Below are 57671 nucleotides of genomic sequence, written 5' to 3'. Positions count from 1 at the left end.
GGCGACCGGTTTGGCGGCCACCTCGGCCAGCTCGCTCTGCGCCCGGCACAGCTCGCGAATGGTCGGCTTGGCGGCCTCCAGGCCGCTGGCCACGACCTCCTCGGTCGGCGCGGCGGCACCGCCGGCGACCAGCTTGACGGTGTGCTCGGTGGCCTCCGCCTCGACCATCATGATCGCGACGTCGCCGTCGGGCAGCGAGCGGCCGGCCACGACCATGTCGAAGGTGGCCCGCTCCAGCTCCTCGTAGGTCGGGAAGGCGACCCACTGGCCGTCGATGTGGGCCAGCCGGGTGGCCCCGATCGGGCCGGAGAACGGCAGGCCGGAGAGCTTGGTCGACATCGAGGCGGCGTTGATCGCCACCACGTCGTACGGGTGCTGCGGGTCGAGCGCGAGGATGGTCTCGACGATCTGCACCTCGTTGCGCAGGCCCTTGACGAACGACGGGCGCAGCGGCCGGTCGATCAGGCGGCAGGTGAGGATGGCGTCCTCGCTGGGCCGGCCCTCGCGGCGGAAGAACGAACCGGGAATGCGCCCGGCCGCGTACATCCGCTCCTCCACGTCGACGGTCAGCGGGAAGAAGTCGAACTGCTCCTTCGGCTGCTTGCCGACGGTGGTGGCGGAAAGGACGACCGTCTCGCCGAGTTGGGCGACGACGGAACCGGCGGCCTGCCGGGCCAGCCGGCCGGTGGAGAAGGTGACCTCACGGGTGCCGAACGACCCGTTGTCGATCACGGCAGTGCGGGATTCGGTGCCGAGTCTGCTCTCGGTCATGGTGCTGTCGTGCTCCTTCGCATCGGGGGCCACGACGCGGGAGCTGTGCGGACGGCCGGTCTTCGATCGAAGCGCCCGGGGCCGGCGGCGTCTGCCGCGCTGCCCGGAGGCCACTACCGGAGACCGGTACGCCGACGGCTCCCTGTCTGGGTGGTCGCGGCCCGTGTCTTCGGATGGGACGTCGGGGGAGCGGCCGGGCTGGCCACTCCCCCGTTCACGTCACCGGCGCAGGCCGAGCCGCTCGATGAGCGACCGGTAGCGGTTGATGTCCTTCTTCTGGACGTAGCTGAGCAACCGACGGCGACGGCCGACCAGCAGCAGCAGCCCACGGCGGCTGTGGTGGTCGTGCTTGTGCGTCTTCAGGTGCTCGGTGAGGTCGGCAATCCGCTTGGTGAGGATCGCGACCTGCACCTCGGGCGAACCGGTGTCGCCTTCGGCGGTCGCGTACTCTTCGCGGATCTTGGCCTTGGTCTGCTGGTCGAGCGCCATGTTCTCCCTGTTTCGGTGGGTATCTGGATGCGGTCCGCCGGGCCGGGCCAGAGCACCGGCGGCGGACGGTCCTCGCACCCGCGGCGTCGAGCAGGCATGCGAGGCCCCACGTCGGTCAGCCGACGTCCCTGCTCACGGTATCACCTTGTCCTAGCGGTTTGGACAAGGCCGGTCAGGCCAGCGCTTGGCGGGTCCGCTCCACATCCTCGGTGATCTGCGCCACCAACGGCTCGATCGAGTCGAACCGGATCTGGCCGCGCAGCCGCGCCACGAAGTCCAGGGCGAGCCGCTCGCCGTACAGGTCGCCGTCAAAGTCCAGAACGTACGCCTCGACCCGGCGCTCGCGCCCGGAGAAGGTCGGGTTCGTGCCGATCGAGACGGCCGCGGCGAGGGCCTGCCGCTGACCCCGGCGGACCATCCGGGCGGCGTAAATGCCGTCGGCGGGCACCGCCGCGTACCGGCCGCAGAGCAGGTTGGCGGTCGGAAAGCCCAGCTCACGGCCGCGCTGGTCGCCCCGGACCACCACCCCTTCCAGCCGGTGCGGACGCCCCAGCGCGGCGGCCGCCGCCGTCACGTCACCCGCGTCGACGCAGGAACGGATGTACGTGGAGGAGAAGATGGTGCCGGCCTCGGCCACCAGCGGGGCAGCCTCGACGGCGAACCCGAACATGCTGCCGAGCCGCTCCAGCAGCGCCACGTCCCCGGTCGCCCGGTGCCCGAACCGGAAGTTGTCGCCCACCACCACCAGCGCGGCGTGCAGGTGCTCGACCAGCACGTCGTACACGAACGCCTCGGCAGGCAGCCGGGAGAACTCCGGGGTGAAGGGGACCACGCAGAGCACGTCCACGCCGAGCGCCTCGATCAGCTCCGCCTTGCGCGCCGGTTCGGTGAGCACCGCCGGGTGCGAGCCGGGCCGGACCACCTCGGCCGGGTGCGGGTCGAAGGTGACCACCACTGACTGCACGCCCAGTTCGCGGGCCCGGGTCACGGCATGCCCGATGGTGGCCTGATGCCCCTTGTGGACGCCGTCGAAAACCCCGATGGTGACGACCGACCGCCCCCAGCCACCGGGCGCCGCGTCGTACCCCCGCCACCGCTGCATGCTCTTCCTCCCCTGTCGCGGGCCCGCCGTCACGCCGGGGCCAGCACGATCTCCGCGCGGGCCCGGCCGGCCCGCTCGCTGACGATAGCGATCAGTCCGCCGGCCGGGTCGAAGACCGCGTACGGCCCGGGGAGGCCGACCGGGTCGAGCGGCCCGCCGTGGGACAGCACCTTCGCCTCGTCCGCGCTGGCGTCCCGGCGCGGAAAGAACCGTTGCGCCGCGACGGCGAGGGGCAGGTCGACCAGATCGGGGGCTCGCCGTTCCAGTTCGTCGAGGGTGACGGCCTCCGCCAGGCGGAAGCCGCCCACGGCGGTGCGCCGCAACGCGGTCAGGTGCCCACCCACGCCGAGCGCCAGGCCCGCGTCACGGGCGATGGCCCGGATGTACGTGCCGGTGGAGCAGGCCACGTCGACGTCGACGTCCACCACGTCGGGCTGCTCACGCCGGATCGCCAGCACGTCCAGCCGGGAGACGGTGACCCGGCGGGCCGGCAGCTCGACGCTCTCCCCCTCGCGGACCCGCTTGTACGCCCGCTGCCCATTGATCTTGATGGCGCTCACCGCGCTCGGCACCTGGTCGATCTCACCGGTCAGCGCGGCCAGCGCCGACCGGATTCCGTCGTCGGTGAGGCGGCCGGCAGGCGTGGTGGAGGTCACGTCCCCCTCGGCGTCGTCGGTGACGGTGGCCTGGCCGAGCCGGATGGTGGCGGTGTAGCTCTTGTCCGCACCGATCACGTACGTCAGCAGGCGGGTGGCCCGGTTCACACCGATCACCAGCACCCCGGTGGCCATCGGGTCGAGGGTGCCGCCGTGCCCGACCCGGCGGGTACGCGCGAGTCGACGGACCCGCGCCACGACGTCGTGCGACGTCACGCCGCCGGGCTTGTCCACCACGATCAGACCGTCTGCGTTCACGACGTGCAAGCCTGCCAGACCGGTGGCGGCGGCCGGGCACCGCCACGGCCGGCCCGAAACGGGACGGGCCTCATGCTGACCGCTCACGTCGTCATGGGCCTGGTGATCGTCGCTTACCTCGTCATGGGCCTGGTGATCGTCGCTTACGCCCTCTACAGCTATGTCTGATCACAGGTTGGCGCCGCCGGCGCGGGACCCGCCCCGGACCGCGCCGGTCACCGCCCAGGCACCGCTGCGCAGCCGCAGCAGCAGGGCCACCAGGCGGATCACGATGAACAGCATCAGGCCGGCCCAGATACCGCCCAGGCCCAGGTCGAAGGCGTAGGCGAGCCAGATCGCCGGCAGGAATCCGCCCAGCGCGCCGACCACCGTGAGGTTGCGCAGGTAACGGATGTCACCCGCGCCGATCAGCACCCCGTCGAGCGCGAACACCACCCCGGCCAGCGGCAGCATCGCGACGAACCAGGGCCAGGCGACCAACGCCTGCTGGTGAACTGCGGAATCGGAGCTGAACCAGGTCGGTACGGCTCCGGCACCGACCGCCGCCAGCACGGCGAACGCCGCACCGCAGGCCGCGCCGAGCCGGCCGATCCGCCGGGCCAGCGCGCGGGCTCCCGCCTCATCGTCGGCACCGAGCGCGGCACCGACCAGCGCCTGCGCGGCGATGGCCAGCGCGTCGAGCACCAGCGCCGCGAAGAACCAGAGCTGCACGGCGATCTGGTGCGCGCCGACCGCAGCGGCGCCGAACCGGGCGGCGACCGCCGTGGCGGACAGGAAGCTGGCCTGGAAGGCCACCCCCCGGACGAGCAGGTCGCGGCTGAGCACCAGTTGCTGACCGATGACCTGGAGACGGGGGCGAAGCGCCACCCGTTCGGCCACCAGCGCGGCGGCGAAGAGCACCCCGGAGAGGGTCTGCGCGATGACGTTCGCCACCGCGGAGCCGATCAGCCCCATGCCCACCGGATAGACCAGCACCGGGCACAGCACCGCGGAGAGCAGGTTGGGGCCGACCACGAAGAGGACGGGACGGCGGGTGTTCTGCACACCGCGCAGCCAGCCGTTACCGGCGGCGGCGAGCAGCAGCCCGGGAGCACCGAACGCGGCGATCCGCAGCCACTCGGCGGCGGCGAGGCCGACCTCGCCACCCCCGGCCAGGGCGCCGGCCAAGGCGCCACCGCCGAACTGCATGCCGATCACGACCAGCACGCCGACGCCGAGAGCCAGCCAGGAGGCCTGTACGCCCTCGGCCACGGCGGCGGCGCGGTCGCCCGCGCCGAAGCGACGGGCCGCCCGTCCGGTCGTGCCGTACGCGACCACGGTGCCCAGCCAGGCGGTCAGGGTCATCACCGTGCCACCGACGGCCACGGCAGCCAACGGGACCCGGCCCAGATGGCCGACGACCGCTGTGTCGACCAGGACGTAGAGCGGCTCGGCGGCGAGGACCACGAGGGCCGGCAGGGCGAGAGCGGCGATGCGACGGGGCGAGGCGACCCGGTCGACGGCGGTGGTGGGCTGGCTCATCGTCGCCGATGGTGGCACGCGAGCCGTAAGGGGATCAAACTGATGCGCTGCTTACCCGTCGGGGACCTGCGTCGCTCGCTCAGGTGAAGAAAGCGACGAAGCCGGCGGAAGATCGGTTGCGGTCACTGACGGGTGTCCATGGAGGTCTGCAGGGCGCGTCGGGCCTGCTCACGGGCCTCGTCGGTCGGCTCCGGCTTGGGCTTGGCGGACATGGTGGACCCCTTTCCAGGGCACGCGCGGCGGCACGCCACGGGCGGTGTTACGAAGACGCCCGACACCTGCTCGGGGATCGCCGGAGCGATGGCTGGGCGGCGTGGTGACCCGGGTCGGTCGACCCTGGAGAGGAGCGGCACCGGGTATGGCTCCGCCCCTGACCTGCGTCAAAGCAACGTCGGCCGATTCCCAAGTTATCGTTCAGGTCCACATGGTGCGCGCCGTTCCCGCGATCTGGACAGGTCTGGTATCGATCACCGGGCCAGGAAGTGCCAGCCCACCCACCACCAGAAACCAAACAGCCCAATCCGCCCGACCGGCACCTGGCCAACCTCGTACCGCATCACGTAGGCGCAGACCTCGCCCAGCGTCGGGACTCGCGAGCCCTCCCGCCGGGCCATCCACTCGACCAGGCCGAACAGCGCCAGCCCGACCAGGAAACCGCCGATCGCCAGTGCCCGCATCATCGCCGCACCAGCCCCCAGAACGCCGACAACCACACCAACCAGGCCGCGGAGCGGACCAGCCGGTCCTCCAGCAACGGATCGGCCAGCCGGGAGAAGGTGGGGAAGTCGTCACCGGCCGACGCGAAGAAGGTGGCTCCCTCGAAAATCCCGAACACGAGTACCGGGAGGGTCCACCAGACCGCACTCGAGCTCAGTCGCCGCGGCGCCGGACGGCGCGGCACCCGGTTGCTCAGTCCGAGCCAGATAAGCACCCCGCCGGCACCGAACACGTAAAGGTTCGCCTCGGTGGAGAAGGAGGGAAAGCGTCCGCCGACCAGGGAAAGGGCGACGAGCACCGGTACGCAGACAACCGGACGCTCCCAGGTGCGGGGTGCCTCGACGGTCAGGTCGTGGGGCTGCTCCATCATCCGATTGTCCCCGTCCTGCGCCACCGGCGGAAACGACGACACCGCGGCGGCTGCCCGTGAAGTCAGCCGGGCCGGTCGGCGTCGCCGCCCGGGGCGGGCACCGCCAGCTCGGCCCGGATCCGCTCGACCACCTCGTCGACAGTGCCGCGACCGGTGAATCCAGCGGCGAGCCGATGCCCGCCACCGCCCAACGCGACGGCCACCCGGCTGACGTCCGTCGCCCCCTTGCTGCGTAGGGAGACCGCCCACTCCTGCGGCCCTGCCTGCTTTACGACGCAGCTCACGTCGGCCTCGGCGGTGCACCGCACCGGATCGATCAGGGCCTCCAGCACGTACGGTCGCTGCTCGTGCCGGGCAAGGTCGTCCAGGGTCGCGTACGTCCACACCAGGCCGTGCCCGGCGGCTGCCTCGGGCTCCAGTCGAGCCCGACCGAGCACCTCACCGAAGAGGCGTACCGCCCCGAACGGGCGGCTGTCGAAGACCCGCCGGGAGATGTCGCCCGGGCGAAGCCCGGTGGCCAGCAGGCGGGCCGCCATCTCGTGCACAGCCGGGGTGGTGGCGTCGAACCGGAAGGAGCCGGTGTCCGTGCTCAGGGCCACGTACAGGCACTCGGCGATGCCGGCGTCCAGCGCCACCCCGAGCCGGGCCAGTAGTTCCTCGGCCAGCACCGAGGTCGCCGCCGCGGCCGGATCGACCAGGTTGACGTCGCCGAAGCCGGTGTTGGAGGCATGATGGTCCAGCACCAGCGCGGTGCCCGGGCCGGTCAGCCGGTCGGCCAGCTCACCGAGGCGCGAAACGCTCGCCGCGTCGAAGCAGATGACCAGGTCGGGTGCCGGGTCGGCCTCGGCCGCCGGCACCAGCAGATCCAGGCCGGGCAGGCCGCGGAACGGCTCGGGCACATCCGACGGGTGGGGGAAGGTCGCCTGCAACTGCCGTACGCCGAGCCGACGCAGCCCGAGCCCGAAGCCCAGCATGCTGCCCAGCGCGTCGCCGTCGGGGTTGACGTGGCAGATCAACAGCACCCGGCCGTCGGGCGGCAGTCGACGCACGGCCGCCACGGCGGCGTCCCAGTCATCCTCGGTGGGGCCGTCCGCGATCACCGGTTCCGCTGCGGTCGCCGGATCCGCCTCGGTCAGGGCGCCGCCGAGGGACGCGGTCACCGCTGCTCCCCGCCCCGCGCGCCATCGGTGTCGGTGTCGGTGCCCTGCGCCTGGTCGACCTCCTCCAGCCGGTACGGCTGGGGCTCCCCGGCGTATTCGGCCTTGGCGGCGAGGCGTTGCACCTCGGCGTCGGCGTTGCGGGCCGCGGCGAGCAGGTCGTCGATGTGCTTGACCTGATCCTGCACGTCGTCCAGGACGAAGGTCAGGGTCGGCGAGTGGCGCAGACCCAGCGCCTTGCCGACCGTGCTGCGGAGCATGCCCTTGGCACTGTCCAGCGCGGCGGCGGTGCCCGCCTGGGCCGCCGCGTCGCCGAGCACGGTGTAGAACACCGTGGCGTCGCGCAGGTCGGCGGTGATCCGGGCGTCGGTGATGGTGATCATGCCGAGCCGGGGGTCCTTGATCTGGGTTCGCACCACCGAGGCGACCAGTTCCCGCACCCGCTCCGCGTGCCGGCGTACCTTGGCCGGATCCGTCATCTCCGTCACCTCCATGGGCGTCCCGCTACCGGCCGGGACCGGCGACGCCGACGTCACCGGAGCCAGCCGGGCCCCAACATCTCGAACCCTACCCGCGCCACGCCGTCGCGTGCGCGGGCGGCCGGCACGGACCGAGCGGCGGTGTCGTGCGTCGCGGTCAGTCTTCCGCGCCGTACAGCCGGCGGCGCACCGAGAGCAGTTCGATCTCCGGCCGCCCCGCCACCAGGCGCTCGCAGGCGTCGAGCACCTCACGGGCGTGCGCCGGCTCGGCGGCCACGACCGCCACGCCCAGTTCCGCGCGCCCGTGCAGGTCGAGCGCACCCACCTCGGCGGCCGAGACCTCGAAGCGGCGCAGCGCCGCCACGATCGGCCGTACGTACGATCTCTTGGCCTTGAGCGACCGGGAATCACCCGGCAGCAGCAGGTCGAATACAGCGGTTGCGGTGTACATCGTCTGCGGACACTACCCGCACTCCACCCCAGGCGATCAAGGGGTTTACGCCTTTCGGCGTAAACCCCTTGATCGATAGTGCCTACCGCGAGATCAGGCGCGTGCCTTCTCCCGCATCTCGAAGGTCTCGATCACGTCGCCGACCTGGACGTTGTTGTAACCGGCCAGGGTCAGACCGCACTCGAAGCCTTCCCGAACCTCCGTCGCGTCGTCCTTGAACCGCTTGAGCGAGCTGATCGTGAGGTTGTCCGCCACGACCGTGCCGTCGCGCAGCAGGCGAGCCTTCGCGTTGCGCCGGATCAGGCCCGACCGGACGATGCAGCCGGAGATGTTGCCGATCTTGGACGAGCGGAAGACCTCGCGGATCTCCGCACTGCCGAGCTCGACCTCCTCGTACTCCGGCTTGAGCAGGCCCTTGAGCGCCGCCTCGATCTCCTCGATGGCCTGGTAGATGATCGTGTAGTACCGGATCTCCACGCCTTCGCGGTCGGCCATCTCCCGGACCTTGCTGGAGGCCCGCACGTTGTAGCCGATGATCGTGACCGGCTCGGACGAGGCGCTCGCGAGCATGACGTTGCTCTCGGTGATCGCGCCGACGCCCCGGTCGAGGACCTTGAGCTGGACCTCCTCGGGGATGTCGAGGTTGAACAGCGCGTCCTCCAGGGCCTCCACGGAACCGGAGCCATCGCCCTTGAGGATGAGGTTGAGCGACGTCTTCTCGCCCTCCTTGAGCTGCTCCATGAGCGTCTCAAGGGTGGCCCGGCCACGGGAGTTGGCGAACGCCGCCGCCCGCCGCCGCGCCTGGCGCTGCTCGGCGATCTGCCGCACCGTGCGGTCGTCCGCCGCGGCGAGGAAGGTGTCGCCTGCGCCCGGCACCGCGGTCAGGCCGAGAACCATGACCGGACGCGCCGGACCAGCCTCGGTGACCTGCTTGCCGTTCTCGTCGAGCATCGCCCGGACCCGGCCGTGCGCCCCACCGGCGACGATCGAGTCGCCCGCCCGCAGGGTGCCCTTCTGCACCAGCACGGTTGCCACCGCGCCGCGGCCCTTGTCCAGGTGCGCCTCGATGGCCACACCCTGCGCCGGCCCGTCGGTCGGAGCGGTCAGCTCCAGCGACGCGTCGGCGGTGAGCAGCACCGCTTCGAGGAGGTTGTCGATGCCGATGCCCGGCTTCGCGGCCACGTTGACGAACATGGTGTCGCCGCCGTACTCCTCGGCAACCAGGCCGTACTCGGTCAGCTGCTGGCGGACCTTGTCCGGATTGGCCTCCGGCTTGTCGACCTTGTTGACCGCGACCACGATCGGCACGTCCGCCGCCTTGGCGTGGTTGAGCGCCTCGATGGTCTGCGGCATCACGCCGTCGTCGGCCGCCACCACCAGGATCACGATGTCGGTCACCTGGGCACCGCGGGCACGCATGGCGGTGAACGCCTCGTGACCCGGGGTGTCGATGAAGGTCACCGCCCGGTCCTCGCCCTCGTGCGGGACGTGGACCTGGTAGGCCCCGATGTGCTGGGTGATGCCACCGGCCTCGCCCGCCACCACGTTCGCCTTGCGGATCGCGTCGAGCAGCTTGGTCTTACCGTGGTCGACGTGACCCATGACGGTCACCACCGGCGCCCGGCTGACCAGGCGGTCCTCCGTCACCTCGGCGTCGAGGTCGATGTTGAACTGCGCGAGCAGCTCGCGATCCTCGTCCTCCGGGCTGACGATCTGCACGTTGAAGCCGAGGTGCTCACCCAGCAGCAGCAGGGTGTCGTCGGAGCAGGACTGGGTCGCGGTGACCATCTCGCCCAGGTTGAACATCTCCTGGACCAGCGAACCCGGGTTGGCGTTGATCTTGTCAGCGAAGTCCGACAGCGAGGCGCCACGGGAGAGCCGGATCGTCTGCCCCTGACCCCGGGGAGCACCCGAGCTCATGGTCGGGGCCGACAGGTTGTCGAACTCCTGTCTGCGCTGCTTCTTGGACTTGCGACCACGGGTCGGCTTGCCCCCCGGGCGCCCGAAGGCACCCGCGGCGCCGCCGCCGCGGCCACGGCCACCGCCACCCGGACGGCCGCCGCCACCGGCGGGCGCACCCGGCCGGAAGCCACCGCCGGCGCCACCGGCACCACCGGGGCCGCCACGGTAACCACCGCCGCCACCGGCACCACCGGGGCCGCCACGGTAACCACCGCCGCCACCGGCACCACCGGGGCCACCGCGGTAGCCACCGCCGCCGCCGGGACGACCGGTGCCCGCACCGGGACGACCGGCACCCGGACCACCCGGGCGACCGGGACGCTGGCTCGGCATCGACGCCGGACTCGGCCGCGGCGGCATGGACGCCGGGCTGGGCCGCGGCGGCATGGACGCCGGACTCGGCCGGGCACCGCCGGCCCCGGCGGCCGGCGGGCGCTGCTGCTGGCTGCCCTGGATGCCGAACGGGTTGTTGCCGGCGCCACGCGCCGGCGGACGGCCCGGCCGAGCACCCGGACCGGGGGTGGGTCCACCGGACCGGCCTGCGGCCGGGGAACCCGGACGGGGCGGCATGGTGCCGGGGCCCGGACGGGGACCCGGACGGGCGCCGCCGTCGGCCGGGGGTTCCCGGCGGACGTTCTCACGCTGCTGCTGACGGGCGGCCTGCGCGGCCTTGACCGCGGCCTCCTGCTCGGCCTTCAGCGCGGCGGCACGCGCCTCGGCGGCCGCCACCTCGATGTCGTGGGCGCTCGCCGGCTTGGCGACCGGGGCCGCCGACGGCGGCGGACCGGGCACCGGGGCCTTCGGCTTCGGCCCAGGCACCGCCGGACGCCGGGGCGGCGTCGGCTTGGCGGTGATCCGGGGCTCGCCCGGGGTCGGTGGTGGGGTCGGCACTGCCGACGGAGCCGGGGCGGCCGACGGCGGAGCCGCCGGGGCGCCGGAGCCGCCAGAGGCGACGAACGCGCTACGCAGCCGCCGGGCGACAGGCGCCTCGACAGTGCTCGACGCGGACTTCACGAACTCGCCCATTTCCTTCAGTTTGGCGAGAACGGTCTTGCTTTCGACCCCGAGCTCCTTTGCAAGCTCGTGTACGCGGGCCTTGCCTGCCACTGCACTCCTCACTCCGAGGTCGTGCGGGCAGCACCCGCAGCGACCTCACTCGTGCACTTGAAGCCTGGTCATTTCTGGGACTTCATCGTGTGCTCATGTCGGTCGTCCTACCTTGCTAGCGACCCTCGTCCGATCGGGTGACCGGACGTGGTGGTTGACGCGTCAGGTACTCCGCGAGGGCCCCGTCACGCGGGACCCCGGCGACACGCAGCGCACGCCCGAAGGCGCGACGTCGCACTGCCTGCGCGAAGCAGGCCGGATCCGGGTGCATGTTCGCTCCCCGACCCGGCATTCTGCGGGTCGGATCGGGTTGGAGGCTGAGGCCAGCCTCGTCCTCGACCGCGACGATCCGCAGTAGTTCACTGGCCGGCGCACGCCGTCGGCAACCCACACAGGTGCGCTCCGGCCGCGCGCGTCGTGCCACTGCTGGAAGTCTACCCCTAGCTGCCCGACACCGCGCCGCCCGGTTCCCTCACCTGATCAGCTTCCGACGGGCCTGCGGGAGCGGCCTGTTCCGCGTCCGACCGGATGTCGATGCGCCAACCGGTCAGCCGGGCGGCAAGCCGGGCATTCTGCCCTTCTCGCCCGATCGCGAGCGACAGCTGGAAGTCCGGAACTGTCACCCGGGCCGCGCGGGCGGCCAAATCGACCACCTCGACCCGCAGCGCCTTGGCCGGGGAGAGCGCATTCCCGACAAAGGTCGCCGGATCGTCCGACCAGTCGATGATGTCGATCTTCTCGCCGTGCAGCTCGCTCATCACCGCCCGGACCCGCTGCCCCATCGGACCGATACAGGCACCCTTGGCGTTGACGCCGGCTGCGGTCGAACGCACCGCGATCTTCGTGCGGTGGCCCGCCTCGCGCGCGATCGCTGCGATCTCGACCGTGCCGTCGGCGATTTCCGGCACCTCCAGGGCGAAGAGCTTCTTCACCAGGTTGGGGTGCGTACGGGACAACGTGATCTGCGGGCCGCGCATTCCCTTGGCCACGTGCACCACCACGCAGCGGATTCGTTCACCGTGCTGGGGGCGCTCGCCGGGCACCTGCTCGGACTGCGGCAGCACACCCTCCAACTTGCCGAGGTCGACGGTGACGATGCCCTTCTCCGCCCGCGCCTCGTGCGCCTGCACCACCCCGGTGACCAGGTCGCCGTCGCGGCCGACGTACTCACCGAAATGCACCTCGTCGGTGGCCTCCCGCAGCCGCTGGAGGATCACCTGCTTGGCGGTCATGGCCGCGATCCGGCCGAAGTCGTGCGGAGTGTCGTCCCACTCCCGTACCACGGCGCCCTCGGCGTCCACTTCCTGGGCGTAGACCGTGGCCCCGCCGCTCTTGCGGTCGATCTCCACCCGGGCGTGCGGCTGGGCGCCCTCGGTGTGCCGGTACGCGGTCAGCAGCGCGGTCTCGATCGCCGCGAGGATCGTGTCGAACGGGATCTCCCGCTCGCGCTCGAGGGCGCGCAGCGCCGCGAGGTCGATGTTCACCTCTCCTCGTCCTCCACATCGTCATCGTCGTCGAGCTCTTCTGAATCGGGCAGTTCGTCGAGGCGGCTGAATTCGATCTGCACCCGGCCCGGCCCGAGATCCGCGTAGGTCAGCTCCGTACGCCCGGCATCGGTCTCCAGCACCACGCGCTCGTCGTCGGCGGCGATCACCCGCCCGGTGACCTGCCGGTCGCCCGCCGGTGGCGCACCCTGCGCCGCGGGCGGTCCCGCGCCCCGGACCGTCACCCGGACCAGCCGGCCGAGGTTGCGTCGCCAGTGTCGGGGCAGGGTCAGCGGACGGTCCACGCCCGGGGAGCTGACCTCCAGTTGGTACTCCCCGGCGACGATGTCGCCACCGCTGTCCTCGGCGGCGTCCAGCGCCGCCGAGACCGCCCGCGAGACGTCGGCCACCGCGTCCAGGTTGATCCCGCCGTCGGCGTCGACGATCACGCGTACCACGTGCCGACGGCCGGCCCGGGACACGGACAGGTCCTCCAGGTCGTAGCCGGCCCCGTCGACCACCGGTGCGATCACGGCGCGGAGCCGCTCACGACGGGCGGTGAGATCGCCACGCGGCGCCTGACCGCCTCGCGGAGCCTGGCCACCGCCGCGAGAACGCCCCGTCGTCCTGGTGGCACGGCCACGCTGCGTCATCTGAAGAGACCTTTCCGCTGCTCGCCGGCGACCATGCCGGCACGCCACCGGTGCGGACGCGCCGGTGGCTGCGCCGAGCGTAACGCGCCGACCCCGGGACGGCCCCAGCGGCGCACCGACGCCACCGCCGGACAAGGGCGGTGGCGATGGTGTTGACTTGTCCGGTGGTGATGGGCAGAACGACTCGCCGAAACGGCGCATCCGAGCTTTCCCGACGGGCGGTGCTGGGGGTCGGCGCGCTGCTGGCGCTCGGGGGCGCCGCCGCGCCGCTGACCGGTTGTGGTCTTTTCGATAGTGACGAACCCCCGACACCCGACCCGCTCGCCCCGATGATCGACGAGGCGCTGCGGCTCGCGGCCGGGCTGAGGGCGGCCGGCGTCGCTCACCCCGACCTGGCCGACCGGCTCACCCCGCTCGCCGAGGCGCACGAGGCGCACGCCGCGGAACTCGCCCGGGTGACCGGCACCCCGCTCCCGTCCGGGCCGGCCGCCTCCTCCGGCGCCACCGGCGCATCGCCGACCGACCGGGCCGCCACGTTGACCGCGCTGCGACATGCCGAACGGGCCGGTCGGGACACGGCGTCGAAAGCCTGCGCCGAGGCACCCGCCGACCGGGTCGCACTGCTCGGCTCGATCACCGCCGCACGCGCGAGCCACCTGGAGGCGCTGAAGTGATGACCGCACCGCCCGACGCCGGCGAGGCGCTCGCCCAGGCGTTGATCGCCGAATACGCCGCCATCTGGGCCTACGGTCCGATCGGGGTACGCCTCACCGGTGCCGAGCGCAAGGCCGCCATCACGGCGGAGGCGGCACACCGCGCCCGGCGGGACGCCCTGGTGGTGCAGTTGAGCACCGGTGGCGGCAGCGTCCCGCCGGATCGGGCGGGATACGCACTGCCCTTCCCCGTGACCGACCGGGCCAGCGCGCTACAGCTCGCCGTGCAGGTGGAGGAGCGCACGGCGGCGTTCTGGCGGGCGGTGCTGCCGACCAGCGCCGGCGCCGAACGCGATCGGGCCCTGGGTGCTCTGGTCGAGTACGCGGTGCGGGCGACCCGCTGGCGGCGCAGCGCCGGGATCAGCCCGCTGACGGTGGCCTTTCCCGGCCGCCCGGGCTGAGGTCTGCGACACCCGGCGGCCAGCCCCGGTTGCGGTTCGGCATACCAGGTATGCATACTCCGGTGCCATGTCCATCCGCCACGGCCTGCTCGCCCTGCTCGAACGCGGGCAGATGTACGGCTACCAGTTGCGAGCCGCGTTCGAGGAGTCGACCGGCTCGACCTGGCCGCTGAACATCGGACAGGTGTACACCACGCTGTCGCGGCTGGAGCGGGACGGGCTGGTCCGTTCGCTGCCCGAGAGCGAGGCCGGGCAGCGGCCGTACGAGATCACCGATGCCGGGCGGGCCGACCTGGCCCTGTGGTTCGCCACCCCGATCAGCCGGACCGATCGTCCCCGCGACGAGTTGGCGATCAAGCTGGCGTTGGCGCTGACCACACCCGGGGTCGACGTACGCGCCGTGGTGCAGACCCAACGCACCGCCACCATGCGCGCGTTGCAGGAGTTGACCCGGTTGAAGTACGCCAGCGACCGCCCCGAGGACCTACCCTGGCGGTTGGTGCTGGACGCGATGATGTTCCAGGCCGAGGCGGAGGTGCGCTGGCTCGATCACTGCGAGACCAGCCTGGTGCGACACCGCCCCCCGGCGCCCGGCCCGGCGCCCAGCTCCGAGGCGGTGGGTCGCAGTGGTGAGGAGGCCCGACGGTGAGCGCGCTCAGCGGAACGACGCCAGCTGCGCCAGACCCGGCCGCGACCGGCGCGGCCACTCCGGTCGATCCGCCGGCCGACGCCGTACTCGACCTGCGTGACGTGCACCGCACCCACGGCAGCGGTCCCGCCGCCGTGCACGCCCTGCGGGGCGTCAGCCTGGTCGTGCGTCCCGGCGAGCTGGTCGCCGTGATGGGCCCCTCCGGCTCCGGCAAGTCGACCCTGCTCACCCTGGCCGGCGGGTTGGACAGCCCGACCGCCGGCGAGGTCTATGTCGAGGGGCAGCCGCTGCACGCGCTGCACCGCAGAGACCTGGCCCGGTTGCGCCGTCGCCGGATCGGCTACATCTTCCAGAACCTCAACCTCATCGGCGGGCTGACCGCGGTGGAGAATGTCGCGCTTCCCCTCGAACTCGACGGCGCGGGTGTGCGCCGGGCTCGCCGGCTCGCGCAGGACGCGCTGACCGAGGTGGGCCTGATGGAGCTGGGTGACCGGTTCCCGGACCAGCTCTCCGGCGGCCAGCAGCAGCGCGTCGCGATCGCTCGGGCGCTGGTGGGCGAGCGCCGTCTGGTCCTGGCCGACGAGCCGACCGGGGCGCTGGACTCGCAGACCGGGGAGGCGGTGCTGCGCCTGCTGCGCCGCCGGGTCGACGAGGGAGCCGCCGCAGTGCTGGTCACCCACGAGGCACGCCACGCCGGCTGGGCGGACCGGGTGGTGTTCCTGCGCGACGGCGTGACCGTCGACTCGACCGCACCGTTGGCCGGCGTCGAGGCCCTGCTCGCCGGCACCGGCCGGTGAGCGGCGTTCCGCAGCGGCTGTCCCGGCGGGCGCGGCTGGCTGAGGCCGCCGGGTCCTGGCGGGCGGCGCTGCGCATCGCCCGCCGGGAGGCGAAGCGGGCCCGGGGACGCACCGCCCTGATCCTGGCGATGATCATCCTGCCCGTGCTGGCGCTCACCTTCGTCGCGGTGAGTGTGGAGATGGCCCGGCTGACCCCGGCCGAGCGGCTGGACCGCCGCCTCGGCGTGGCCGACGCGGAGCTTCGGGTGGTGGGCAACGGCCCGGCGCGGCAGTCCGCAGACGGCGACGCCTGGGAGTCCTACGACAGCGAGACCGTCGCCGAACAGGTCAGCGCAGAGGAGATCAGGGCGCTGCTCCCACCGGGGAGCCGGGTCCTGCCGATCACCCGCTGGCTGCCGTTTCCCGCCTGGGACGGCCAGCGGTTCCAAAACGGCATCACCGCCAGCGCAGTTGACCTCACCGATCCGCTCGGCCGCGGGCTCGTCCGGGTGCATGCCGGCCGGGTACCGGCGGGCCCCGACGAGATCGTGGTGAATCCGGCCGCCCGACGCAGGCTCGGCGCCGACCTCGGCGACCGGGTCACCGCTGGGGACACCGGGCGCAGCTGGACCGTCGTCGGCGTGGTCGAGCTTCCCGACGAACTGGGTCCCGCCGTGATCCTGCATCCCGACGGGGCGCCCCCACCGGAGATCTACGGCGGGACGGTGTTCCTCGCCGACCTACCCGGGCCGATCACCGAGGACCTCTTCCGCCACCTCAACCGAAACGGTGTCGTGGTCACCGCCCGGGCGCCCGCGCCGCCCGCGGTGGGCTTTTCCCCATCTCCGTCCTGGTCGCTGGACGCGGAGGAGGTCGGCACCAGCGTACTGGTCGCCGGGCTCGGCCTGCTTGAGGTGGTGCTGCTGGTCGGCCCAGCCTTCGCGGTCGGCGTACGACGCCGACGGCGGGAACTCGCGCTGGTCGCGGTGGCCGGTGGCGACGCCGCGCAGCTACGCCGGGTGGTGCTCGCCGACGGTGTGGTGCTGGGTTGCGTCGGCGCCGCGACCGGCATCGCGCTCGGGGTGATCGCCGCGTTCGCCGGCCGGCCGCTGATGGAGCAGTTCGTCTTCCAGCACCGCTTCGGCGGGTACCGCGTCTGGCCGGCGGCCCTGATCGTGATCGCGCTGGTGGCGGTGCTCGCCGGGGTGCTGGCCGCCCTGGCACCGGCGTGGACGGCCGCCCGGCAGGACGTCGTGGCGGGGCTCGCCGGCCGGCGTACCCCACCGCGGCACTCGCGCCGGTGGCTGATCACCGGCGTGCTCCTGGCCGCCGGAGGGGCCGGCGTGGCCGCCCTCGGCGCGGTGGTGACCTCGCAGTCGGTCATCCTCGCCGGGCTGGTCGTGGGCGAATTCGGACTGGTCTGCGCCACCCCGACGCTGGTGGGCCTGCTGGCCCGGCTCGGCCGGATCCTTCCGCTGGCGCCCCGTATCGCGCTACGCGACGCCAGCCGAAACCGGTCGTCGGCGTCACCGGCCATCTCCGCGGTGATGGCCGCGGTGGCCGCCAGCGTCGCCCTCGGTCTCCTGCTCGCCAGCGAGCAGGCCCGCATCGCAGAGGGCCACCTGCCCGGACTGCCGAGCCACAGTCTGCTGATCACCGTCGCCGATCCGGCCGACCCGAAGGCGCCCACTCTCGCCGCGATTCCCGAAGCGGCCCGGCAGCACCTCGGTGCCGAGGCAGTCGCCCCGCTGGTCGAGGCCGACTGTCGGTCGCCGTCCGAACTCTGCCTGGTCACCGCGCGCATGCCCGCCGAGCGGGCCTGCCCATGGCGAGCGGACGAGCCACTCAGCGCAGCCGACCGGCGCCGGGCCCGCGCCGACGCCCGCTGCCAGGGCCCGGCCGACAACCACGTCACCACGTACCCGCGCACGATCGTGGACGACGGGTCCGCGCTACCGATCATCACCGGGGCGGCGCCCGACGAGGTCGCCGCCGCCAGGGCCACACTGCAGGCCGGCGGGGCGGTGCTGACCGACCGCCGCTACCTGGTGGACGGGCAGCTCAAACTCGGCGTCGAGCGCGATGCGGAGAAGCCGGTGAGCGACGCGGACACCGTGGCGGTGCCCGGCCACGTTCTGGACACCGGACTCGGCACCCAATGGCTACTGCTGTCCCCCGCCGCGGCCGAACGGCTCGGCCTCACGGCCCGCCAGACCGGCTGGGCGTTCAGCGTCAACGAACCTGCCGAACGGCACCAGCACGACCAGTTCTACGCCGCGACCCGCTCGCTCGGAGAACTGCTGGTGGACACCGCGGGCAACTGGGGCTCCGGCGACAGCACACCGCTGCTGCTGTTGCTCGCCGGGGTGTCCGCGGTGGTCACCATCGGCGCCGCGGGCATCGCCACCGGCCTCGCCGCGGCGGAGGGGCGGGCCGACCTGTCCACCCTGGCCGCGGTCGGCGCCGGTCCGGGCGTACGCCGCCTGCTGTCGCTCTGCCAGGCCGGGGTGATCGCCGTGCTCGGCTCGGCGCTGGGCATCATCGCCGGCTTCGCCGCGACGGTGATCATCCTGCTCTTCACCAATCAGCGGTACGCCGACAGCTGGCCGATCCAACCCCCGTACCCGCTGGTGATCCCCTGGCTCACCCTCGGCCTGCTGGTCGTGGTGCCCTTGGTCGCGATGCTGGGTGCGGCGCTGTTCACCCGCTCCCGGCTACCGGTGGAACGCCGCCTGGACTGACCCGATCGGCCGGAATGCCCGAATGTCAGAGGGCGCCTTGGACGCCGATGAGGGCGCCGACGAGGTAGGTCGCGAGGGCGGCGGCGGCGCCCAGGAGCAGTTGACGCAGGCCGCCGGTCCACCAGCGGCGGCTGGTGAACCGGGAGACGACCGCACCGGCGACGAAGAGCCCGAGCCCGCCCACCGCCAGGGCCAGGACCAGGCTGGTCGCGCCGAGCAGGTACGGCAGCAGCGGCACCAGCGCGCCGACGGAGAAGCAGAGGAACGACGAGATCGCCGCCGTCCACGGATTGGGGTGCTCGTCCGGGTTGACGCCCAATTCCTCCTGGATGTGCATCCGCAGGGCCAGCTCCGGGCGATCCCGGACCGCCTCGGCGACCTGGACGGCGAGGTCCTCCGGCAGGCCCCGAGCGACCCAGAGCTCGGCCAGCTCCCTGGCCTCGGCCTCCGGGTGTAGCTCCAGCTCGCGCCGTTCCTTGGCCACCTCGGCGGCGATCTGCTCGTTGGCCGACCGGACGCTGGTGTATTCCCCGAGCGCCATCGAGATCGCGCCGGCGACCAGGCCGGCGGTGCCGGTCAGCACGATGTTGCGCGGCGAGACGCCGCCACCGCCGACCCCGGCAATGAGGGCGATGTTGGTGACCAGGCCGTCCATCGCGCCGAAAACGGCCGGCCGCAGCCAGCCACCGGACACGTCCGCGTGGTGCGACTCCCGGAGCGCCGCCGGTGTCTCGGTCACGGCAGCGTCAGGATCTCGTGGCCGTCCTCGGTCACCAGAACGGTGTGCTCGAACTGCGCCGTCCACTTCCGGTCCTTGGTGACCACCGTCCAGCCGTCGTCCCACAGGTCGTACTGGTAGGTGCCGAGGGTGATCATGGGCTCGATGGTGAAGGTCATGCCCGGTTCCATCACGTCGGTGGGGCGCGGGCTGTCGTAGTGCGGCACGTAGAGCCCGCTGTGGAAGGACTCACCGATGCCGTGGCCGGTGAAGTCGCGCACCACGCCGTAGCCGAAGCGTTTCGCGTACGATTCGATGACCCGGCCGATGACGTTGATCTGCCGGCCCGGTGCGACCGCCCGGATGCCGCGCATCATGGCCTCGTGGGTCCGCTCGACCAGCAGCCGGGCCTCCTCACTCACCGTACCGACGCAGAAGGTCGCGTCGGTGTCGCCGTGCACCCCGTCGATGTAGGCGGTGACGTCGACGTTGATGATGTCGCCGTCGGCCAGCACGGTCGAGTCGGGGATGCCGTGACAGATCACCTCGTTGAGGCTGGTGCAGCAGGACTTCGGGAAGCCCTTGTAGCCCAGCGTCGACGGGTAGGCGCCCTGGTCGACGAGGAACTCGTGGACCACCCGGTCGATCTCGTCCGTGGTCACGCCGGGCTTGCAGTGCTCCCCGGCGAGCTGCACCGCCTGGGCGGCGATCCGGCCCGCGACGCGCATCCGCTCGATGATCTCCGGAGACTGCACGTGCGATCCCTGCCAGGGGCGGGGTGCCTTCTTGCCGACGTACTCCGGTCGCGGAATGTGGGCGGGCACCGGCCGCCACGGAGAGAGCGTGCCTGGGGTCAGCGGCGCACGGACGGTCATGCCGCAAGCCTATCGCCGATCGTCGGAGGGCTCCCATCACCGTCCGTCGCCGGAGTTTGTTGCCCCACCCCGGGCACTGTGTCAAGGTGTCTGCGTGGATCAACGGGGCGAGACTCCCGTCTTCTCCGCCAGCGCGGAGATCGATGGCGACCATCTCCGAGTAGTGGTCGCCGGCGAGGTCGACATGGCGACCGCCGACACCATGTTCCAGGCCGCGCTGCGCGAGCCGGCCGCCCACGTGACACTCGACCTGCGCGCGGTGACCTTCTTCGACTCGGCGGCCATCCACGCCCTGGTCCGACTCGCCGGCCGCTATCCGCAGTCGCTGACGGTGCTGCCGTCGCGACAGGTCAGCAGAGTGCTGGAGATCGCCGGCCTGGGCGAGCAGCGCTGGCTCTGCCGAAGCTCAGCCGGCTCAAGGGTCGAGCCGCCGGCGTAGGGTCACCTCCGTCCCCTCGGAAGTACGCTTGACCGACAGCTCCCCAAGTGCCCGGATCAGCGACAGGCCCCGGCCCCGGAAGCCCGACCCGGTCGATTCCCGCCACCGGCCGGTGTCCCGCACCGTCGCCACCACCACCCGGTCCTCCACGCTCACCTCGACAACGATCATCGGTTCCGCCGGGTCGACCGGGTGCTCGATGGCATTCGCCGCGGCCTCGGAAACCGCCACGGTGAGGTCGAACAGATCGCTCTCGCTCACCTCATGGGCGACGAGGAACTCCTCCAGTCGCTTACGCAGCATGCTCAACCGCGTCGGGTCGGCCGGCAGCCGCAGCGTGAACCGGTTGAGTTCGGCGGCCTCCAGCGCGAGCACCGCCACGTCGTCGCGGCGGGGCCGGTCGACGACCCGCTCGACGACCGCCTCGATCAGGTCGGCCACGTGCTCGCCGGGCCGGGCCGCGTCGGCGCGTAGCTGGGCCAGGGCGACGTCGATGCCGACCTGCCGGTCCTCGATCAGACCGTCGGTGTAGAGCAGGAGACGGTCGCCGGCTCGTAGCTCGCCGGTGACCGTCTCGTATTCCGTGCCGGGAATGGCCCCGACGGGCGGTCCGAGGGCACGGCCGTACAGGAACACCGCGTCGTCGCCGCGGATCAGCAGCGGGGACGGGTGGCCTGCGCTGGCGTACCGCAGCTGGTTGGTGCGTGGGCTGAACCAGACGGTGAAAACGGTGGCGAACGAGCGAGACTCGGTCGAGCCCACCAGCCGGTTGAGCCGGGTCAGCGACTCGCCCGGACCGAAACCCTCCAGCACGTACGCGCGCAACGCATTGCGCAGCTGCCCCATGGCCGCGGCGGCCGGCACGCCCTTGCCCACCACATCCCCGATGACCAGCACGAGTTCGTCGTCGTCGCGGGCGATGACGTCGTACCAGTCGCCGCCGATCTCGACGTCGGCGCTGCCGGGCAGGTACCGGCTGGCCACCACGGCACCGGGCAGCCGGGGCAGGCTCTGTGGCAGCAGACTGTGTTGCAGGGTGGTGGCGATGCGGTGCTCGGCCTCGTAGAGCTGGGCGTTTTCCAGGCGTACCCCGACCAGTCGGGCGAGCTGGGTGAGCGCGGCCTCGTCCGTACCGGCGCCCTCGGCGGCCGGACGCCACACCCGCAGCTCACCGAGCCGTTGGCCGGCGACGCCGGTCAACGGCAGGACGTCGGTCGGCTCGGCGCTGGTCTCGCCGTCGCCGGCCGCGTACCGGGCCGCACCGACGGAGACGACCACCCGGACGGCCTCGGCGAGGCTCAGCGCGTGTCGCGCCGCGACCTGGAGCACATCGGCAGTGGAGCGGGCGGTGTTCACCGCGACCGCGGCGTCCGCCAGGGCGTGCAGCCGACGGACGACCTGGCCGCGCAGCTGGCCGAGTTCCACGTTGGCCCGGACCCGGGCGATCAGCTCCTGTCCGGAGAAGGGCTTGGTCAGGTAGTCGTCCGCACCGACCGCCAGCCCGGCCATCTCCTCGCCCGCACCGGCCCGGGCGGTGAGCAGCACGATCGGCACGGAACGGGTGCGCGGGTCGGCGCGCAGCGCGGCGACCAGACCGAAGCCGTCCAGTCGAGGCATCATCACGTCGGTCAGCACCAGGTCGAAGGCGCTCCCGGTGGCCAGCCGCAGAGCATCGACACCGTCGATGGCGGTCACCACCTGCCAGTTCGGTTCGAGTAGCCGGGCGACGTGTTCCCGTAGGTCCGGGTTGTCGTCCACGACCAGGATGCGGCCCGCCGGCACGGACCCGGCCGGGGTACGGGTGAAAGCCGGCGCAGTGCCCGGTGTGGGCGTGGCCGAAGCCGTGAGCGTGGTGCGGGCCGACGTGGGCCCGTCGGTCCAGCGCGCGGTCTCGGCGAGGAAGGGCGCGGCCTGCACCGGCTCCCGCTCGGGGGCACCGGTGTCGGCCACCCGGTCGTCCGGCAGGTGCCCGGCGCCGAACGGGAGGTCGACGACGAAGGTGCTGCCCCGGTCGACCTGGCTGGTCACGCTGACCCGACCGCCGTGCATCTCGACCAGTTCGCGGACCAGCGCCAGCCCGATCCCGGTGCCCTCGTGGCTGCGCGACCGCACCCCCGACACCCGGTGGAAACGATCGAAGACGTGCGGCAGTTCCTCCGGCAGGATGCCCACGCCGGTGTCGGTGACCGTCAGGCGGGCGACCCCGTCGACGGCCCGCAGCCGCACCCGGATCTCGCCGTCGAAGGTGAACTTCACGGCGTTGGAGAGCAGATTGAGGACGATCTTCTCCCACATGTCCTGGTCGACGTGGACCGGTTCGGGCAGTGCCGGACAGTCGACCACCAGCCGCAGCCCGGCGCGTTCGGCGGCCGAGCGGAAGGTGCTGACCAGCCGGGTGGTGTAGCTGGCCAGGTCGATCGGCTCGTAGTACGCGACCAGCCGTTCCGACTCCAACCGGGAGAAGTCGAGCACGGTGTTGACCAGCTTCAGCAGCCGCATCGCGTTGCGGTGCATGCTGGTCAGCCGCTCGGCGTACGGCTCGGTCAACGCGGGGTCGGCGAGCATGTCCTCCAGCGGGCCCAGCACCAGGGTCAGTGGGGTACGGAACTCGTGACTCACGTTGGCGAAGAAGTTGGTCTTGGCCTGGTCCAGGGCGGCCAGTGCGGCGACCCGCGCCCGCTCCTGCTCGTACGCCCGCTGCTTGCCGGCCGCGCCGGAGACCTGTGCGGCGACCAGCTCGAAGAAGGTGCGATAGTCGCGGGTCAGCGGCAGCCGGCGGGCCAACCCCAGCACCAGCACCCCGGCCGGCTCGTTGGTCGCGCTGATCGGCAGCACCATCGCCTCGTCGGCGGCGTCGGCCGGTACGTGCCCGAGCAGGCCGGCGGTGCAGACCGTGTCGACGGTGCCGGCCGCGGCGAGTTCGACCAGGCGAGCGGGCGCTTCGACGGCGGCGAGTTCGCCCCCGCTGCCCCCGGCCGGGCACAGGTGGCCGTCGGCGTCGTACAGGTAGAGCAGGCCGAACGGCATGTCCGGCCGGTGCCGGTCGAGCACGGCCGCCACGACCTGGCCGAGTTCCTCGGTGTCGCCCAGCTCGGCCAGCTCCGTTCCGAGTTCGGCCAGGGCCCGCAGCCGGCGCTCGCCCAGCACCCGCCCGGTGGTCTCGCTGCAGACGCAGAGCACGCCGTTGATCGAACCGTCCGCATCCCGGATCGGGTCGTAGGAGACATCGAAGAAGACGTCCTCCACGAAACCGTGCCGGTTGATCAGGAAGTGATGGTCCTGCGCCTGGTACGCCTCGCCGTCGCGCAACACACCGGTCAGCAGCGGCCCGAGCACGTCCCAGGTCTCCGCCCAGTGCTTTCGGGCGGGCTGCCCGAGGATCGCCGGGTGCTTGTCGCCGATGGTCGGCCGGTAGGCGTCGTTGTAGAAGGCGCGGAAGTCGTCACCCCAGAACATGGCGATCTGCGCCTTCGAAGCGAGCATCGTGCTGATCGCGTTGCCCAGGGCGGCCGGCCATCGGTCCGGAGTGCCGAGCGGGCTGCTCGACCAGTCGTGGTCACGCAGAAGTGCGCCCATCTCGCCGCCGCCGGCGAACGCCGCCGCGAGCAGCGGAGGAATTTCTTCGCCCGTATCGGACGGATGGCTTCCGTCCGTACTCGCCTGGGCCGAGTTCATGCAGCCTCCCCGGCCGTGTCACACGACGCGCCCGATCACCAAATGCCGTGTTCCGCCTTCTACCCCGACCGATCAGCAACGTAACGCATCAAGGTCGCCGGACGCTGGTTCCCGCCTCCGCAGGTGAATCCACAGATCCACTGATCACCATCAGTGCCGAAGAGATCACAGTGGGGTGACGTACGCCCCGGTGATGCCCCCGTCGACCACGAACTGCGCGGCGGTCATGAAGGAGGCGTCGTCGCTCGCCAGGAACGCCACCGCGGCGGCGATCTCGGCCGGCTCACCGAAGCGTCCCATCGGCACGTGCACCAGCCGGCGCGCGGCCTGCTCGGGATCGGCCGCGAACAACTCCCGCAGCAACGGCGTGGCCACCGGCCCCGGGCACAGGGCGTTGACCCGGATGCCGTCCCGGGCGAACTGCACGCCCAGTTCCCGGGTCAGCGCCAGCACTCCGCCCTTGCTCGCGGTGTACGCGATCTGCGACGTCGCCGCGCCCATCAGCGCCACGAAGGAGGCGGTGTTGATGATCGACCCACGGCCCTGTCGGCGCATGTGCGGGATGACGTGCTTGCAGCAGAGGTAGACGCTGGTGGTGTTGACCCGCAGCACCCGCTCCCAGGCGTCCAGCCCCGTCTTGAGGATCGAGTCGTCGTCCGGCGGCGAGATGCCGGCGTTGTTGAACGCGACGTCCACCCGCCCGTACCGCTCGACCACGCCGTCGAAGAGGCCCCGCACCGCCGCCTCGTCGGTCACGTCGGCGGCGACGAAGCTGCCGTCCACGTCGTCGGCGGCCCGCTGACCGGTCTCGGCGTCGATGTCCACGCACACCACCCGGGCCCCCTCGGCGGCGAACCGGTGCACCGCGGCCAGCCCGATCCCGCTGCCCGCCCCGGTCACCACGGCGACCCGATCCTGCAACCGTCCCGGCATGTTCGCTCCTGTCGTGCTGGTGAACGGGTGCGGTGGCGGGCGGTCAGAGGCGTTCGAAGCCACGGGTCAGTTCCCAGTCGGTGACGGCGGCGTCGAAAGCCGCCAACTCGAGGCGGGCCATGTTGGCGTAGTGGGCGACCACGTCGTCACCGAAGGCGTCCCGGGCGAGCTGGGAGGACTGCCAGAGGGCCAGGGCCTCGCGGAGGCTGCCCGGGACGCGCTGCGCCGCCGAGTCGTCGTACGCGTTGCCGGTGCACTCGTCGCCCAGTTCCAACCCGTGCTCGATGCCGTACACGGTGCCGGCCACCAGCGCCGCGATCGCCAGGTACGGGTTCACGTCCGCGCCCGGCACCCGGTTCTCCACCCGGAGCCCCTGACCGTGCCCGACCAGGCGGAGTGCGCAGGTGCGGTTGTCGGTGCCCCAGCGCAGCGCGGTGGGGGCGAACGAGCCCGGCTGGTAGCGCTTGTAGGAGTTGATGTTCGGGGCGGAGAAGAGGCTCAGCTCCCGCATGGTGGCGAGCAGCCCGGCCAACACCCGCTGCCCGGTGACGCTGAGGTGGGCCGGGCCGTCGCCGAACAGGGCCGAGTCGCCGGAGGCGTCGCGCAGCGAGAAGTGGATGTGGCAGGAGCTGCCCTCCCGGTCGTTCGGCTTGGCCATGAAGGTGATCGACAGGCCCTCCTGGGCGGCGATCTCCTTCGCCCCGTTCTTGTAGATCACGTGGTGGTCGGCGCAGGCCAACGCCTCGTCGTACCGGAAGGCGATTTCGTACTGGCCGAGGTTGCACTCGCCCTTGGCGCTCTCCGGCGTCAACCCCGCGCCGGCCATCTCGGTGCGGACACGGCGCAGCAGCGGCTCCACCCGGGCGGTGCCGAGCAGGGAATAGTCCACGTTGTACTGGCTGGCCGGGGTCAGGTCGCGGTAGCCGCGCCGGAATGCCTGCTCGTACGAGTCACGGAAGATGACGAACTCCAACTCTGTCCCGGCGTACGCGGTCAGCCCGTGCCCGGCCAGCCGGTCGAGCTGCCGGCGGAGGATCTGCCGGGGCGAGGCGGCCACCGGGCCGTTGCCGTCCACCCACTCCAGGTCGGCCAGGAGCATCGCGGTGCCGGGCTGCCACGGCACCCGGCGCAGCGTGTGCAAGTCCGGCCGCATCGCGAAGTCGCCGTAGCCGCGTTCCCAGTTCGACATCGCGTACCCGTCGACGGTGTTCATGTCCACGTCGACGGCGAGCAGGTAGTTGCATCCCTCGCTGCCGTGCGCGACGACCTGGTCGAGAAAGTACGGCGCGTGGAACCGTTTGCCCTGCAACCGGCCCTGCATGTCGACCAGGGCCAGCGCCACCGTGTCGATCTCGCCCTCGGCGACGGCGACCCGTAGCTGTTCCAGCGTGAGCGGTGCTTTCCTCATCCGCCAGCCTCCATCACCCAGGTCTACCGGCCGAGCCGATCATCGTCAATGGGGCGCTCCGCTCGTACCCCCTTCCACTCTCCCCCGCAAACCGCAGCGGCGGTCGGGCCCGGCACCATCTCCAGACGGAGGTAACCGGATTCGCCGCGATCCGGAACGCTTCCCTCAGCTGACCTCTTTGCTCTTCTCGTCGTTGGCCATCAGCCACGCCTCACCGGCACCCACGCTCGAACTGCCCAGCAGTCCCCACCGCGTGGGGTCGACCTGGAGCGCGACCAGAATGTTCGCGGCCGTGTCGTGATCCAGGTCGGCGATGCCGAACTGGTTCCGCAGCAGTTCGAGGATGTACGGGATCTTGCGTTCGGACTGGAGGTCAAGCATGTCGTACGTTTTCAGCCCTTCCGAATCCCGGACCTGCGCCTTCCATCCGCTGAACCGCAACCCGGTGCCGACGGCCTTCCAGTACACCCGTAGCTTCTCGTAGCGTTTCCGCGCGGCAGCCAGCCGGGCTTCCAGTTCCTCCGCGCTGATCGTGCCGGTGTTGTCCTTGTTGGCGACCATGGTGGCGCGGTGCTCGGCCTTGAGCGAGTCGTACGTGACCTCGGCATAGATCGCGATGTGCCGATCCCATGAGTCCTTGTCGAAGATGTGGCCCTCGCGGTTCGAGGCGGTCAGGTCGACCCAGGCGATCTGCTGGCCGTCCTTGGCCAGCACCAGATCGGGCCGGGTGCCGCCCTTGGTCACCTGGGGCAGGATCGCGTAACCGTCCGGTGCCTTCGCGTAGTACGCCGAGGACGGGTTGCTGACCAGCGTCTCGATGACGTACCCGAAGGCCGCCGCGAGACCCTGGGTGTCGCCGGTGGCCAGGTAGCCGTTCCACAGCTTGGACCAGAGCGCGGTGTGCCCGTCCAACGCGACGAACGCGCCAAGCGACGGCGTCGTGAGCACGTATCGGAACGCAGCCTGGGTGCGCCCGTCGACCAGCGCGAAGAACTCCTTGGCCGCCTTGATCCGTTCCGGGTCGTCGGTGCCGTACCTGGCGTTCTCGATAGCCCGCTGGACTGCGGCGTTGCCGGCAGTGCGCTGCAGGTCGAGCAGTCGGTGGCCTGGACCGGCCGGCTCGCGCGGCACCACGCGCCGACCGGTTGCGCTGTGTTGTCGCCGGACCTGCTCGAACTGATGCGGCATCCATCAAAGTTACCCGATGCCAGGCCGACGGAGCAGAGCCTGCGGCCAATGCGACGGCGACACCGAGCGCCTCATGATCAAGGAGACGGAAATGCGAAAGGCAGGAAGAGGTCCGTCTTCCTGCCACTCTCAACGTATATCGCACCCCGGGTCTTGCCGCAAGACCCGGGTGGTGGCGCAGAATCTGCGACCGAAGACCGTCGGGAGCTGCGGAAATCCGAAAATCCGCACCGATTCGCGCTGCCCGGAAACGGGTTGAGAACCAAATGGGGGTACGTATGTACGACGTGATCGTTGCCGGGGGTGGGCCGACCGGGCTGATGTTGGCCGGCGAGTTGCGGCTGCACGGCGTACGCACGCTGGTGTTGGAGAAGGAGCACGAGCCGCCGCCGTTCGTGCGCGCGCTCGGCCTGCACGTACGCAGCATCGAGGTGCTGGACCAGCGCGGCCTGTTGGACCGTTTCCTCGCTCTCGGGCAGCGGTACCCGGCTGGCGGCTTCGCCGGTATCGACAAGCCCGCGCCCGGCCGACTGGGCACTGCGCATCCCTACATCCTGGGCATCCCGCAGCCGGTCACCGACCGGCTGCTCGAGGAGCACGCGGCCGAGGTCGGCGTGGAGATCCGGCGCGGCTGCGAGGTGGTCGGGTTGCGCCAGGACGAGCAGGCGGTGACCGTCGAGGTGGCGGACGGCAGCCGGTTTACCGCCCGCTACCTGGTCGGCTGCGACGGCGGGCGCAGCACGGTCCGCAAGCTGCTCGGGGTCGGCTTCCCCGGTGAGCCGAGCCGGGTCGACACGTTGCTTGGCGAGATGGAGGTGACCGCGCCGCCGGAGACGGTGGCGGCCGTGGTCGCCGAGGTCCGCCAGACCCAGAAGCGGTTCGGGCTCGGACCGGTCGGCGACGGGGTGTACCGGGTGGTGGTGCCCGCCGACGGGGTGGCCGCCGACCGTTCGGCGCCACCCACTCTGGCGGACTTCCAACAGCAACTGCGGGCGTACGCGGGCACCGACTTCGGCGTGCATTCACCGCGCTGGCTGTCCCGCTTCGGCGACGCGACCCGGCTGGTCGAGCGTTACCGGGTCGACCGGGTGCTGTTGGCCGGCGACGCGGCGCACGTCCACCCGCCGACCGGTGGGCAGGGGCTCAACCTCGGCATCCAGGACGCGTTCAACCTCGGGTGGAAGCTGGCCGCCGAGGTGGCCGGCTGGGCGCCGGAGGGGCTGCTGGACAGCTACCACACCGAACGGCACCCGGTCGCCGCCGACGTGCTGAACAACACGCGCGCGCAGATGGAGCTGCTCGGCACCGAGCCGGGCCCGCTGGCGGTGCGCCGGCTGCTGTCGGAGTTGATGGACTTCGAGGAGGTCAACCGGTACCTGGTCGAGAAAATCACTGCGATCGGGGTCCGCTACGACTTCGGCGCGGGGCACGACCTGCTCGGCCGACGGATGCGGGACGTACGCCTGAAGCGGGGCCGCCTCTACGAGCTGACGCACGCCGGCCGTGGCCTGCTGCTCGACCAAACCGGCCGGCTCTCGATCAGCGGCTGGACCGACCGCGTCGACCACGTGGTCGACGTCAGCGAGGAGTTGGACGTACCCGCCGTGCTGTTGCGGCCGGACGGGCATGTGGCCTGGGTCGGTGACGACCAGCAGGATCTGCTCGACCATCTGCCCCGCTGGTTCGGCACCGCCGCCTAGGCGGCAGCTTCGTCGGCCCCGGCGGCTTCCTGCAGCCCGGAGCAGGTGACGCCGACCGGGCGCCACGCAATTGCGTTGCCGGGTGCTTCGGCGTACCCCATCCTTGGGTTCGTGACCAGGCCCGATCGCGACGGGCCGCCCCGGGCCCTCGGAACGGCCCGGCAGCCGCGGCGGCGCGGGGAATCGTCACCTCTCTCTCGGGCACGGCACTGCGCCCTGCCCTGGCTCCGCCCCGCGCCGCCCGGCATCGCGTCAGGTCAGCACCAGGCCGGCCACCCAGAGCGCGCCGATCACCATCCCGGAGAGAAACTCGATAAGCATCGACAGTCCGGCCGCGCCGACGGCCCGTTTCGTCGCCGGCCAGGCCAGCCGGGTGTCGCCCAGCCGCAACCGTTCCATCAGGAAGATGCCGCCGACGAAGCCGATGACCAGCCCGACGACCGGGATGACGAAGAAGCCGACCAGGCCGAGCAACGCCCCGACGAGCAGCGTGGAGGTGGGTATGCCGGCTCGCTTGAGGTTGCGGCCCGGCCAGGCGTACTTGACCACGGTGCCGCCCAGGGCGACCAGGGTGGCGGCCGCGAGCACCAGCCAGCGCCCGGCGCCGGCCTCGCCGAACAACGCCCAGACCAGTACGCCGCCCCAGCACAGCGGCAGCGCCGGCAGGCCGGGCACCACCACCCCGGCCAACCCGGCGAGGATCGCCAACGCGGCGATCACGGACACCACCGTGCCGGTCTCTGTCAGACTCACGTCGGCTCCTCATCTGATCGTTGCGGTTGTTAAGAAGGGGCCCTTCCTCTACCGCAGGCGTTAATAAGGTGCCCTTCCTTACCCGCCGGCCAGGCGGGTTCTGATCGCGTCGGCGGGTTCGGGTGGGCCGAAGAGGCGGCCCTGCGCGGTGTCGCAGCGTAGCGCGCGCAGCCGCTCGGCCTGCGCCTCGGTCTCCACCCCCTCGGCGGTGACCCAGAGTTCCAACGCGTGGGCCAGCCGCACCAGGGCGTCGACGATCCGCTCGTCGCGGTGGTCGGCGGCGTCCGGCTCGTCGCCCCGGATGCCCTCGACGAACGGCGCGGCCAGCTTCAGGCAGGTGATCGGCAGCCGCCGCAGGTACGCCAGGTTCGAGTACCCGGTGCCGAAGTCGTCGATTGCCAGCCGCACGCCGAGACCGGCCAGCCGGTGCAGCGTCCGCAGCGGCTCTTCCGCCGAGCCCATCACGGCGCTCTCGGTCAGCTCCAGTTGCAACAGCTCCGCCGGCAGTCCGCTGCTGGCCAGGGTGTCGGCCACGGTGTCCACGATCGCCGGGGCGTCGGCCTGACGGGCGGCCAGGTTCACGCTGACCACCAGCCGGGCGTCGGGAAACTCGGTGTGCCATCCCCGGGCGTCCCGGCAGGCCTGTCGCAGCACCCACTCGCCCAGCCGGACGATCAGCCCGGTCTCCTCGGCCAGCCCGATGAACCGGTCCGGCCCGATCAGCCCCAGCTGCGGGTGCTGCCAGCGGACCAGCGCCTCGACCGCCAGCATCCGTCCGTCCAACAGCGACACGATCGGCTGGTAGTGCAGCACGAACTCGCCCCGGTCCAGCGCCAGCGGCAGCCCGGCGAGCCGGCCCGACCGGGCGATGTCCCGGGCGCTGCGCTCCGGGTCGTAGACCGCCCACCGGCCCCGGCCCTGCGCCTTGGCCCAGTACAGCGTGGTGTGAGCGGCCTTCATCAGCTCCGCGACGCTGGCGCCGACGTGTTCGGAGTCCACGATGCCGATGCTGGCCGAGACCATGAGCTGCTGGTCGTCGACGAACACCGGAGCGGAGACCGCGGCCAGCACCGCCTCGGCCACCGCGATCACGCCGTCGATCCCGGCATCACCGTCGACCAGGATGGCGAACTCGTCGCCTCCCATCCGGGCGACCAGGTAGCCGCGCTCCGCCACGCAGCCGGCGAGCCGTCGGGCGATTGTCACGAGCAGCCGGTCGCCGAGGTCGTGGCCGAGGCTGTCGTTGATCGCCTTGAACCCGTCGAGGTCGAGGAAGCAGAGCCCGACCGGGCCCGCCTGGCCCAGCAGCCGCCCCAACGTCTCGAAGAACAGCGTCCGGTTGGGCAGTTCGGTGAGCGGGTCGTGCAGCGCCTGGAAACGTAGTCGGCGTTGGAGTTCGTACCGCCCGGTGATGTCCTCCGCCACGGCGACGGTGAACCGGGGCCGGCCGTCGTCGTGACGGATCAGGGAGACCGCCAGGTCGGCCCAGACGCAAGTGCCGTCCTTGCGGTGGTACCGCTGCTCGGCCCGAACGCTCTCGCGCTTGCCCTCGACCAGTTCCCGGTACAGCTCCGACATTCCGGCCACGTCGTCGGGGTGGAACAGCGACGCGACGTCGAGCCGCCGCAGTTCCTCGACCGGGTAGCCGAGCATGTCGGCGAAGGCCTGGTTGACGTCGATGATGCGGCCGTCGACGTCGGCGATGCCGATGCCGATCGCCGCCCCGCTGAAGACGGCTCGGAAGCGGGCCTCGCTGTCCCGCAACGCCTGTTCGACAGCGTCCCGGGCCTGCCACGCGGATCGGGCGATCCGCTCCTGGTGGACGAAGGTGCGATCGCGCAACGCCCGCGCGAAGCCGGCGGCCAGGCCGCCCTGCGCAGCCGCGATCCGCCCGGCGAGCCCGGCTGCCGCACCGGATCCGCCCCGTCCGCAGAGCACCCGGGCCGGAAGCCGGTCGGCGAGGGCACGTACCGACCACTCGATCATTCCCGGCTCGGTCAGGTTCGTCTCGACCATGGCCCGGCCGATCTCCTCCGCCACCGACGCCACCGACTCGTCGGTGCGCAGGGCATCGGCCAGCCGGAGGGTGTACGCCAGCAGCAGCCGTTCGGTCTCGGCCGCGCTCAACGGCACGAATCCGAGCCGGCGTACGGCCCGGGCCCACTCGGCCGCGTAGCGCTGGGCACCGGTCCGGTCGACGGCGTCCTCGCCGGCTGCGTCGACCTCGGCCATCGGTCAGTCCGCGGCCCGGTCGTACCGGGCCACGCCGCCGAAGGCACCGAACCGCTGCGCGTCGGCGTCAACCTCGGACGGTGAGTCGGGGCGCCACAGCTCCATGTACACCACCCCCGGCTCGACGAGCACCCAGTCGCCGAAGAAGCCGGTTATCTCGGCGCACGAGCGGAGGGTGATCTCGGTGGCGGTACGCGCCGACAGTCGCTGCGCGTCCAGCATCTCCTGCGGCTGGTCCTCGAAGGTGGAGTGGGAGATGACCAGATGGCTGCCGGGCGCGGCGGCGGCCCGCAGGGCCGCCATGATGTCGGCGGGACGGTCGGTGTCCGGGACGAAGTGGACCACTCCGGCCAGCAGGATGCCCAGCGGCCGGTCGAAGTCGAGCAGATCCAGCCGGCGGGCCTCGGCCAGGATCCCCTCCGGGTCGCGCAGGTCGGCGTGGAGGACAGCGGTCAGGTCGTTGCCGGTCAGCAGTTCCCGGCTGTGCGCCACCGCCACCGGGTCGATGTCGACGTAGACCACCCGGGCCTTCGGGTTCGCGGCCTGGGCGACCTCGTGCACGTTGCCCACGGTGGGAATGCCGGAGCCGATGTCCAGGAACTGGTCGATGCCGGCGTCGAGCAGCATCCGCACGGCCCGGCGCAGGAAATCCCGCCCGGCCCGCATGGTCGCGGGGAGATTCGGCGTCATGGCCGCGATCTGCTCGGCCAACTGCCGGTCGATTTCGAAGTTGTGGCCGCCGCCCAGAAAGTAGTCGTACACCCGGGCCGCGCTGGGCCGGGAGAGGTCGATCTCGGTGGGAAGTCCGTCCGGCATCTGCACTGGTGCACCCCAAGTCGTCGCCGCGGATCGTGTGACGCTGCCCACTCTAGGCCGCCATTTCACGCGACGGGAGATCCGCCTCGGTGCTTGCGTTCGTGGGGTGGCCGGGCCGATCAGGCCGCCTCCAGCAGCAGCGAGATGCCCTGCCCGACACCGACGCACATGGTGGCCAGCGCCCGTCGCCCACCCCGCCTGCGCAGTTCCAGGGCAGCGGTGAGCGCCAGCCGCGCACCGCTGGCCCCGAGCGGATGCCCCAGGGCGATGGCACCGCCGTTCGGGTTGACATGCTCGGCGTCGGCGGGCAGCCCCAACTCCCGCAGCACCGCGACGGACTGTGCGGCGAACGCCTCGTTCAGCTCGATCACGTCGAGGTCGGCCAAGGCCAGCCCCTGTCGGTCGAGCAGCCGGCGGGTCGCCGGGACCGGACCGATGCCCATGACCCGGGGCGGCACCCCGGCGGTGGCCGCGCCGGTGACCCGGGCCAGCGGGGTGAGCCCGTACGCCGAGACCGCCGCCTCCGAGGCGACCAGCAGGGCCACCGCACCGTCGTTGACGCCGGAGGAGTTGCCGGCGGTCACCGTGCCGCCGTCCCGGAACGGGGTGGGCAGCGCGGCGAGCTTCTCCAGCGAGGTCTGCCGGGGATGCTCGTCGACCTCGACCAGCCGCGTCCCGCCCCGGCCGGCCGGCACGGTCACCGGCACGATCTCCTCGGCGAGCCGGCCGTCGGTCTGGGCCTTGGCGGCGCGCACCTGCGAGCGGTACGCGAACTCGTCCTGGGCGAGCCGGTCGACGCCGTATTCGGCGGCGACGTTCTCGGCCGTCTCCGGCATCGAGTCGATGCCCCAGCCCCGCTCCATCAGCGGATTGACCAGCCGCCAGCCGATCGTGGTGTCGTACATCTCGGCGGCCCGGGAGAAGGCGGTGGTCGCCTTCGGCATGACGAACGGCGCCCGGCTCATGCTCTCCACGCCGCCCGCGACGACCAGGTCGGCCTCTCCGGCGACGACGGCGCGGGCGGCGGTCGCCAGCGCGTCCAGGCCGGAGCCACAAAGCCGGTTGACGGTGCTGCCGGAGACCTCCTCGGGAAGCCCGCCGAGCAGCGCCGCCATCCGGGCCACGTTGCGGTTGTCCTCGCCGGCCTGGTTGGCACAGCCGAGAATCACGTCGTCGGTACGCGCCCAGTCCACCGTCTGGTGGCGGGCGACCAGCTCGCGGATGACGTGCGCGGCCAGGTCGTCGGGGCGTACGCCGGCCAACGCGCCGGCGTACCGGCCGATCGGGGTGCGGACACCGGCCACCAGGTATGCCACGGTCATCGCGAGTCCTTCGGGGGTGGGGAAGGTCGGCAGGCGGCGTCCACCGGATCCACGGGGACAGCCGGCGGCCAGGATATCGCCGCCGGATCGGAGATAGGTTGTCGGCATGGCACGAGCCCAGTTCAGTGCGGAGACCAGCGACGGCGGCGCGTTCGTCCGCCAGCCCAACCGGTTCACCGGGCGGGTCACCCCACACTCGACCTCGCCGCCGGGCGGCGGGCCGGACGCGCAGGACCGCTGGCCCCTTGAGCCGGGGCGCTACCGGCTGATCTGGTGCCGGGCCTGCCCGTGGGCGCATCGGGCGTTGATCGTACGCAACCTGCTCGGACTGCGGGACGCCATCTCGTTGGGCACCGTCGATCCGATCCGCGACGAGCGCGGCTGGCGGTTCACCCTCGACCAGGACGGCTTCGACCCGGTGCTGGGCATCGGCTTCCTGTCCGAGGCGTACCTGGCCACCGATCCCGACTTCACCGGCCGGGTCACCGTGCCCGCACTGGTGGACACGGTCACCGGCCGGGTGGTCACCAACGACTATCCGCAGCTCACCCTCGACCTGTCCACCGAGTGGCGGCGGCTGCACGCCCCGGACGCGCCGGACCTCTACCCGGTGCAGCTGCGCCCGGAGATGGACGCGCTGATGGCCGAAATCCACACCGACGTCAACAACGGCGTCTACCGGTGCGGCTTCGCGACCTCTCAGCAGGCGTACGACGAGGCGTACCGTACGCTGTTCGCCCGGCTGGACGCGCTGTCGGAGCGGCTGTCCGGCCGGCGCTACCTGATGGGCGACACCATCACCGAGGCGGACGTGCGGCTGTTCACCACGCTGGTCCGCTTCGACGTGGCGTACCACGGTCACTTCAAGTGCAACCGGAGCAAGCTCACCGAGATGCCGGTGCTCTGGGCGTACGCGCGGGATCTGTTCCAGACTCCCGGCTTCGGCGAGACAGTCGACTTCGACCACATCAAGCGGCACTACTACGCCACCCACCGGGAGATCAACCCGACCGGGATCGTGCCGCTCGGCCCGGACCTGCACGGCTGGACGACACCGCACGGGCGTGACTGAGCCACGCACCGGCGGACTGTCCGGTGTTGGACACGCCCCGGCCGGTACGCCGCACGGCGGGCGCGCCCTCGCGACGCGGGTCGCCGCCGGGGGCGCGGCGCTCGGTGTGCTGGTCGGCACGGCCCTGGTGGCGCTCGCCGTGGTCGCCGGTCCCGGTCCGGGTCTGACCGGGTACGTCAGCGAGGCCGGTGTCGCCGACAGCGGGTACGCCTGGACGTACCGCATCGGGGTTTTCGCCCTGGCCACGGCGTTGCTGCTGCTCGCCGCCGCGCTGCACCCCGGCGGCGGATGGCGCGGTGGAGGCCTATGGCGCGGTGGAGGCCTGTGGCGCGGCGACAACGGGCTGCGGGTCGCGGCGGCGCTGCTCGTGGCGGGTGGTCTGGCCACGGTCCTGTCCGGGGCGGTGACCTGCAGCGCGGGCTGCCCGCTGCCGCCGTTCGAGCGGGCCACCGTGGCCGACCTGGTGCACGGTGCGGCGAGCGTCGCCGCGACGGCCGCCGTGGTCTTTGCCATGATCGCGATCGCCCTGGCCCCGACGGCGGGACGCACCCTGCGCCGGACGGCCGCGGTCGCGGCGGTGCTGGCGCTGCCGCTCGCGGGCGCGGTCGGCCTGGCCATGCTGTTCGTCGGCCGGGGCTCGCTGGTCGGGGTGCTGGAGCGGCTGCTGCTGGCGGTGGCGGTCGGCTGGGGCCTGGCCACCGCCACGTCGCGTTGCGCGACGAGGGACACCCGCATGCCGCCCTCGTCCGTCTAGGGCGGCTGCTCGTTAGGGCGCGTGGCGGAGGGGCATCTCGGCCGCTGGCCTCCGCAGCCAGTTGATCGACTCCGTTTCGTCGGTACGGCGGTGTCCAAGCGCTCGGGACACCGCCATTACGGCGAAACGGCGATCGGCGATGTTCAGGTCACGGGCGTCGTCCGTGTCGCGGCCCTGAGGAGAGGATGGGGTCATGAGTTCGTTGTTCTCGCCGCTGGTGCTGCGCACGGTGACCCTGCCCAACCGGATCGCCCTGGCGCCGATGTGCCAGTACAGTGCCGGCCCCGACGGCCTGCCGACCGATTGGCACCTGGTGCATCTCGGCACCCGCGCCGTCGGCGGGGCCGGGCTGGTGATGACCGAGGCGACCGCCGTGCTGCCGGAGGGCCGGATCAGTCCGCAGGACACCGGTCTGTGGTCCGGTCGGCATGTGGACGCCTGGCGTCCGGTGACCCGGTTCCTGGCCGAGCACGGCGCGGTGCCGGTCGTGCAGCTCGCGCACGCCGGGTTCAAGGCGTCGACGTACCGGCCGTGGGACCCGCGCCAAGGCGGGGTGCCCGACGCCGAGGGCGGGTGGGTGCCGGTCGGCCCCACCGATGAGTCGTTCGTGCCGGAGTACCGGGTGCCGGCCGCCCTGGACGAGGCAGGGATCGCCGCCGTCGTCGAGGCGTTCGGGGCCGCCGCCGCGCGGGCGGTGGAGGCCGGGTTCGCCGCGGTGGAGGTGCACGCCGCGCACGGTTACCTGCTGCACGAGTTCCTGTCGCCGCTCACCAACCACCGCACGGACGGCTGGGGTGGGGACCGGGCCGGGCGGATGCGGCTGACCCTGGAGGTCGCCCGCGCGGTCCGTGCCGCCGTCGGCGCGGACGTGCCGGTGCTGGCCCGGATCTCCGCCACCGACTGGGTCGAGGGCGGCTGGACCGTCGACGACAGCGTCGCGCTCGCCACCGAACTCGCCGTCGCCGGGGTGGATCTGGTCGACTGTTCCTCAGGTGGGGCGTCGCCGAACGCCAGGGTCCCGGTCGGCCGTGGCTACCAGGTGCCGCTGGCCGCCCGGGTGCGCCGCGAGGCCCGGGTCGCCACCGGCGCGGTCGGTTTGATCGTGGAGCCGGAGCAGGCCGAGGCGATCATCGCCGAGGGCGAGGCCGACCTGGTGCTGCTCGGCCGGGAACTGCTGCGCAACCCGTACTGGCCGCTTCAGGCCGCGGCCAAGCTCGGCGCCGACGCCGGCTGGCCCGACCAGTACCTGCGCGCGGCCTGAGGCGGCAGTTCGGCCTCCCGGCGCTCGGCGCGTCGGGAGGCCCAACCCGAGGCGCAGGAAGGCCGGGCCCGGCTCAGCCCGCCAGGTGTCCCCAGCGCTGCTCCAACTCGCGCCACGGACCCTGAGCCGCCACGGCGCCGCCGATGAGCACCACGACGTGGTCGGCCCGCACCAGCGCGGCCCGCTTCGAGGTCGAGCCGACCACGGTCACGCCGCGCTCGCGCAGCGCCTGCCAGAGGGCCAGTTCGGTGGTGACGTCCAGCGCGGAGGAGACGTCGTCGGCGACCAGCAGTTCGGTACGCGGCGCCAGTGCCCGAGCCAGCGCCAGCCGTTGCAACTGCCCGCCGGAAAGTCGGGTGCCCTTGTGCCCGATGAGCAGCCCGAGCCCGCTGCCGGTGGCCGCCAGATCGTGCTCCAACTGGGCGGTGGCCACCGCGTGCCCGGCGTCCACCCGGTGGCCGAGGGTGATGTTGTCGGCCACCGTCCCGGAGAGCACCCGGGGCAGCTGGCCCACGTAACCGACCTGGTTGGGCCGCAGGAACAGCTCCGGCTCGGTGACCGGGTCGTCGTTCCAGGTCAGCCGGCCGGTGTGCGGGGCGATCCCGGCCAGCGCCCGCAGCAGCGAGGACTTGCCCGCGCCGACCGGCCCGACGACCAGCACCAACTGTCCACGCTTCACGGTCAGGTCGACGTCGCGTACGGCGATGGTGCCGTCGGTGTGCCGGACACCGAACCCGGTCAGCTCCAGCCGGTGCAGCGGGGTACGCGGAGCCGCCGGCGGCGCGGGCGCCGTCCCGGCCGCCAGGTCCACCCCCGGCACCTGCGCCGAGTACGCCTCGATCCCGGTCATTTCCGCCGTCCGCCGGGTCCACACACGGGCCGACGGGACCTGCGAGATGAGGGATGCGGTGGTCCAGGCGAACCAGCGCGCCGCGCCCAGCGTGGAGACCGCGACCAGTGCCGCCCCGGCGGAAAGCCCACCGGCCAGGAACAGCCCCCACACCCCGATCGGCAACAGGCCGCTGGTCAGCGACGGGGTCGAGCGGGCCCACACCTGCACCGCGATCTCCCGGCGCTGCCGCTCGCTGCGCACCCTGTCCAGGTCGGCGAGATGGGCCAGCACCGGCCGGGTGGCACCGGCGAGTTTCACCGTCCGTGCGGCCGACAGGCTGGAGACCAGCGCGGTGGCGAACGCCGCCCGCGCGGTGACGGTGTCCCGCGCGGCGTGTTCCAGCCGGGGCCCGAACGCCATCGCGGCCAGCCCGGAGAGCACCATCGTGCCGAGGAAGAACAGCCCCGGCACCACGCTGCCGGTGACCAGGGTCATGGCGACCAGCACGACCAGCCCCATCACCTGGTCCCACACGTTGTCGGCGAGTTGCACCACGCGCTCGGTGTCGCCGCCCTGGGCCACCACCTCAGCCGGGGTGTGCCGGCTGACCCGGCGCGGGCCGGTCTGGCCGTGCACCAGACGCAGACTGATCCGCAGCATCTGCCGCACCCACCAGGCCGGGAACCACAGGTGGGTCCAGTAGTGCGCCGGGATGGCGAAGACCAGCCCCACGGCGATGCCCAGGGCGGGTCGCCACGGGTCGCCGACGCCGTCCACCACATCCGCCCAGAGCCAGGGCAGCACCGGCCCGTCCAGGCCGAGGATCACCAGCACGGCGAAGATCCCGACCGCCGCGAGACCGTAGCGGGGATCGTTGCGGCAGAGCCGGAAGATCTCCCGTAGGGTCCGCGCCCGCGACGCCGGGCGCCGGTCGGTGTCCGGCTCACCGCCGGCCTGGGCCACCGAGGCGGTACGACCGACCGGCTCGCGCCCCTCCCGGCCGCTGGCCTCCCGTCCCTCCGCCGGGTCGACCGGCTCGGACCCGACCATCGGCCCGGAATCATCGGCAGCGACGAGCCCACCGGCCGGCACAGCCGCGCTCGACCCGGCAGAGGTCACCGCCGCGACAGCGGTGGCAGCCGCATCCGAACCGGCGGCAGCAAAGCCCGCGATGGTCGTCGCCGGGTTGGCGCCGACCAGCGCGGGTTCGGCGTTCATCCACCCGGTGTCGGTCAGCAGTTCGGCCTCGGCGTCGCCGTCCTGCGCGCCGACGTCACCGGCGGCGAGGAGTTCGGCGAACCGGCGCGACTGCGCCAGCGGGGCCGCCTCCACGACGGCGCCGTCGGCCAGCACCACCACCTCGTCGCACCGGCTCACCGACGACAGCCGGTGCGCGATGACGATGCCGATCCGGCCGCGCAGCAGCCGCTCGGTGGCCTGCTGCACCCGCATTTCGGTCACCGGGTCGAGCCGGGCGGTGGCCTCGTCGAGGATCACCACGTGCGGGTCCCGGACCAGGATGCGGGCGAAAGCGACGAGCTGCTCCTGCCCGGCCGAGAGCACGTGCCCGCCCTCGCCGAGGCGGGTGTCCAGGCCGGCGGGAAGTTCGGCGATCCAGTCGGCCAGGTCCAGTTCGTGCAGGGCCCGTGCGGCGGCGTCGAGCAGGTCGGGATCGAACAGAGCCACGTTCTCGGCGAGCGTGCCGGCGAGGATCTCGGTCCGCTGCGGCACCACGGCGATCCACCGGCGCAACTGCTCCACGTCCAGGTCGAGCACATCGCGCCCGCCGAGCAGCACCGTGCCGGGCGGCACGTCGACGGCTCGGGTGAGCACCTTGGCCAGGGTCGACTTTCCGGAGCCGGTTCGCCCGACCAGGGCGTACGAGCGGCCCCGGACGAAGGTGAGGTCGACCTTGCGCAGCGCGGGCCCCCGATCGGCGTCCGGGCCGGTCGCCGGGTAGTGGTACGTCAGGTCCCGGATGACCAGGTCGCCGTCGGTCGGCGGGGCACCGCCGGTGGGCTCCTGCGGGGATTTGGCGAGCAGTTGCACCCGGCCCCACGCGCCGAGTGCGTACTGCACCTCCGGCACCATCCGGCTGACGTGTTCGACGGTCATGCCCAGGGAGAGCGCGAGCAGCCAGATCGCGGTCAGCCGAGCGGCGTCCACCCGGCCGGTGGTCAGCGCCCACACCCCGCCGAGCACCACCAGCGCCACGCCGGCCCGGGTCACGCCAGCCGCGATGGTGTTCACCTGCGCCGACATCCGCCAGACCACCAGGCCACGGCGGAGCACCTCGGCGGCCCGCGCGGCGTACAGGCGTAGCACGTAGGGGCGGGCCAGGCTGGTGCGTACGTCGTCCTGGCCGTGGATGGCCTCCTCCATCACCGCCGCCAGGTCGGACCAGGCCGCCTCCTCGTGCATCCGGGCCGGCGCGATCCGCCCGGCGGGCCGCCGCAGGGTGATCGCGAGCAGGATGGCGAGCAGCAGCAGGCCGACCCCGGCGGGCCACCAGACGGTGATCGCGACCAGCGTGGACACCACGCCGACCGCCAGCGCCTGGGCCAGCCGTACGCCGGGGGCGCGCAGCCCCGACGCCACGTCGTAGACGTCGCCGTCGATGCGGTCGAGCATCTCTCCCACCGGCGTGGTCTCCAGGGCGGGCACGGGCTGGCCCATCGCCACCCGGCACAGCCGGCGGCGCAGGTCGGCCGACCAGTCCGCGGTCACCCCCGCCATCACCAGACTGATCACCAGGTCACTGACGACGGCGGCGACGAGGGCCGCCGAGAGCAGCACGAAGAACCCGACGGAACGGTGCACCAGCACCGGCCCGGCCAGCGCGGCGGTGGCCGCCTGACCGATACCGCCGACGACGACCAGGACGGCCACCAGAGTCATCCGGCGCGCGGAGGTGACCCACAGATCACGGAGCAGGCGCATGGGTCGGTTCCTCCGGTTTTCCGTGGCGGAGGTCCAGCCTGCTTGGCCCGCCCCCGGGCCCTCAACGGATTTTCGCCGCTGGAAGACTCAGAAGAGCACGGTGGCCAGGGTGCCCACCGGGCGGAAGCCGCAGCGCTCGTAGACCCGCCGGGCGGGCACATTGAAGTCGTTGACGTAGAGGCTGACGGTCGGAGCGACCCGGGTGAGCGCGTCGCGGACCACCGCCGCCATCGCCGCGGTGGCGATGCCCCGGCCCCGCCACTCGGGTGCCACCCAGACCCCCTGCACCTGGGCGGTACGCCGGGTGACGACCGCCAGTTCGGCCTTGAAGACCACCCGGCCGTCGACGAATCGGGCGTACGCCCGACCGGAGCGGATCATGTCGCTGACCCGGCGCCGATACCCGCGCCCGCCATCCTCGGCCAGCGGCGAGACGCCCACCTCCTCGGTGTACATCGCCACCGCCGCCGGAAAGAGCAGGTCGAGTTCACCGCTGCGGACCTGGCGGACCTGCGGGTCGACGGTGACCTCGGGCAGCGCGTCGGTGGCCAGCAGCGGCTGGTTCGGGCGTACGTCGCGGGCCGGTCCCCAGGCGCCGGCGAGGCGATCCCACAGCTCCAACACCGCGTCGGCGCGCCCGACGATCGAGGAGCAGAGCCGCTCCTCGCCCGCGAGCAGGTCGGCGAAGGCGGCGACCGCCGGCGGGCCGGCCAGCACGGGCGTCAGGTTGCCGCCGAGCCAGCAGACCGCCTCGAGATGGCGGCGGCAGCCGTACCCGAGCATCCGGCCCTCGGCCCGCCACCAGGCCAGGCCGCGCGCGGCGATCCGCTCCGCGACCTGCGCACTCGCGTACGGATCGAGGTCGAGCAGCCGCTCGACCGCGCGCCGTTCCGATTCCCCCAGTTGCCGCACCGGTGCCGTCAGCACGGTTACAGCCTGCCAGATCCCTCCGGAACGTGGTGGCGGACGGTGAGGTCAGTGCACGCTGACGGTGGCGCCGGGCAGCAGGCCGCGCAGTTCCTCGGGCAGGTCGGCGCCCATCTCGTCGGCGATCCGCAGCGCCTCCTCGATCAGGGTCTCCACGATCTGCCCCTCGGGGACGGTCTTGATGACCTGGCCCTTGACGAAGATCTGCCCCTTGCCGTTACCGGAGGCCACCCCCAGATCGGCCTCCCGGGCCTCTCCCGGCCCGTTCACCACGCAACCCATCACCGCCACCCGCAGTGGCACCGGCAGCCCCTCCAGGCCGGCGGTGACCTCTTCGGCCAGCTTGTAGACGTCCACCTGGGCCCGCCCACAGGACGGGCAGGAGACGATCTCCAGGCCGCGCTCGCGCAGCCCCAGCGACTCCAGGATCTGGTTGCCGACCTTGATCTCCTCGACCGGTGGAGCCGACAACGACACCCGAATCGTGTCGCCGATCCCCTCGGCCAGCAACGCCCCGAACGCCACCGCCGACTTGATCGTGCCCTGGAAGGCCGGGCCGGCCTCGGTCACGCCCAGGTGCAGCGGGTAGTCGCACTGCTCGGCGAGTTGCCGGTACGCCCGGATCATCACCAGCGGATCGTTGTGCTTCACCGAGATCTTGATGTCCCGGAAACCGTGCTCCTCGAACAGCGAGCACTCCCACAGCGCCGACTCGACCAACGCCTCCGCGGTGGCCTTGCCGTACTTGGCCAGCAGCCGCTTGTCCAGCGAACCGGCGTTCACCCCGATCCGGATCGGCGTACCGACGGCCGACGCCGCCGCCGCGATCTCCTTGACCTTGTCGTCGAACTGCCGAATGTTGCCCGGGTTCACCCGCACCGCCGCGCACCCGGCGTCGAGCGCGGCGAAGACGTACTTCGGCTGGAAGTGGATGTCGGCGATCACCGGGATCTGCGACTTTTTCGCGATCGTCGGCAGCGCCTCCACGTCGTCCTGGCTCGGCACCGCCACCCGCACGATCTGGCAACCCGACGCCGTCAGCTCGGCGATCTGCTGCAATGTGGAGTTGACGTCGGCGGTCAACGTGGTGGTCATCGACTGCACCGATATCGGTGCCCCACCACCGACCGGCACCGAACCGACCATGATCTGGCGGCTCGCCCGGCGGGGCGCGAGCGGCGGCGGCGGTACGGCGGGCATACCGAGGCTGACAGCGGTCACTTCAGGCACTCACCTTGGGAAGAGGGTGATCGGGTTGACGACGTCCGCGGTGATCGTGAGCAGGGTGAACACACCACCGATCAGGATCACCACGTACGTGAAGGGCATCAGCTTGAAGTAGTCGACCCGGCCCGGGTCGGGCTTGCGCAGCCGCGCGTACGCCCAGGAGCGGGCCCGTTCGAACCAGGCGATGGCGATGTGGCCGCCGTCCAGCGGCAGCAGCGGCAGCAGGTTGAACACCCCGATGAAGAAGTTCAGCGAGATGAACAGCATCACGAACAGTTCCCAGGCGTCGTTGGCGACCGCCTCGCCGCCGAGGACGCTGGCACCGACCACGCTGATCGGGGTGTCGACGTCCCGCTCACCACCGGTGATGGCGTGCCAGAGCGCGGGCACCTTTTCCGGCAGGCGCTGCATCGCCTTGGCGGTGGCCACCGCCATGTCGCCGAGGAAGTCGCCGGTCGCACCGACCGCCGCCACCGGACCGTAGGAGACCAGACCCGGGGTGGTGACGGCCAGCCCGACACCGAGCGCGGCCACGTCGGTGACCGGCCCCGCCGGGTCGTCGAGCGGCGGGCGCTTGGTGGTGGCCAGCACCGTTTCGGTGGTGCCCGGCTGCCCGTCGCGCTCGTAGCCGATGGTGGCGGTGCTGCCCGGGGTGGCGGCCCGCAGGGCGGTGAGCAACTCTCCGTAGTTGTTGATCGGGGTGCCGTTGAGCGAGGTGATCCGGTCACCGTCGCGGAGTTGGCCCACCGCCGCCGGGCTGGGGGCGTCGCCCGCCGCGCACTCCCGCCCGACGGTGTCCGGCAGCACGCAGTCCTGGACGGCGATCATCGCCGACTGGGCGCGGAACTGCTCGTCCGTACGCGGGAAGTCGGGGTTGGGCAGGCCGAACGTCATCGCGGCCAGCCAGGTGGCGAAGATCGCCAGCCCGAAGTGGGTGACCGACCCGGCGGACATCACGATGGTGCGCTTCCACACCGGGTAGCGCCACATGGCCCGCTTCTCGTCGCCGGGCTCGACGTCGTCGTCCTGCGGGGTCATCCCGACGATCTTGCAGAAGCCGCCGAGCGGGATGCCCTTGATGCCGTACTCGGTCTCGCCTCGCTTGAAGGACCACAGGGTGGGGCCGAAACCGACGAAGTAGCGGGTGACCTTCATCCCGAAGGCCTTGGCGGTGAGCATGTGGCCCGCCTCGTGCAGGCTGACCGAGATGAGGATGCCGAGGGCGAACAGCGTCACCCCGAACGCGAACGACATCAAGCTCCTTCCACCGCAGCAGCGATGATCTCCTGCGTGTGCGCGCGGGCCCACGACTCGGCTTCGAGTACGTCCTCGACGGTACCCGGTTCGCCGAATTCGGGAGCGTCCTCCAGCACGCGCTGTAGTGTGTCGACGATGCCGAGGAACGGCAGCCGGCCGGCGACGAAGGCCGCCACGCATTCCTCGTTCGCCGCGTTGTAGATGGCCGGCCGGCACCGGCCGGTCTCACCGGCCGCCTTGGCCAGCGCCACCGCCGGGAAAGCCTCGTCGTCCAGCGGCGCGAATTCCCAGGTGTGCGCGGCCGTCCAGTCGACGGCGGGGGCGGCGTCGGCGACCCGCTCCGGCCAGCCCAGGCCCAGCGCGATCGGCAGCCGCATGTCCGGCGGGCTGGCCTGGGCGAGCGTGGAGCCGTCGACGAACTCGACCATCGAGTGGATCACCGACTGCGGGTGCACCATCACGGTGATGTCGGCGTACGGCACGTCGAACAGCTCGTGCGCCTCGATCACCTCCAGCGCCTTGTTGACCATGGTCGCCGAGTTGATCGTGACGACCGGCCCCATGTTCCAGGTCGGGTGAGCGAGCGCCTGCTCCGGGGTGACAGACGTCAACTCGTCGCGTCGCTTGCCCCGGAACGGCCCGCCGCTGGCGGTGACGATCAGCCGGCGCACCTCACCTCGGGTGCCGCCGCGCAGGCACTGGGCGAGCGCGGAGTGCTCCGAGTCGACCGGGACGATCTGCTCCGGCCGGGTCACCGCAGCCTTGACCAGCGAGCCGCCGGCGACGAGGGACTCCTTGTTGGCCAACGCGAGGGTACGCCCGGCACGCAGCGCCGCGAGGGTCGGCGCCAGCCCGAGCGACCCCACCACCCCGTTGAGTACGACGTCGCACGGCCACTGCGCCAGCTCGCTCATGGCATCCGGCCCGGCGACGATCTTGGGCAGCTTGAAGTCGCCGCTGGCCCACCCGCGCCGGCTCGCCTCGGCGTAGAACGCGAGCTGAAGATCCTGCGCGGCGGACGCCTTCGCGACCCCGACCGCCTCGACGTCGAGCTCCAGCGCCTGAGCGGCGAGCAGCTCCACGTTTCCGCCACCGGCCCCGAGCGCCACCACCCGGAACCGATCCGGGTTGCGCCGCACGATGTCGATGGCCTGGGTACCGATCGATCCGGTACAGCCCAACAGCACAAGTTCGCGGGGGGACGTCACCCCGCCATTCTTCCCCACCCACGTTGGGGTGCAAGGAAGGGCACCTTATTAACGCCTGCGGTAGAGGAAGGGCCCCTTCTTAACACGAGCTACGCCTCACGCGGGGCGTCGTCCTCCTCCAGCGGGGCTTCCTCGCCGAGCAGATCGCCGGGATCGACCGAGAACTCGAACGGCTCCCGCATCTCGAAACTGCTACCGGCAGCAGCCGCAGCCACCGGCCGGTACTCGCCGTCGGTCAGCTCCTACAGCGCGATGGTGGACGTGGAGCCGACCGTAAGACCCGCGTACGCGGGCCGGTGGCTGTGAAGGGTCAACCCGGCACGGCAAACGCCGGTCAGACCGGGACCGTCCCACCGCAAGGTAGGACTACCGATCACACGCTCACTAGAGCGCACTGAAAGGTAACGGTGTCACGATCACGCTTCGCGTGCGGTCCACGGCTCGTCGTGCCACCGCAGCACGTCGAACGACGGCCCGCTGGGCCGGACATCGGCACCGGTCTCCGGCACCGGCTCCGGCGCGTACGCGGCCTGGGCCATCCGGGCTCACCCCCTCAGCGGAACATCCTGCTCGGCTCAGCCTAGCCAGCCCAGCCCGCGCCGCACGCCATCGCACAGCACGTCCGCCAGTCGCTTCCGTCAGGTCAGCGGCCAGTTGCGCAGGGCGGCGCCGGCCATCGTCTGGAGTTCGTCGCGGCCGATGCCGCTCGCGGCCTGCACTGCGATGCCGAACGCCAGGGTGGTGACGTAGCGGGCCAGTAGCCCGGGATCGGTCTGCGCAGGCAGGTCACCTTCGTCGACGGCCCGCTGGAACCGCTGGCGTACGCGGGCGCAGCCGTCGTTACGCCAAGCGGTGAGCAGGTCACGGACTGCCTGCGCGGAGTCGCCGGCGGCCAGGGCGCCTTGGACGCCCAGGCAGCCTGGGGGGTGAGCGGGGCGGGTGGTGGTGCGAATGGTGCCCGCCAGGATCGCGGTGGCCACGCCGAGGGCGGTCGGCTCGTCGAGCGCGCGGGGCAGGTAGCCGCCCGGGCCCTCGGTGTAGCGCTCCAGCGCCTTTCGGAACAGCTCCTCCTTGTTGCCGAAGGCCGCGTACATGCTGGTGGTGGAGATGCCCATCGCCTTGGTCAGGATGGCCAGGCTGGCCCCCTCGTAGCCGTGCTCCCAGAAGACCAGCATGGCGCGCTCGAGAGCCTCGTCGGCGTCGAATCCCCGCGGCCGGCCGATCGGGCCACTCTGCCTGCTTCCCACCACCGCAGTCTACCCGTTCTGTAGCGATCGATCCGGAAGTGCTAGTGTTCAACTTCCGCATCGATCGCTGCGGAAGTTTAGGGAGGTCATCCACATGGGACTACTTGAGGGCAAGACCGCTCTGGTCACCGGCGGCAGCACCGGAATCGGCCTGGCCAGCGCCGTACGCCTGGCGGCCGAGGGCGCGTACGTGTTCATCACCGGCCGGCGCAAGACCGAACTCGACGCGGCCGTGGAAACGATCGGCTCAGCAGCAGCCACGGCGGTGACCGGCGACATCGCGAACCTCGACGACCTCGATCGGCTCTACGAGACGGTCCGCAGCCGGGGGCGGGGCCTGGATGTCCTGTTCGCCAACGCCGCCATCGCTGAGTTCATGCCGCTCGATCAGATCACCGAGGAGCACTTCGACACCCTCTTCGGCATCAACGTCCGCGGCACCCTGTTCACCGTGCAGAAGGCCCTACCGGTGCTGAACGAGGGTGCCTCGGTGATCCTGAACGGTTCCACCAACGTTGACGTCGGCGTAGAGGCCTTCGGCGTCTACGCCGCGTCCAAGGCCGCCACCCGCTCGTTCGCCCGCACCTGGGCCAACGAACTCAAGGGACGCGGCATCCGGGTCAACACCGTCACACCGGGGCCGACCGACACCCCTGGCCTGTCCGGCCCCGCCTCCGATGAGGCACAGATCGCCGTCTTCCGGCAGCACCTGGCTGCGCAGGTGCCACTGGGCCGACTGGGACGCCCGGAGGAGATCGCCGCAGCCGTCGCCTTCCTCGCCTCCGACCAGAGCAGCTTCATCACCGGCTCCAGCCTCTACGTCGACGGCGGCCTCAACCAGATCTGACCACCCGACGCGGCCGGGCTTCCCAACCTACGGAAGCCCGGCCGGACCATGCTCGGCATACCTCGAATCCGTGTGCGCCGCCCGGTCGGCCCGAGTCATCCGCGCAGACAGGGCCACCAGCACGGACGGCCTCGGGCCTGAGGAGTCCTGGCTCGCGGGGCGGCTCGGCCAGGCCGTACGCTGGGGTTTGCCCGGCCCCGAAAGGACCACACATGTCTGATCTTGACCAGACTCCCGAACAGGCTGCCCGGGAGACCGGGCTCCGCGAGGTCTCCGAGGCGCTGCTCAACATCGAACAGGCGATCAAACGGACAGAACGGGCAAAGCGCACCGTCTCCATGACGGTCGGCTGCGACGATCTGGCCCGAATGCTGGACACGGCAGCCCGGAATCTGGAAATTGCTCGGAAGGACCTGTTTCAGGGCGCCTACTTCTCTGCGGATTCACCTAAGCTCTTTTGACCATGCGCAGTGGTGAGCAGATTCGGGCGGCACTGATCAAGTTCATCGGCCGTTGGCAGACGTACGCCGGCACGGAACGCTCCGAAGCGCAGACCTTCCTCAACGAACTGTTCGAGTGCTACGGGCGCAACCGCAAGGATGCCGGGGCGCTCTTCGAGGACGCGCATTCGTCCACCGGCATCATGGACCTGCACCTGCCGGGCCTGCTCATCGTGGAGATGAAGGCACCGAAGGAGAGCGGCCGGCTCGCGCAGCACCGCAAGCAGGCACTGGACTACTGGCACAACTCGGCCGACGTGACCGTGGGGCGACCGGCACCCCGGTTCGTGGTCCTCTGCTCCTTCCAGCGCTTCGAGATCTGGGAGCCGGGAAAGTACCCGAACGCCCCGCTGCTGGAATTCGACCTCGCCGAACTTCCCGACCGGTACGAGTCGCTGATGGTGCTCGCCGGGGACGAGCCACTGTTCCATCACAGCAGCCGCGAGCTGACGAAGGCCGCCGCCATCGCGGTGGCGAACGTCTATCGGGGCCTGCTCAGCCGTCAGGCCGCGCCGCCCGAATCGATCCAGCGATTCATCCTCCAGATGGTCTGGCTGTTCTTTGCCGAGGACTACGACATGATCGAGGGGCGACCGACCGAGAACACCTTGCGGTTCCTCACCAAGGCTGGCGATGTCTGGTCGTCGTACCTCATGCTCGGTGGCCTTTTCACCTCGCTCAACGATCCCGACGATTACGGGCGGCAGGGCATCCTCAAGGGCACGCAATATGTCAACGGGGACCTGTTCGACAAGCCGGCCCTGGTGCATCTGACCAAGGACGAGGCCACCGAGCTGCTGCGGATCGCCGAGTACAACTGGCGGCAGGTCGACCCGACCATCTTCGGATCGCTCATCGAGGGCTTCCTCAGCACGGACCGGAGTGCGCTCGGCGCCCACTACACCCACGAGATCGACATCCTGAAGATCGTCCGGCCGACCATCGTCAAGCCGTGGCGGACACGCATCGACGCGGTGACCACCCCGGACGAGGGCGTCGCCCTGCTGGACGAGCTGTGCCGGTTCCGGGTGCTCGACCCGGCCTGCGGCTGCGGCAACTTCCTCTACGTCGCCTACCGCGAGCTGCGCCATCTGGAGCACACGCTCAAGGAACGGATCACCGAGTTGGCGAAGAAGGCGGGGCTACCCGTGCCGACCGGGCTGCCCTACTTCCCGCTGCGCAACATGCAGGGGATCGACGTGGTGCCGATGGCGACCGCCGTCGCCCGGGTCACCCTCTGGATGGGGCACCGGCAGATGATCGAGAAGTACGGCGAAGCCGAGCCGGCGCTGCCGCTGGTCAGTCTCGGCTCGATCCGGACAGCGGACGCCCTGCGGACCGCGTGGCCGGAGACCGACTGCATCGTCGGCAACCCGCCCTTCCTCGGCTCACAGTTCATGCGGGACGCCCACGGTGACGACTACCTGAAGTGGCTGAGCAGCACCTTCAAGGTCGGCATCAAGGACTTCTGCGTCTACTGGTTCCGCCGCGCGCACCAGCACCTCAAGCCGGGCCAGCGCGCCGGCCTGGTCGGCACCAACTCGATCGCCCAGAACCGCGCCCGTTCGGCCAGCCTTGAGTACGTCACCAGCAACGACGGCGTAATCACCGACGCCGTCTCCAGTCAGGTCTGGCCGGGTGAAGCCAAGGTGCACGTCAGCTTGGTCAACTGGATCAAGTCACCAGCCGAGCCACCCACCGAGTTCACCCTCGACGGCGAAGCCGTCACCGGGATCACCGCGGAATTGAAGGCACCCGAGTCATCGACTGGCAAGGCACTGCCGTTGCCGCCGAACAAGGGCAGGTGCTTCCAGGGTCCCATCCCGGTCGGTGACTTCATCATCAGTGAGGATGAAGCGCGCTCGCTGTTGCAGCGCCGGGAGGCGGGTTATCGAGAGGTTGTCCGCCCCTACATCGTCAGCGAGGACATCGCGGACGATCCCGGTCAACGACCGAGACGTTGGGTGATCGACTTCGCGCAACAGCCGCTCGAGACCGCGATGAAATACCCCGCCGCTCTGGATCTGGTGCGCGAACGGGTGAAGCCCGTGCGCGACACCAACAATCGGGCTCTGTATCGGAATCGCTGGTGGCAGTTTGGGGAAGCGCGTCCGGGGATGAGGACTGCTCTCGCAGGACTAACCCGCTACATCGCCACAGGGCGAGTCGGTAAGCGACTGCTACTTACCTGGTGCGAGCCGTGGACCTGCCCGAGTGACCTGGTCTACGTGTTCGCCTTCGACGACGACTACTCGATGGGTGTGCTGTCGTCCTTCACCCACAGCGCCTTCGCGTGGTCGCAGTCCTCGACCCTCAAACGGGACATCAGATACACCCCCACCTCGGCATTCCTGCCGTTTCCGTGGCCGTACCCGGTGACCGACGAGCAGCGGGATCGGGTGGCCGAGGCTAGCCGGCGCATGATCGCGCGGCGGCAGGAGATCTGTTCCGAGGAGCAGTTCGGGCTGACCCGGCTCTACAACCTGGTGGACGAGGGGGCGTACACCGACCTCAAGACGCTGCATCGCGAACTGGACGAGGCGGTAGCCGTCTGCTATGGCTGGCCGAAGTCGGTCGCGCAGGACAGGGACGAGATCGCCCGGCGGCTGCTCGCCCTGAACGCAGAGATCGCCGCCGGCCAACGCCCCTATGACCCGTTCGCCGATCGGGATGGCCAGGCGATCGCTCAGCAGCTCGGCCTGCCGGTCGCCTGATCCGGTGCCATGGTTCCGGTGCCAGCCCGTTGGAAGGCCGGCACCGGAACCTCACTTCGGGCTCAGTGGGCAGCGTCGAACCGGCCGGTGCGGGTGGCGGTGACGAACCGGGTCCAGCTCGCGGGGCCAAAGCTCAGCTCCGGGCCCTGCCGGTCCTTGCTGTCGCGTACGCCGACCGCGTCAGCGAACCCCGCCACCTCGACACACTCACCGCTGCCGGACCGGGACGATGCGCGCCACACCCCGTCACGCTTCATGGCTCATCTCCTTCGCGATCGCCGTGATCAGCTCACGGGAGTCATCGACATCCAGCGCCCGCTCGCCGAGCGAACGCCAGACTTCCTCGTACACCTGAATCTCATTCGATTTGTCCAGGTAGACCGCGCCGCATGGACCGTCCATATAGATGGTGGTCGGCTCCGGCTCCCGCACGTCGGTCGGAAAGTCGAGCATGGTGAAGGTGCCAGTGTCGGCCGAGCGGAACAACCCAGCGGCTAGGGGAAACACTCGGACCTTGATGTTGTGCTGACCGCTTGCCACTAACAATGCGTCGAGTTGCCGGCCCATCGCCAGCCGATCACGTAACGGTCGACGTAGCACGGCCTCGCTGAGGATTACGTCGTAGTAGGGCGCCCGGGGCACCACCCGGGCCAGCAGCCGTTGTCGGCGGAGCCGGATGTCCATCTTGGCCTGCCGCTCGGCCTCGCTGAGCTGCGGGTGGTTTGTCGCGATGACCTCGGTCATGTACTCGACGCTCTGCAACAGGCCGGGGATCAGGTCTGCTTCGTACTTGCGGATTTTTGTCGCGGCGGCCTCCAGGCCGACGTAGAGCTTGAACCAGTCTTCTACCGCCTCTCCGTAGCTGTGCCACCAGCCGTGCGCCTTGGTCTCCCGGGCCAGGGCGCGCATGGTCTCGGTGGTCTCGGGGGTCGCGCCGTACACGCGGCACATTGCCGCCACGTCGTTCGGGTGCACGGGGACCTGGCCGGTTTCGTACCGCCAGATCCGCGGCGTCGACCATTCCAGTTCCTTCGCGGCCGCGACCACCGTTACGTGGGCATTTTCGCGAAGTTCTCTCAAATACCTGCCGAGTTGCCTACGCGGGACGGTGCTTCCCGAGTCGTCCACGTCATCTCCTTTGCTGTTGTCGCGTAAGGCACCTCATCCCTTGGTTCGCATTCTTCTCCAGAAGATTGCGGAAGGCTAGTAGGGAACTCAGGATCGCTGATGACCGGCCAATCCCCCGGCGGGTCACGACCGGGGCGGGTGCCCTTCCCCAGAAACCTCATCCTGGCACCCGTCCCGGCATCGTCCACATTCGACGAAAGAGGAATCATGGAATTGACCGAGGCATGCCGATGACCTATTCGAGTGAGGAACGCCTGCTTCCCCAGCAGGTCCGCGCCGTCACCTTCGCCACCGTCCGCCCGCGCGGCCTCGACCCCGTTGAGGTGTACGACTACCTCAACCGCGTCGCCGACGAGCTGGAACGCCTACGCCGCGAGCTGACCACCGCCAACACCGAGGTCGAACGCATGCGCCGAGCGTTGCGGCGATGGCAGTCCCGGCAGGCCGGCCACCATCACCACGACCGGCCGACCCCGCAGCAGGATCGAGAGCCGCAGTGAGCGCGCCACGTCATCCACCTGCCCACCACGCTGATCAGCCTCGACCAGGCCACCGCTCTCGCCGTCACCCTGCGCGCACTCGCTCGGCCACGTCACCGCCCTCGACTTCGGCGAGACCACTCTCAGCGAGGAGGACAGACAGTTCGTGCGTACCCGAATCTGGTGCGACGGCCCGCACGAAGCCCCCGGCCGCTGCCGTCTCCCCGCCGACCACGACGGGCCGGGCACCCCACCTGCCACCAAGCCTGATTGATAATGAAGTTAGTACCGAAGCCGATCTCCTCAACTGCCACTACGAGCGACGGGCAATAGGACGGTGGCCACCTTGGCCCGTGCAGCCACCGGCCGGCCAGCCTGAGCCGCTCTCATCCGGCATCGTCACGCAGGATGCCGCACCTCGTGATCTGCGAACGAGATACCGCAACTCGCGGCCTCAGCGACCCCGCACACCCCAACATGCCGCAACTCGCGCCGCTCAGAGGACGGGATACCCCGGCATGCCGCAACTCGCGCCCGCCCGATCGGCCCGAACACCCCGACATCCCGCATCCCGCCCCGCCACCACCCCAGGGACCGGCCTGGAACCCAACCCCGCCACCACCCCAGGGACCGCCGCCTGGAACCCAACCCCGCCACCACCACCTACTGCCGGTCTCTAACTTCATGATCAACCGAGCTGCGAGTGGCGGAGGGCTTCGCGGGAGAGGAAGTCGGCTCGGCGGATCACCTCGGGCAGGCGGTAATGCGGGCTCAGGTCGAGGGTCAATGACGCTGCCTGGTCGAGGGCGGTGCGGTGGCCTACCGAGACGAACACCGGCTTGACGCCGGTCTGCGTACGCAGCACCCGGCCCAGCACCTCGTCGCCGGCCCGCAACGGCGACCAGTCACCCCGGCACTCGCCCGGCTCGTCGTACCCAGCGACGAACGGCGTCTTCGCCACCCCGAAGGTCGGCAGCCCGGTCACCACCCCCAGGTGACAGGCCAGCCCGAACCGTCGAGGATGAGCGATGCCGTACCCGTCGCAGACCACCAGATCAGGACGGGCCGCGAGCCGGTCGAGCGCCGCCAGCAGGATCGGCACCTCACGGAACGCCAACAGCCCGGGAACGTACGGAAACGTCACCTCGCCGGGCACGACCACCGACTCCACCTCGACACCGGTGGCCAGGTCGAACACCACGGCCGCCGCGGTGACACGTTGCGACGTTTTGTCGTACGACACGTCGACGCCGGCCACCAGCCTCGGGGCGGCGGGCAGGTGATTGTGCAGGTCGAGCCGCTGTCGCAACTGCTCCTGGATGCGCTCGGCCTCCGCCACCGACGCCGGAGCTACGACCGACTCACCAGCGCCGGTTGGCCGGCTCACGCCGGGCGAGCCAGGACGAACGTCTCCAGTTCCTCACCGCCGTACCAGTCGCTGCGGCGACCCACGTGCGTCATGCCGAGCCGGCGGGCCACCGCCATCGAAGCGGTGTTCCCCGGAGCGACCACCGCGTGGACCAGCGGCGTCCCGGTCGCGAACTCCCGCTCCACGCAGGCGCGGGCGGCCTCGGTGGCATAACCGTTGCCCCACGCCTCCGGATGCAGATGCCAGCCCACCTCGATGTCATCGGTGAACACCCGCTCATCCCGCCCCGGCAACGGCTTGACCAACACCGAGCCCACCACCACACCGGTCTCCCGCACCTCGATCGCCCAAATGCCGTACCGATCACCGTACGCCGCGTGCCGCCGACGCCACCTGGCCAACCGCTCGACCGCCTGCGCCGGATCCGTCAACGGCAACCCCGCCCTCGCACCGAGCCACCGAGCAATCTCCGGCCGCGAGTAGATCTCGAACAGCCGAGCCAGATCCGCCGGCCCCTCAGCCCACTCCCGCACCAGCAGCCGCTCTGTGATCACAATCGCCATGACCCGCGATCGTAACCACCACCGGCCTCCCCGGAACACAATTACCTCGACCGCTGATCGACTCGGTCCAGGACCACCTTTGTCACAGCTGATGATCGGCGGATAACCAAAGCTCTACTTGTCTCCGAATTTCGGGATCCAAAACAGCGCCAGCAACCCACGGGAGCGCAGACAGGATACGCTCAACCCCTTGCAGCCGAAATTCTGTGGGGTCGGGCACAGCAGCATTTGGATCAATCACGCTGCCGGCCGACCCGAAGAACGATTCTCCGCGAGCAAATAGCGTCTTCTCCTGATTTGGGCAGCGCCGCCGCCGCCAATCTGAGCAGCCAGTACGAACCCCACGACTCATCGATATCCTGGCGCTCGACTGCCGAGCATCACCGCGTTGCCGCCACGCTTCAAGTCGGAAATCCGGTCGTACTGTTCTGCAGCAACCAAAGGACTCGCAGCGGTTTCGATGAACTCGAATACCGTCCCCGCAGTGGCGCTTGACCTTGAGAGCTCATCGCGGGCCGGACATGGCCGACCCGACCCGGGCGGCTCATGAATAAACGTCCTTGCGGTGCCCAACGGCGTGGATGGTCAACTCGTCGCCGTCGACGGCGGTAGAGGATCCGGTAGTCACCGACGCGCAGTCGACGCCCGGATCCCGTCGCGCATCTCGGTCGAGTTCTGTGGTGCGGGGTCGGAGACCAAGTCAAGGATCGCGCCCAGGACGATCAAAAAGACGTTGCGTGGCTGCTTGTGCAGCCAGACCAGCACGTCCCGGTCGATCTGAACCTTCACGCCGCCGCGCCGCCGGCCCGATCGGCCAGCAGCGCCTCCACCTCACGAGGATCGACCCCAAGCGACTCCAGAGCCGCCGACAGCGGCACGAACTGAGCTCTCCTAGCGGTCACCGAAGGCGGCAGGGACGGCCCGTCGCCTGCTGGTCCCTGAACTCGCGGGCCAGATCGGCCGGCAATCCGAGCTTGGCGTGCCTCCCGCTGAAGGATGATCCGGATGCGGTTGCCGTAACGAACAACGGGGAACAGAAGCCCGATGAGGGAGCGTGGCAGCGGACACTCGGCGATCTTGCACTTTCGGTCGCCGAGATGCCCCCATTAACAGCTTTCGCCCCGACAGAAAGTGCATGATCGACGGGGCTGGACCGGGCGGGCCGCGCGTTAGGGTTCGGGGATGAAGGGTGAGCTGCCGGGCCGGGTCGACGTGGTGGTGGTCGGGTCGGGGCACAACGGGTTGGTTTCGGCGATCCTGCTGGCCCGCGCCGGGCTGGACGTGCTGGTGCTGGAGGCCGCCGACGTGATCGGCGGAGCCACCCGCACCGAGAACCCGTTTCCCAAGGTGCCCGAGCTGCGGCACTCCACCGGGTCGTACCTGCTCGGGCTGATGCCCCCGGAGCTGCTCGCCACGCTCGACGTACGCATCCCGGTGCTGCGCCGCGACCCGCACTACTTCCTGCCCACCCCGGGCGGCGCCGGCTCGCCGTACCTGCTCTTCGGCACCGACACCGCGGCCAGCCGCGCCCAACTCGCCGAGTTCTTCTCCCCCGCCGACGTGGCCGCCGACGACGCGTTGCAGACCGAGCTGGCCGCGCTGCGGGAAGACCTCGCGCCGGCCTGGCTGGCCGAGCCGCTGCCAGTGGAGGAGACCGCGCAGCGCTACGTCCGGCCCGAGCTGCAACAGGTCTTCGTGGATCTGGTACGCGGCTCGGTCGCCGACTACCTGGCCCGCTTCGAGTTCCGCTCCGAGCTGCTGGTCAGCATGTACGCGGTCACCGACGGGCTGTCCGGACTCACCGCCGGCCCGGACGACCCGGGCACCGGGCACAACTTCCTGGTGCACAACATGTGCCGACTGCCCGGCTCGGGCGGCACCTGGATGATCGCCGAGGGCGGCATGGGCACCGTGTCGCGCACCTTCGCCGACGCGGCCCGCGCCGCCGGCGCCCGGATCGTCACCGGCGCACGGGTCACCGCGATCACCCTCGACGGCGGCGCTGCCTCCGGTGTCGTGCTGGCCGACGGGCGCGAGGTCGCCGCCGAGGTGGTGCTCGGCGCTTGCGACCCGTACCGGCTGATGGAGCTGCTGCCCGACGGCGCGCTGCCGACCGCGCTGACCGAGCGGATGGCGGCGGTCCGGCGCACCGGCACCACGCTCAAGCTCAACCTGGCGCTGCGTGGCCTGCCCCGCTTCTCCTGCCTGCCGGAGAGCGCGCCGAGCCCGTTCGGGTCCACCATCCACCTGCTGCCCGGCTCGGCGTCGCTGGCCGGCGGTGGAGGCGAGTCACCGATGGCGGCGCTGCGGGCGATGTGGGCCGACGTGCGGGCCGGGCGGCTGCCGGTGGAGCCGACCATCGAGTGGTACCTGCACACCACCGTCGATGAGTCGCTGGCCGACCCGGCCGGGCACCACTCGTCGGCGCTGTTCGTCCAGTCGGTGCCGTACGAGCTGGCCGGCACCACCTGGGACGCGGCGCTGCCCGGCTACGTCGAGCGGCTGGTGGAGATCTGCGAACGGTACGCCCCGGGCACCGGCGACCTGATCGCCGACGCGGTGCCGCTGTCCCCGCCCGGCATCGAGGCGCACTTCGGCATCACCGGCGGGCACATCCACCACGTCGACAACACCGTCTCGTTCACCGACCGGATGCCGTACGCCACCGGTGTCGACGGCGTGTACGCGGGCAGCGCCGGCTGCCATCCGGCGGGCAGCGTCATCGGCGCCGCCGGCCACAACGCCGCCCGCCGCATCCTCACCGAGATGAAAGGAAGGGCCCCTTTTTAACGCCTGGCGTAGTAAAGGGGCCCCTTCTTAACAAGCCACC

The 57671-nt window shown here is 71.2% G+C and carries 50 protein-coding genes and 3 pseudogenes (1 of these 53 running past the window's edge); 16 read left to right on the top strand and 37 right to left on the bottom strand.

All coding sequences use genetic code 11. From position 1 onward, the window contains the following. The 14 genes from Vqi01_RS10190 to rimP all read right to left on the bottom strand — a co-directional run. Positions 1–771, bottom strand: partial view of a polyribonucleotide nucleotidyltransferase gene (locus tag Vqi01_RS10190; RefSeq protein ID WP_204034480.1) — the 5' portion only. 1602 nt of this gene lie to the left of the window's left edge; 771 of the gene's 2373 nt are visible here — the first part of the coding sequence; its start codon is at positions 769–771; the stop codon falls past the left edge of the window. A gap of 219 nt (positions 772–990) precedes the next feature. Further along, positions 991–1260, bottom strand: coding sequence for a 30S ribosomal protein S15 (gene rpsO / locus Vqi01_RS10185; RefSeq protein ID WP_204034479.1), 270 nt, complete (start codon positions 1258–1260; stop codon positions 991–993). 172 nt (positions 1261–1432) lie between these two features. After that, a complete protein-coding gene (locus Vqi01_RS10180) occupies positions 1433–2362 on the bottom strand; it encodes a bifunctional riboflavin kinase/FAD synthetase (RefSeq protein WP_204034477.1) in 930 nt (309 codons plus the stop codon). A 29-nt stretch (positions 2363–2391) separates the two neighbouring features. Further along, positions 2392–3276: a tRNA pseudouridine(55) synthase TruB gene (gene truB / locus Vqi01_RS10175; protein ID WP_204034476.1), complete on the bottom strand. Its 885-nt coding sequence runs from the start codon at positions 3274–3276 to the stop codon at positions 2392–2394. A 168-nt stretch (positions 3277–3444) separates the two neighbouring features. Continuing rightward, a complete protein-coding gene (locus Vqi01_RS10170; RefSeq protein ID WP_204034475.1) occupies positions 3445–4797 on the bottom strand; it encodes an MATE family efflux transporter in 1353 nt (450 codons plus the stop codon). 467 nt (positions 4798–5264) lie between these two features. Continuing rightward, on the bottom strand, positions 5265–5474 hold the full coding sequence (locus Vqi01_RS10165) for a DUF6186 family protein (RefSeq protein ID WP_204034514.1): 210 nt from the start codon (positions 5472–5474) through the stop codon (positions 5265–5267). After that, on the bottom strand, positions 5474–5881 hold the full coding sequence (locus Vqi01_RS10160) for a hypothetical protein (protein ID WP_204034474.1): 408 nt from the start codon (positions 5879–5881) through the stop codon (positions 5474–5476). The genes Vqi01_RS10165 and Vqi01_RS10160 overlap by 1 nt, the downstream gene beginning before the upstream one ends. 65 nt (positions 5882–5946) lie before the next feature. Then, entirely contained in the window at positions 5947–7044 is a 1098-nt protein-coding gene (locus Vqi01_RS10155) for a DHH family phosphoesterase (RefSeq protein ID WP_372444339.1), read from the bottom strand. Continuing rightward, positions 7041–7520, bottom strand: coding sequence for a 30S ribosome-binding factor RbfA (gene rbfA, locus Vqi01_RS10150; protein WP_204034472.1), 480 nt, complete (start codon positions 7518–7520; stop codon positions 7041–7043). Before rbfA ends, Vqi01_RS10155 begins: the two co-directional genes overlap by 4 nt. 157 nt (positions 7521–7677) lie before the next feature. After that, a complete protein-coding gene (locus Vqi01_RS10145; RefSeq protein ID WP_204034471.1) occupies positions 7678–7971 on the bottom strand; it encodes a DUF503 domain-containing protein in 294 nt (97 codons plus the stop codon). 93 nt (positions 7972–8064) lie between these two features. Beyond that, positions 8065–11040 (bottom strand): translation initiation factor IF-2, encoded by a 2976-nt coding sequence (gene infB / locus Vqi01_RS10140; protein WP_204034469.1) that lies wholly within the window; start codon positions 11038–11040, stop codon positions 8065–8067. 115 nt (positions 11041–11155) lie between these two features. Further along, complete coding sequence (locus Vqi01_RS10135; RefSeq protein ID WP_239098301.1) at positions 11156–11431, bottom strand: YlxR family protein; 276 nt, start codon at positions 11429–11431, stop codon at positions 11156–11158. Positions 11432–11480: 49 nt separating this feature from the next. Beyond that, a complete protein-coding gene (gene nusA, locus Vqi01_RS10130) occupies positions 11481–12524 on the bottom strand; it encodes a transcription termination factor NusA (RefSeq protein WP_204034467.1) in 1044 nt (347 codons plus the stop codon). Further along, a complete protein-coding gene (gene rimP, locus Vqi01_RS10125) occupies positions 12521–13177 on the bottom strand; it encodes a ribosome maturation factor RimP (RefSeq protein ID WP_204034466.1) in 657 nt (218 codons plus the stop codon). The genes nusA and rimP overlap by 4 nt, the downstream gene beginning before the upstream one ends. A gap of 221 nt (positions 13178–13398) precedes the next feature. Here rimP and Vqi01_RS10120 point away from each other — a divergent pair, with 221 nt between their 5' ends. The 5 genes from Vqi01_RS10120 (at position 13399) to Vqi01_RS10100 (ending at position 18457) form a co-directional block, all read left to right on the top strand. Continuing rightward, positions 13399–13851, top strand: a complete 453-nt coding sequence (locus tag Vqi01_RS10120; RefSeq protein WP_204034512.1) for a hypothetical protein — start codon at positions 13399–13401, stop codon at positions 13849–13851. Next, positions 13851–14291, top strand: a complete 441-nt coding sequence (locus Vqi01_RS10115) for a ferritin-like domain-containing protein (protein ID WP_204034465.1) — start codon at positions 13851–13853, stop codon at positions 14289–14291. Before Vqi01_RS10120 ends, Vqi01_RS10115 begins: the two co-directional genes overlap by 1 nt. Positions 14292–14358: 67 nt before the next feature. After that, positions 14359–14940: a PadR family transcriptional regulator gene (locus Vqi01_RS10110; protein ID WP_189043019.1), complete on the top strand. Its 582-nt coding sequence runs from the start codon at positions 14359–14361 to the stop codon at positions 14938–14940. 92 nt (positions 14941–15032) lie between these two features. Further along, the gene (locus tag Vqi01_RS10105; RefSeq protein WP_204034511.1) at positions 15033–15737 is read left to right on the top strand and encodes an ABC transporter ATP-binding protein; all 705 of its coding nucleotides are present in this window, start codon (positions 15033–15035) and stop codon (positions 15735–15737) included. After that, positions 15734–18457, top strand: a complete 2724-nt coding sequence (locus Vqi01_RS10100) for an ABC transporter permease (RefSeq protein ID WP_239098298.1) — start codon at positions 15734–15736, stop codon at positions 18455–18457. Before Vqi01_RS10105 ends, Vqi01_RS10100 begins: the two co-directional genes overlap by 4 nt. Positions 18458–18482: 25 nt before the next feature. On the opposite strand, the gene Vqi01_RS10095 is transcribed toward Vqi01_RS10100, so the two are convergent. Together Vqi01_RS10095 and map are read right to left on the bottom strand one after the other, a co-directional pair. Beyond that, positions 18483–19196 (bottom strand): VIT1/CCC1 transporter family protein, encoded by a 714-nt coding sequence (locus Vqi01_RS10095; RefSeq protein WP_204034464.1) that lies wholly within the window; start codon positions 19194–19196, stop codon positions 18483–18485. Continuing rightward, positions 19193–20050, bottom strand: a complete 858-nt coding sequence (map, locus tag Vqi01_RS10090) for a type I methionyl aminopeptidase (protein WP_204034462.1) — start codon at positions 20048–20050, stop codon at positions 19193–19195. The genes Vqi01_RS10095 and map overlap by 4 nt, the downstream gene beginning before the upstream one ends. Before the next feature lie 94 nt (positions 20051–20144). Between map and Vqi01_RS10085 the strand changes: the two genes are divergently transcribed. Further along, positions 20145–20489: an STAS domain-containing protein gene (locus tag Vqi01_RS10085; RefSeq protein ID WP_239098297.1), complete on the top strand. Its 345-nt coding sequence runs from the start codon at positions 20145–20147 to the stop codon at positions 20487–20489. Here the strand turns inward: Vqi01_RS10085 and Vqi01_RS10080 are convergent. From Vqi01_RS10080 to Vqi01_RS10065, 4 genes are all read right to left on the bottom strand, one after another. Next, entirely contained in the window at positions 20466–24164 is a 3699-nt protein-coding gene (locus Vqi01_RS10080; RefSeq protein WP_204034458.1) for a SpoIIE family protein phosphatase, read from the bottom strand. The two genes, Vqi01_RS10085 and Vqi01_RS10080, sit on opposite strands and share 24 nt — an antisense overlap. 165 nt (positions 24165–24329) lie before the next feature. Then, positions 24330–25097 carry a 3-oxoacyl-ACP reductase gene (locus Vqi01_RS10075; RefSeq protein WP_204034457.1) on the bottom strand — a complete coding sequence of 256 codons (768 nt, stop codon included), beginning with the start codon at positions 25095–25097 and terminating at the stop codon, positions 24330–24332. Positions 25098–25140: 43 nt separating this feature from the next. Further along, positions 25141–26505: a glutamine synthetase family protein gene (locus Vqi01_RS10070; RefSeq protein WP_204034456.1), complete on the bottom strand. Its 1365-nt coding sequence runs from the start codon at positions 26503–26505 to the stop codon at positions 25141–25143. Between the two features lie 165 nt (positions 26506–26670). Further along, positions 26671–27693: a hypothetical protein gene (locus Vqi01_RS10065; protein ID WP_204034455.1), complete on the bottom strand. Its 1023-nt coding sequence runs from the start codon at positions 27691–27693 to the stop codon at positions 26671–26673. 278 nt (positions 27694–27971) lie between these two features. Here Vqi01_RS10065 and rox point away from each other — a divergent pair, with 278 nt between their 5' ends. Then, complete coding sequence (gene rox / locus Vqi01_RS10060) at positions 27972–29393, top strand: rifampin monooxygenase (protein ID WP_204034509.1); 1422 nt, start codon at positions 27972–27974, stop codon at positions 29391–29393. Positions 29394–29645: 252 nt separating this feature from the next. Here the strand turns inward: rox and Vqi01_RS10055 are convergent, their stop codons facing one another. The 4 genes from Vqi01_RS10055 to pcaF form a co-directional block, all read right to left on the bottom strand. Then, on the bottom strand, positions 29646–30146 hold the full coding sequence (locus tag Vqi01_RS10055) for a DUF456 domain-containing protein (RefSeq protein ID WP_204034454.1): 501 nt from the start codon (positions 30144–30146) through the stop codon (positions 29646–29648). A gap of 78 nt (positions 30147–30224) precedes the next feature. Next, complete coding sequence (locus Vqi01_RS10050) at positions 30225–32378, bottom strand: putative bifunctional diguanylate cyclase/phosphodiesterase (protein WP_204034453.1); 2154 nt, start codon at positions 32376–32378, stop codon at positions 30225–30227. Between the two features lie 3 nt (positions 32379–32381). Beyond that, positions 32382–33200, bottom strand: a complete 819-nt coding sequence (locus tag Vqi01_RS10045) for an SAM-dependent methyltransferase (RefSeq protein ID WP_204034452.1) — start codon at positions 33198–33200, stop codon at positions 32382–32384. 113 nt (positions 33201–33313) lie between these two features. Next, a complete protein-coding gene (gene pcaF / locus Vqi01_RS10040) occupies positions 33314–34516 on the bottom strand; it encodes a 3-oxoadipyl-CoA thiolase (protein WP_204034451.1) in 1203 nt (400 codons plus the stop codon). 106 nt (positions 34517–34622) lie between these two features. Here pcaF and Vqi01_RS10035 point away from each other — a divergent pair, with 106 nt between their 5' ends. The 3 genes from Vqi01_RS10035 (at position 34623) to Vqi01_RS10025 (ending at position 37603) form a co-directional block, all read left to right on the top strand. Next, the gene (locus Vqi01_RS10035) at positions 34623–35588 is read left to right on the top strand and encodes a glutathione S-transferase family protein (protein WP_204034450.1); all 966 of its coding nucleotides are present in this window, start codon (positions 34623–34625) and stop codon (positions 35586–35588) included. Continuing rightward, entirely contained in the window at positions 35581–36342 is a 762-nt protein-coding gene (locus Vqi01_RS10030) for a DUF998 domain-containing protein (protein WP_239098296.1), read from the top strand. The genes Vqi01_RS10035 and Vqi01_RS10030 overlap by 8 nt, the downstream gene beginning before the upstream one ends. 193 nt (positions 36343–36535) lie before the next feature. Further along, entirely contained in the window at positions 36536–37603 is a 1068-nt protein-coding gene (locus Vqi01_RS10025) for an NADH:flavin oxidoreductase/NADH oxidase (protein WP_204034449.1), read from the top strand. A gap of 73 nt (positions 37604–37676) precedes the next feature. Here the strand turns inward: Vqi01_RS10025 and Vqi01_RS10020 are convergent, their stop codons facing one another. The 7 genes from Vqi01_RS10020 to Vqi01_RS09995 form a co-directional block, all read right to left on the bottom strand. Further along, entirely contained in the window at positions 37677–41375 is a 3699-nt protein-coding gene (locus tag Vqi01_RS10020) for an ATP-binding cassette domain-containing protein (protein ID WP_204034447.1), read from the bottom strand. Positions 41376–41462: 87 nt separating this feature from the next. Beyond that, positions 41463–42302 (bottom strand): GNAT family N-acetyltransferase, encoded by an 840-nt coding sequence (locus Vqi01_RS10015; RefSeq protein WP_204034446.1) that lies wholly within the window; start codon positions 42300–42302, stop codon positions 41463–41465. A gap of 48 nt (positions 42303–42350) precedes the next feature. Then, entirely contained in the window at positions 42351–43523 is a 1173-nt protein-coding gene (ispG, locus tag Vqi01_RS10010; RefSeq protein WP_204034445.1) for a flavodoxin-dependent (E)-4-hydroxy-3-methylbut-2-enyl-diphosphate synthase, read from the bottom strand. Between the two features lie 9 nt (positions 43524–43532). Beyond that, positions 43533–44783 (bottom strand): M50 family metallopeptidase, encoded by a 1251-nt coding sequence (locus Vqi01_RS10005; RefSeq protein ID WP_204034444.1) that lies wholly within the window; start codon positions 44781–44783, stop codon positions 43533–43535. Then, positions 44783–45994 carry a 1-deoxy-D-xylulose-5-phosphate reductoisomerase gene (gene dxr, locus Vqi01_RS10000; RefSeq protein ID WP_204034443.1) on the bottom strand — a complete coding sequence of 404 codons (1212 nt, stop codon included), beginning with the start codon at positions 45992–45994 and terminating at the stop codon, positions 44783–44785. The genes Vqi01_RS10005 and dxr overlap by 1 nt, the downstream gene beginning before the upstream one ends. 416 nt (positions 45995–46410) lie before the next feature. Further along, entirely contained in the window at positions 46411–46533 is a 123-nt protein-coding gene (locus Vqi01_RS31270; protein WP_275408762.1) for a hypothetical protein, read from the bottom strand. Between the two features lie 99 nt (positions 46534–46632). Next, positions 46633–47241 carry a TetR/AcrR family transcriptional regulator gene (locus tag Vqi01_RS09995; RefSeq protein WP_239098295.1) on the bottom strand — a complete coding sequence of 203 codons (609 nt, stop codon included), beginning with the start codon at positions 47239–47241 and terminating at the stop codon, positions 46633–46635. Positions 47242–47335: 94 nt separating this feature from the next. Here Vqi01_RS09995 and Vqi01_RS09990 point away from each other — a divergent pair, with 94 nt between their 5' ends. The 3 genes from Vqi01_RS09990 (at position 47336) to Vqi01_RS09980 (ending at position 51302) form a co-directional block, all read left to right on the top strand. Next, positions 47336–48088 (top strand): SDR family oxidoreductase, encoded by a 753-nt coding sequence (locus Vqi01_RS09990; protein ID WP_204034441.1) that lies wholly within the window; start codon positions 47336–47338, stop codon positions 48086–48088. A gap of 212 nt (positions 48089–48300) precedes the next feature. Then, positions 48301–48549, top strand: a complete 249-nt coding sequence (locus Vqi01_RS09985) for a hypothetical protein (protein ID WP_204034440.1) — start codon at positions 48301–48303, stop codon at positions 48547–48549. A gap of 2 nt (positions 48550–48551) precedes the next feature. Further along, positions 48552–51302, top strand: coding sequence for a DNA methyltransferase (locus Vqi01_RS09980; RefSeq protein ID WP_204034439.1), 2751 nt, complete (start codon positions 48552–48554; stop codon positions 51300–51302). Between the two features lie 62 nt (positions 51303–51364). On the opposite strand, the gene Vqi01_RS09975 is transcribed toward Vqi01_RS09980, so the two are convergent. Both Vqi01_RS09975 and Vqi01_RS09970 read right to left on the bottom strand, forming a co-directional pair. Beyond that, on the bottom strand, positions 51365–51544 hold the full coding sequence (locus tag Vqi01_RS09975; protein ID WP_204034506.1) for a DUF397 domain-containing protein: 180 nt from the start codon (positions 51542–51544) through the stop codon (positions 51365–51367). A 4-nt stretch (positions 51545–51548) separates the two neighbouring features. After that, positions 51549–52430 (bottom strand): helix-turn-helix domain-containing protein, encoded by an 882-nt coding sequence (locus tag Vqi01_RS09970; RefSeq protein ID WP_204034438.1) that lies wholly within the window; start codon positions 52428–52430, stop codon positions 51549–51551. A 230-nt stretch (positions 52431–52660) separates the two neighbouring features. Between Vqi01_RS09970 and Vqi01_RS09965 the strand changes: the two genes are divergently transcribed. Further along, positions 52661–52930 (top strand): DivIVA domain-containing protein, encoded by a 270-nt coding sequence (locus Vqi01_RS09965; RefSeq protein WP_204034437.1) that lies wholly within the window; start codon positions 52661–52663, stop codon positions 52928–52930. Positions 52931–52942: 12 nt separating this feature from the next. Next, positions 52943–53183 (top strand): annotated as a pseudogene (locus tag Vqi01_RS31450) (hypothetical protein). A 414-nt stretch (positions 53184–53597) separates the two neighbouring features. Here the strand turns inward: Vqi01_RS31450 and Vqi01_RS09960 are convergent. From Vqi01_RS09960 to Vqi01_RS09945, 4 genes and pseudogenes are all read right to left on the bottom strand, one after another. After that, on the bottom strand, positions 53598–54248 hold the full coding sequence (locus tag Vqi01_RS09960; protein WP_204034436.1) for an endonuclease V: 651 nt from the start codon (positions 54246–54248) through the stop codon (positions 53598–53600). A 44-nt stretch (positions 54249–54292) separates the two neighbouring features. Further along, positions 54293–54841 carry a GNAT family N-acetyltransferase gene (locus tag Vqi01_RS09955; RefSeq protein ID WP_204034435.1) on the bottom strand — a complete coding sequence of 183 codons (549 nt, stop codon included), beginning with the start codon at positions 54839–54841 and terminating at the stop codon, positions 54293–54295. A gap of 544 nt (positions 54842–55385) precedes the next feature. After that, positions 55386–55630 (bottom strand): annotated as a pseudogene (locus tag Vqi01_RS09950) (type II toxin-antitoxin system RelE family toxin). After that, positions 55627–55725 (bottom strand): annotated as a pseudogene (locus Vqi01_RS09945) (prevent-host-death family protein); the annotation flags it as partial. The pseudogenes Vqi01_RS09945 and Vqi01_RS09950, both read right to left, overlap by 4 nt. A 298-nt stretch (positions 55726–56023) precedes the next feature. On the opposite strand from Vqi01_RS09945, the gene Vqi01_RS09940 reads away from it, so the two are divergent. Then, positions 56024–57631 carry a phytoene desaturase family protein gene (locus Vqi01_RS09940; protein WP_204034434.1) on the top strand — a complete coding sequence of 536 codons (1608 nt, stop codon included), beginning with the start codon at positions 56024–56026 and terminating at the stop codon, positions 57629–57631. The last annotated feature ends 40 nt before the right edge of the window (positions 57632–57671 follow it).

Source organism: Micromonospora qiuiae (assembly GCF_016863555.1).
Taxonomy (GTDB): Bacteria; Actinomycetota; Actinomycetes; order Mycobacteriales; family Micromonosporaceae; genus Micromonospora; species Micromonospora qiuiae.
Note: the sequence above shows the minus strand (reverse complement) of the source record. Positions and strands in the feature narration are given on the sequence as shown.

What these genes read in the sequence shown, in the direction of transcription:
- Vqi01_RS09955 (WP_204034435.1), bottom strand. Translation starts at nt 54,841, where the DNA reads ATGGCGATTGTGATCACAGAGCGGCTGCTGGTGCGGGAGTGGGCTGAG.
- Vqi01_RS10005 (WP_204034444.1), bottom strand. Translation starts at nt 44,783, where the DNA reads ATGTCGTTCGCGTTCGGGGTGACGCTGTTCGCCCTCGGCATCCTCATC.
- Vqi01_RS10180 (WP_204034477.1), bottom strand. Translation starts at nt 2,362, where the DNA reads ATGCAGCGGTGGCGGGGGTACGACGCGGCGCCCGGTGGCTGGGGGCGG.
- Vqi01_RS31270 (WP_275408762.1), bottom strand. Translation starts at nt 46,533, where the DNA reads ATGGCCCAGGCCGCGTACGCGCCGGAGCCGGTGCCGGAGACCGGTGCC.
- pcaF (WP_204034451.1), bottom strand. Translation starts at nt 34,516, where the DNA reads ATGACCGTGGCATACCTGGTGGCCGGTGTCCGCACCCCGATCGGCCGG.
- Vqi01_RS09985 (WP_204034440.1), top strand. Translation starts at nt 48,301, where the DNA reads ATGTCTGATCTTGACCAGACTCCCGAACAGGCTGCCCGGGAGACCGGG.
- Vqi01_RS10145 (WP_204034471.1), bottom strand. Translation starts at nt 7,971, where the DNA reads ATGTACACCGCAACCGCTGTATTCGACCTGCTGCTGCCGGGTGATTCC.
- Vqi01_RS10110 (WP_189043019.1), top strand. Translation starts at nt 14,359, where the DNA reads ATGTCCATCCGCCACGGCCTGCTCGCCCTGCTCGAACGCGGGCAGATG.
- Vqi01_RS09990 (WP_204034441.1), top strand. Translation starts at nt 47,336, where the DNA reads ATGGGACTACTTGAGGGCAAGACCGCTCTGGTCACCGGCGGCAGCACC.
- Vqi01_RS09980 (WP_204034439.1), top strand. Translation starts at nt 48,552, where the DNA reads ATGCGCAGTGGTGAGCAGATTCGGGCGGCACTGATCAAGTTCATCGGC.
- Vqi01_RS10020 (WP_204034447.1), bottom strand. Translation starts at nt 41,375, where the DNA reads ATGCGCCTGCTCCGTGATCTGTGGGTCACCTCCGCGCGCCGGATGACT.
- Vqi01_RS10065 (WP_204034455.1), bottom strand. Translation starts at nt 27,693, where the DNA reads ATGCCGCATCAGTTCGAGCAGGTCCGGCGACAACACAGCGCAACCGGT.
- rpsO (WP_204034479.1), bottom strand. Translation starts at nt 1,260, where the DNA reads ATGGCGCTCGACCAGCAGACCAAGGCCAAGATCCGCGAAGAGTACGCG.
- Vqi01_RS10075 (WP_204034457.1), bottom strand. Translation starts at nt 25,097, where the DNA reads ATGCCGGGACGGTTGCAGGATCGGGTCGCCGTGGTGACCGGGGCGGGC.
- rbfA (WP_204034472.1), bottom strand. Translation starts at nt 7,520, where the DNA reads ATGACGGATCCGGCCAAGGTACGCCGGCACGCGGAGCGGGTGCGGGAA.
- map (WP_204034462.1), bottom strand. Translation starts at nt 20,050, where the DNA reads ATGACCGTCCGTGCGCCGCTGACCCCAGGCACGCTCTCTCCGTGGCGG.
- Vqi01_RS10050 (WP_204034453.1), bottom strand. Translation starts at nt 32,378, where the DNA reads ATGGCCGAGGTCGACGCAGCCGGCGAGGACGCCGTCGACCGGACCGGT.
- Vqi01_RS09965 (WP_204034437.1), top strand. Translation starts at nt 52,661, where the DNA reads ATGACCTATTCGAGTGAGGAACGCCTGCTTCCCCAGCAGGTCCGCGCC.
- Vqi01_RS10170 (WP_204034475.1), bottom strand. Translation starts at nt 4,797, where the DNA reads ATGAGCCAGCCCACCACCGCCGTCGACCGGGTCGCCTCGCCCCGTCGC.
- Vqi01_RS10160 (WP_204034474.1), bottom strand. Translation starts at nt 5,881, where the DNA reads ATGGAGCAGCCCCACGACCTGACCGTCGAGGCACCCCGCACCTGGGAG.
- Vqi01_RS10070 (WP_204034456.1), bottom strand. Translation starts at nt 26,505, where the DNA reads ATGAGGAAAGCACCGCTCACGCTGGAACAGCTACGGGTCGCCGTCGCC.
- Vqi01_RS09940 (WP_204034434.1), top strand. Translation starts at nt 56,024, where the DNA reads ATGAAGGGTGAGCTGCCGGGCCGGGTCGACGTGGTGGTGGTCGGGTCG.
- Vqi01_RS10165 (WP_204034514.1), bottom strand. Translation starts at nt 5,474, where the DNA reads ATGCGGGCACTGGCGATCGGCGGTTTCCTGGTCGGGCTGGCGCTGTTC.
- Vqi01_RS10035 (WP_204034450.1), top strand. Translation starts at nt 34,623, where the DNA reads ATGGCACGAGCCCAGTTCAGTGCGGAGACCAGCGACGGCGGCGCGTTC.
- Vqi01_RS10025 (WP_204034449.1), top strand. Translation starts at nt 36,536, where the DNA reads ATGAGTTCGTTGTTCTCGCCGCTGGTGCTGCGCACGGTGACCCTGCCC.
- rox (WP_204034509.1), top strand. Translation starts at nt 27,972, where the DNA reads ATGTACGACGTGATCGTTGCCGGGGGTGGGCCGACCGGGCTGATGTTG.
- rimP (WP_204034466.1), bottom strand. Translation starts at nt 13,177, where the DNA reads ATGACGCAGCGTGGCCGTGCCACCAGGACGACGGGGCGTTCTCGCGGC.
- Vqi01_RS10115 (WP_204034465.1), top strand. Translation starts at nt 13,851, where the DNA reads ATGACCGCACCGCCCGACGCCGGCGAGGCGCTCGCCCAGGCGTTGATC.
- Vqi01_RS10080 (WP_204034458.1), bottom strand. Translation starts at nt 24,164, where the DNA reads ATGAACTCGGCCCAGGCGAGTACGGACGGAAGCCATCCGTCCGATACG.